The 57671-nt window shown below is 58.2% G+C and carries 40 protein-coding genes and 1 pseudogene (1 of these 41 running past the window's edge); 14 read left to right on the top strand and 27 right to left on the bottom strand.

Annotated elements, in window-relative coordinates:
- The 4 genes from NPS56_RS25065 to NPS56_RS25050 form a co-directional block, all read left to right on the top strand.
- Positions 1–150, top strand: the 3' portion of a protein-coding gene (locus NPS56_RS25065; protein WP_274077136.1) for a glycerate kinase. Its footprint begins 993 nt before the window's first position; the window shows 150 of its 1143 coding nt (coding positions 994–1143); its start codon lies off the left edge, out of view; the stop codon is at positions 148–150.
- A gap of 264 nt (positions 151–414) precedes the next feature.
- Positions 415–2421 (top strand): hypothetical protein, encoded by a 2007-nt coding sequence (locus NPS56_RS25060; protein WP_274077135.1) that lies wholly within the window; start codon positions 415–417, stop codon positions 2419–2421.
- A gap of 230 nt (positions 2422–2651) precedes the next feature.
- Positions 2652–4865, top strand: a complete 2214-nt coding sequence (locus NPS56_RS25055; protein ID WP_274077134.1) for an autotransporter outer membrane beta-barrel domain-containing protein — start codon at positions 2652–2654, stop codon at positions 4863–4865.
- 125 nt (positions 4866–4990) lie between these two features.
- Complete coding sequence (locus NPS56_RS25050) at positions 4991–6463, top strand: hypothetical protein (protein WP_274077133.1); 1473 nt, start codon at positions 4991–4993, stop codon at positions 6461–6463.
- A 51-nt stretch (positions 6464–6514) separates the two neighbouring features.
- Here the strand turns inward: NPS56_RS25050 and NPS56_RS25045 are convergent, their stop codons facing one another.
- From NPS56_RS25045 to NPS56_RS25020, 6 genes are all read right to left on the bottom strand, one after another.
- Positions 6515–7696: a fimbrial protein gene (locus tag NPS56_RS25045; protein ID WP_274077132.1), complete on the bottom strand. Its 1182-nt coding sequence runs from the start codon at positions 7694–7696 to the stop codon at positions 6515–6517.
- On the bottom strand, positions 7687–10200 hold the full coding sequence (locus NPS56_RS25040; protein ID WP_274077131.1) for a fimbria/pilus outer membrane usher protein: 2514 nt from the start codon (positions 10198–10200) through the stop codon (positions 7687–7689). Before NPS56_RS25040 ends, NPS56_RS25045 begins: the two co-directional genes overlap by 10 nt.
- Positions 10201–10219: 19 nt before the next feature.
- Positions 10220–10975, bottom strand: coding sequence for a fimbrial biogenesis chaperone (locus tag NPS56_RS25035; protein ID WP_274077130.1), 756 nt, complete (start codon positions 10973–10975; stop codon positions 10220–10222).
- 79 nt (positions 10976–11054) lie between these two features.
- Positions 11055–11606: a fimbrial protein gene (locus NPS56_RS25030; RefSeq protein WP_274077129.1), complete on the bottom strand. Its 552-nt coding sequence runs from the start codon at positions 11604–11606 to the stop codon at positions 11055–11057.
- Positions 11607–11842: 236 nt separating this feature from the next.
- Positions 11843–16951: an RHS repeat-associated core domain-containing protein gene (locus NPS56_RS25025; protein WP_274077128.1), complete on the bottom strand. Its 5109-nt coding sequence runs from the start codon at positions 16949–16951 to the stop codon at positions 11843–11845.
- Positions 16902–17459 (bottom strand): hypothetical protein, encoded by a 558-nt coding sequence (locus tag NPS56_RS25020; protein WP_274077127.1) that lies wholly within the window; start codon positions 17457–17459, stop codon positions 16902–16904. The genes NPS56_RS25025 and NPS56_RS25020 overlap by 50 nt, the downstream gene beginning before the upstream one ends.
- Before the next feature lie 198 nt (positions 17460–17657).
- Here NPS56_RS25020 and NPS56_RS25015 point away from each other — a divergent pair, with 198 nt between their 5' ends.
- From NPS56_RS25015 to NPS56_RS25000, 4 genes are all read left to right on the top strand, one after another.
- Entirely contained in the window at positions 17658–19439 is a 1782-nt protein-coding gene (locus tag NPS56_RS25015) for a hypothetical protein (RefSeq protein ID WP_274077126.1), read from the top strand.
- 43 nt (positions 19440–19482) lie between these two features.
- Positions 19483–21861 (top strand): hypothetical protein, encoded by a 2379-nt coding sequence (locus tag NPS56_RS25010; protein ID WP_274077125.1) that lies wholly within the window; start codon positions 19483–19485, stop codon positions 21859–21861.
- Positions 21862–21932: 71 nt separating this feature from the next.
- Positions 21933–25343, top strand: a complete 3411-nt coding sequence (locus NPS56_RS25005) for a hypothetical protein (RefSeq protein ID WP_274077124.1) — start codon at positions 21933–21935, stop codon at positions 25341–25343.
- A 70-nt stretch (positions 25344–25413) separates the two neighbouring features.
- Positions 25414–30084: an RHS repeat-associated core domain-containing protein gene (locus NPS56_RS25000; protein WP_274077123.1), complete on the top strand. Its 4671-nt coding sequence runs from the start codon at positions 25414–25416 to the stop codon at positions 30082–30084.
- 108 nt (positions 30085–30192) lie between these two features.
- Here NPS56_RS25000 and NPS56_RS24995 read toward each other — a convergent pair whose 3' ends face one another.
- Positions 30193–30840, bottom strand: a complete 648-nt coding sequence (locus tag NPS56_RS24995; protein ID WP_274077122.1) for a response regulator transcription factor — start codon at positions 30838–30840, stop codon at positions 30193–30195.
- Between the two features lie 70 nt (positions 30841–30910).
- Entirely contained in the window at positions 30911–31195 is a 285-nt protein-coding gene (locus NPS56_RS24990) for a helix-turn-helix transcriptional regulator (protein WP_274077121.1), read from the bottom strand.
- A 363-nt stretch (positions 31196–31558) separates the two neighbouring features.
- Between NPS56_RS24990 and NPS56_RS24985 the strand changes: the two genes are divergently transcribed.
- On the top strand, positions 31559–32746 hold the full coding sequence (locus NPS56_RS24985) for a pyridoxal phosphate-dependent aminotransferase (protein ID WP_274077120.1): 1188 nt from the start codon (positions 31559–31561) through the stop codon (positions 32744–32746).
- Between the two features lie 235 nt (positions 32747–32981).
- Here NPS56_RS24985 and NPS56_RS24980 read toward each other — a convergent pair whose 3' ends face one another.
- The 7 genes from NPS56_RS24980 to NPS56_RS24950 all read right to left on the bottom strand — a co-directional run bounded on the left by NPS56_RS24980 (position 32982) and on the right by NPS56_RS24950 (position 39887).
- A complete protein-coding gene (locus NPS56_RS24980) occupies positions 32982–33959 on the bottom strand; it encodes a 2-hydroxyacid dehydrogenase (protein WP_274077119.1) in 978 nt (325 codons plus the stop codon).
- A 13-nt stretch (positions 33960–33972) separates the two neighbouring features.
- Positions 33973–35268, bottom strand: coding sequence for an MFS transporter (locus NPS56_RS24975; RefSeq protein WP_274077118.1), 1296 nt, complete (start codon positions 35266–35268; stop codon positions 33973–33975).
- Between the two features lie 40 nt (positions 35269–35308).
- Positions 35309–36331 (bottom strand): sugar kinase, encoded by a 1023-nt coding sequence (locus NPS56_RS24970; protein ID WP_274077117.1) that lies wholly within the window; start codon positions 36329–36331, stop codon positions 35309–35311.
- Entirely contained in the window at positions 36324–37106 is a 783-nt protein-coding gene (locus NPS56_RS24965; RefSeq protein WP_274077116.1) for a sugar phosphate isomerase/epimerase family protein, read from the bottom strand. The genes NPS56_RS24970 and NPS56_RS24965 overlap by 8 nt, the downstream gene beginning before the upstream one ends.
- Before the next feature lie 122 nt (positions 37107–37228).
- The gene (locus tag NPS56_RS24960; protein WP_274077115.1) at positions 37229–38254 is read right to left on the bottom strand and encodes a LacI family DNA-binding transcriptional regulator; all 1026 of its coding nucleotides are present in this window, start codon (positions 38252–38254) and stop codon (positions 37229–37231) included.
- 132 nt (positions 38255–38386) lie between these two features.
- Entirely contained in the window at positions 38387–38995 is a 609-nt protein-coding gene (locus tag NPS56_RS24955; protein ID WP_274077114.1) for a LysE family translocator, read from the bottom strand.
- A 52-nt stretch (positions 38996–39047) separates the two neighbouring features.
- The gene (locus tag NPS56_RS24950; protein ID WP_274077113.1) at positions 39048–39887 is read right to left on the bottom strand and encodes an AraC family transcriptional regulator; all 840 of its coding nucleotides are present in this window, start codon (positions 39885–39887) and stop codon (positions 39048–39050) included.
- A gap of 200 nt (positions 39888–40087) precedes the next feature.
- On the opposite strand from NPS56_RS24950, the gene NPS56_RS24945 reads away from it, so the two are divergent.
- Positions 40088–41971, top strand: a complete 1884-nt coding sequence (locus NPS56_RS24945; RefSeq protein ID WP_274077112.1) for a fibronectin type III domain-containing protein — start codon at positions 40088–40090, stop codon at positions 41969–41971.
- A 7-nt stretch (positions 41972–41978) separates the two neighbouring features.
- On the opposite strand, the gene NPS56_RS24940 is transcribed toward NPS56_RS24945, so the two are convergent.
- The 3 genes from NPS56_RS24940 to NPS56_RS24930 form a co-directional block, all read right to left on the bottom strand.
- Positions 41979–42620, bottom strand: a complete 642-nt coding sequence (locus tag NPS56_RS24940) for a DUF1345 domain-containing protein (protein WP_274077111.1) — start codon at positions 42618–42620, stop codon at positions 41979–41981.
- A 155-nt stretch (positions 42621–42775) separates the two neighbouring features.
- The gene (locus NPS56_RS24935) at positions 42776–45865 is read right to left on the bottom strand and encodes an efflux RND transporter permease subunit (protein ID WP_274077110.1); all 3090 of its coding nucleotides are present in this window, start codon (positions 45863–45865) and stop codon (positions 42776–42778) included.
- Between the two features lie 15 nt (positions 45866–45880).
- Positions 45881–47038 carry an efflux RND transporter periplasmic adaptor subunit gene (locus NPS56_RS24930; RefSeq protein ID WP_274077109.1) on the bottom strand — a complete coding sequence of 386 codons (1158 nt, stop codon included), beginning with the start codon at positions 47036–47038 and terminating at the stop codon, positions 45881–45883.
- A gap of 269 nt (positions 47039–47307) precedes the next feature.
- Between NPS56_RS24930 and NPS56_RS24925 the strand changes: the two genes are divergently transcribed.
- Together NPS56_RS24925 and NPS56_RS24920 are read left to right on the top strand one after the other, a co-directional pair.
- Complete coding sequence (locus NPS56_RS24925; RefSeq protein ID WP_274077108.1) at positions 47308–48009, top strand: response regulator transcription factor; 702 nt, start codon at positions 47308–47310, stop codon at positions 48007–48009.
- Between the two features lie 5 nt (positions 48010–48014).
- On the top strand, positions 48015–49313 hold the full coding sequence (locus NPS56_RS24920) for an ATP-binding protein (RefSeq protein ID WP_274077107.1): 1299 nt from the start codon (positions 48015–48017) through the stop codon (positions 49311–49313).
- A gap of 7 nt (positions 49314–49320) precedes the next feature.
- Here NPS56_RS24920 and NPS56_RS24915 read toward each other — a convergent pair whose 3' ends face one another.
- Positions 49321–50358 (bottom strand): RHS repeat-associated core domain-containing protein, encoded by a 1038-nt coding sequence (locus NPS56_RS24915; protein WP_274077106.1) that lies wholly within the window; start codon positions 50356–50358, stop codon positions 49321–49323.
- A 207-nt stretch (positions 50359–50565) separates the two neighbouring features.
- Between NPS56_RS24915 and NPS56_RS24910 the strand changes: the two are divergent.
- Positions 50566–50679 (top strand): annotated as a pseudogene (locus NPS56_RS24910) (ATP-binding protein); the annotation flags it as partial.
- A gap of 7 nt (positions 50680–50686) precedes the next feature.
- Here NPS56_RS24910 and NPS56_RS24905 read toward each other — a convergent pair.
- Positions 50687–51742, bottom strand: coding sequence for an RHS repeat-associated core domain-containing protein (locus NPS56_RS24905; protein WP_274077105.1), 1056 nt, complete (start codon positions 51740–51742; stop codon positions 50687–50689).
- A 215-nt stretch (positions 51743–51957) separates the two neighbouring features.
- Between NPS56_RS24905 and NPS56_RS24900 the strand changes: the two genes are divergently transcribed.
- The gene (locus NPS56_RS24900; RefSeq protein WP_274077104.1) at positions 51958–52236 is read left to right on the top strand and encodes a hypothetical protein; all 279 of its coding nucleotides are present in this window, start codon (positions 51958–51960) and stop codon (positions 52234–52236) included.
- An 84-nt stretch (positions 52237–52320) separates the two neighbouring features.
- On the opposite strand, the gene NPS56_RS24895 is transcribed toward NPS56_RS24900, so the two are convergent.
- The 7 genes from NPS56_RS24895 to NPS56_RS24865 all read right to left on the bottom strand — a co-directional run bounded on the left by NPS56_RS24895 (position 52321) and on the right by NPS56_RS24865 (position 57266).
- The gene (locus NPS56_RS24895) at positions 52321–53082 is read right to left on the bottom strand and encodes an anti-sigma factor family protein (RefSeq protein WP_274077103.1); all 762 of its coding nucleotides are present in this window, start codon (positions 53080–53082) and stop codon (positions 52321–52323) included.
- Entirely contained in the window at positions 53079–53564 is a 486-nt protein-coding gene (locus NPS56_RS24890) for an RNA polymerase sigma factor (protein WP_408601126.1), read from the bottom strand. The genes NPS56_RS24895 and NPS56_RS24890 overlap by 4 nt, the downstream gene beginning before the upstream one ends.
- Before the next feature lie 65 nt (positions 53565–53629).
- Positions 53630–54163, bottom strand: a complete 534-nt coding sequence (locus tag NPS56_RS24885) for a tetratricopeptide repeat protein (RefSeq protein ID WP_274077102.1) — start codon at positions 54161–54163, stop codon at positions 53630–53632.
- A gap of 149 nt (positions 54164–54312) precedes the next feature.
- A complete protein-coding gene (locus NPS56_RS24880) occupies positions 54313–55266 on the bottom strand; it encodes a D-2-hydroxyacid dehydrogenase family protein (RefSeq protein ID WP_274077101.1) in 954 nt (317 codons plus the stop codon).
- 13 nt (positions 55267–55279) lie between these two features.
- On the bottom strand, positions 55280–56302 hold the full coding sequence (locus NPS56_RS24875; protein ID WP_274077100.1) for an alpha/beta fold hydrolase: 1023 nt from the start codon (positions 56300–56302) through the stop codon (positions 55280–55282).
- Positions 56303–56385: 83 nt separating this feature from the next.
- Entirely contained in the window at positions 56386–56820 is a 435-nt protein-coding gene (locus NPS56_RS24870) for a YqaA family protein (RefSeq protein ID WP_274077156.1), read from the bottom strand.
- On the bottom strand, positions 56820–57266 hold the full coding sequence (locus NPS56_RS24865; protein ID WP_274077099.1) for a DUF411 domain-containing protein: 447 nt from the start codon (positions 57264–57266) through the stop codon (positions 56820–56822). Before NPS56_RS24865 ends, NPS56_RS24870 begins: the two co-directional genes overlap by 1 nt.
- Positions 57267–57671 lie beyond the last annotated feature (405 nt).

Genomic DNA, 57671 nt, shown 5'->3' with positions numbered 1-57671 from the left:
GCGTTGTACGAACATGGCATCGACGCCGCGTTCGCTTTGACGAGCGGGCCAATGACACTGGAGCAGGCGTGTACCGAGGCTCCGCGTTTGTTGCGTGAACGGGCGACAGACATTGCTCGGGTCTGGCGGACGGCTACCGGCCAGCGCTGACTCAACCTGTGGCGACCGGTCGTTATCTAACTTGAACGTGCTTGGGTATCGCCGGTTGTCATGGGTTTGCGGATCCCTGTATCAATACCCACCTGTCAACTTTGACAGTTTCGCTTTTTCTCTCATCAGCGCTTAATTCGCCCAGAGGTCAGTTCGGCCAGCTGTATGGCGAGAGTCATCCGCTTATCCTCAGCCCCCATGTTGTCGACCGACGCAGCGCCATAGCACCGTCTATGGCATCAATGGCATGGTCGGAGAGCGTAAATGACGACGCAAACAAACAAACTGCAACGACATCAGGCCAACGCGGCCTATTTAAAAAAGCGCACTGAGCATCAGGCGAACCTTGCCGATCTGGTGATTGAGATCAAGGATGAGGATTATGCCGACAAGGCGAGCGGCCTTCTCAACGGTCCCAGGCTAAAGGATGGGCTAAAAGTTTACATTCCGCTGTGGGAAAATCTGCCCCCGCCGCGTATCAGTGACAAAGTCGAACTTTTTCTGGATACCGGATCGGGGCGGTGGGATAAGGTCGCTGAACACGAGTTCACTCGCCCGGCTGACGGAGGGCCTTTTCCGGAAACCTTCCCGTATCTCATGACAATCGATACCAATTTTCTGCCGGATGATGCGACGTGCCGCCTGCAGTACGTCATTACCGATTACACCAATTACGAAACTCCTTCAGTAGTGACCACGGTGATTTGCGATCGCTTGCCGCCGTACAAGCACGCGCCGCCCGACGCATTGAAACTGATTGCCGATTATCTGGATGATTCCAACTTGCCGGTAGGGGGCAACCTGACACTTACGCTCCCCGGTTATGTGGATTGGAAAGCCACCGATAAGCTTGCCATTTACCTGGTGGATGCCGCAGAGATTCCTGACGATCCGACAAACGCCCCGTTGGTGTTCTTCGGCACTGTTCCTTCGCCCGGTGTGACCGATACACCGGTGCAGATCCCTGCCAAGACGATCCGGGACTTCGGTGATGCGGAATGCGTATTTCTTTATGTGTTGCTTGATGCGGCACAAAACCCCAGTGCAGTGTCGGTGCATAAAACCGTCGGCCTGACCTTCGGTCCGCTTCCCGATAATTTGAGAGCACCGAAAGTTCCACAAGCTGTCCCCGGGCCGTTGGTGAACGAGCATGTTCGGGTGGGCGTGAGTGCCTGGATCGATATGTACGATAACTGGAAAGCCGGTGACAAGGTTCGTTTGCATTGGGGCAGCACTCGCGTACAGCCGGATCTCGACTTTCTCAACATGCTCACCATGGAAGTTAAGGTGTTACCTGCCGTCCTGATGTTGCAAGAATACGGACAAGCCACCACCGGTATCAAACCGACCGCGGTCAGTTATCAGATTATTCGCAAGGGGCGCCCGTTCGGTCCGCAATCCGCCAACTTTCCAGTCAACTTCGAAGTGCCCATTCCATGGGTGCCTTGGCCTCCCATCGACTGGCCTGATCCTGTTCATCCGGCCCTGCCCGCAGGAGAAGTCAAGAACTTCGACGAGAGCAGAACCAATGAGCTGACGAGGGACGACAAGGGGCATGACGCTAAATTCACGTTCCCCTGGTTCGCCACTGCACAGAACGATGATGTCGTCGACGTTTTCTGGAATGGGCTGCGGGTCGTCGAGGCGCAGGTCATTTTTGACGATACAACCCACGTTCCTGGTGAAGATCACATCGCTGACATCCCCTGGAAATACATCAAGGCGGGAAACAACGGTGATGCCATTCCTGTGCACTATCAGGTCCACAGACCCGGTGTGGAAAATGATCTGCATTCAGAGGCTATCGAGGTTGACGTCGACGCGGTAGCGGTTGAACTGCCCCCCGCGAGCTTCCCGAAAATTCCCAATCCCACTGGGTATCCGGGTTGCCAGTCGCTGGAACCTGATGGATCGCTGAAGGTTCGGATACCCGACTTGACGGGGCTGCTGAAGGACGGAGATACCATCAGCTTCGAGTTCATCCCCATGATAGGCGACGATCTTACAAGCCCCGAGGTGCCGATTCCAGATGTGAAATTCGAGAAGGATTTTACATTGGGAGATCCGGGGTTGCCCCTCACCGGTTTCGAATTTGTTGTCACGCCTTACAGCACTTATATCCAACCACTTTATGACCAGAATCCAAATCGCAGGGGGCGCGCCAAGATCCATTATTTCTTCAATGACGGAACGGAAGATGTCTTCTCCGAGCCGTTAGTCACCCGTACGGCGTTCCATGGTCCGAGCGATCAGTGCCCGATTACCCCCTAGTTACACCTCCAGAGTCGACACAGACGTTTTCCGTCCGTGTCGAGTTCTGTTTCAAACAGCGCTTATGCACTGGGCACCTAGTTACCAGGGAGAATTCCCGCGCTCATTCGGATAAGTCCTACATCTCGGATGTAGGAAATTTCATAGGATCGCGGGCCCTTCAGACACAGATCTGAAAGATTCCGCTAGATGGTGATTTTGCCTATAGCCAACAGACTCAGGAGAGACCCATGTACGTCAGCCATTCTTTTTCAGTGTCACCGCTTGCACGGATGCTAAAGCTTTCGATACTGGCGCCGGCGCTGTTGATGGGGCCGTGTGCGCTGGCGCAATCGGTGGTTGAAAATGGTAGTTCAAAGACGATCAATGCCGAGACAGTTGGAGACAGTTGGCTGGTGCGTGACGGTTCAAGCCTGACGGCCAATGGCGCTACCACCCATCAGATTCGCGCGCAGGCGGGATCAAGGCTTGTGCTCAACGGCGCGACGACATCTGCCTTGGGTACAAGCAATGGCGTTGAGTTGTCCAACAGTGATGCAACCATTACCAATAGTCGTGTCGTCAGCGATCGCACGGGCTTGCGCCTGATAGCGACGGCAGTCGGTGGGTCCACCGCGAGGGTCGGCAACAGCCAGATCACCGGCGGCCAGTTTGGTGCAAGCCTGAGCGCACAATCGCGCTTGACGCTGGACTCCGGCACCACCGTTACCGCCACCAATGCCGATGGCATCGGCGTACAGACTTTCGGCGGCCAGGTCCTGGCAACGGGCAGCAAGATCGTCGGCGGGCTCCATGGTGTCAGCGTGTTCACCGCCAACAACCTGCCCGCGGACAATGCGCTGGTTCTCGATAGTACCCATGTCGAAGGCCTGAGCGGGTCGGCCATCATTGTCGATGGCCTGACCCAGACCAACACCGAGCGGGCCAATATTGAAGTGAACAACGGCTCCACGCTCAAGGGCGGCAACGGCACGCTACTGGAGGTCATCAACGGTTCTTCGGCGAACTTCAACGTTAATAACAGTCACCTGGTGGGCGATGTCATTGTGGCGGATGACAGCAATGCCAACGTCGCACTCGACCAGTCTGCAACCCTGACCGGGCGCCTGGAAAACGTCCAGAACCTGTCGATCAGCAACGATGCACGCTGGGTCATGGTCGGTGACGGTCAAGTGCAGAACCTGACGTTGAATGGCGGGGGTGTGCAGTTCGGCAATCCGGGCCAGTTCTTCAATCTGTCGGTGGAAACGCTCGCGGGCGAGGGCGGGACCTTCTACATGCACAACAATTTCACCACGGGTGAAGTGGATACCCTCACCGTGACCGGCAATGCCAGTGGCAACCATCTGGTCGCGCTCGACAGCCAGGGTACTGAACCGGTGGGGGCGGGTTCGAAGTCCGTGGTCCATATCGGTTCGGGTGACGCCACCTTCGCCCTGGCCGGAGGCTCCGTGGATCTGGGCGCATTTTCCTATGACTTGATCCAACAGGGTAACAACGACTGGGTCCTGGACACCGCCAGCCGTGTGATCAGCCCGGGTACCCAATCGGTGATGGCGCTGTTCAATGCCGCGCCCACCGTCTGGTACGGCGAACTCAGCACCCTGCGTTCGCGCATGGGCGAAGTGCGAATGGATCACGGCAAGGCCGGTGGCTGGATCCGTGCCTATGGCAACAAATACAACGTCAGTGAAAGTTCCGGGGTTGCCTACAAGCAAACCCAGCAGGGCATTTCGTTGGGTGCCGATGCGCCGCTGCCCATGGGCGATGGGCGATGGCTGGTCGGCCTGTTGGGCGGTTACAGCAAGTCCGACCTGGACCTGAGCCATGGCACGACTGGCGAAGTCGACAGTTACTACCTGGGTGCCTACACCACGTGGCTGGATATGCAGAGCGGCTATTACTTCGACGGCGTGCTCAAGTACAACCGGTTCCAGAATGAATCAACGGTTCGTCTCAGTGACGGCCAAAAAACCAAAGGCAATTACGACACCAACGGCATCGGGGCATCGCTGGAGTTCGGGCGAAACATCAAATTGGCGGATGACTACTACGTCGAGCCTTATGCTCAACTGTCGGGCGTGATGATCGATGGCGCGAGTTACGACCTGGATAACGGCCTGGCCGCCGACGGGGATCGTGCGCATTCCTTGTTGGGTAAAGCCGGTGCGACTGTCGGTCGCAATTTCACCTGGGCCGAAGGCAAGACGGTACAGCCGTATTTGCGCGCCGCCTATGTCCACGAGTTCGCCAAAAACAGTGACATTGAGGTCAACGACAACCGTTTCCGCAGCGACCTGTCGGGATCTCGCGGCGAGTTGGGCGCGGGCGTGGCCATGACGGTGACTGACAAGGTTGCCATGCACCTGGACGTTGATTACAGCAATGGCGACAAGATCGAGCAGCCTTGGGGCATCAATGTGGGTGCCCGCTACAGCTGGTAACTGGCTGGCTTGATTTCTTCGAACCCTTGGCGTTGCACCAGCAGATCAATGTTCTTTTCATGACGCCAGCAAGGGAAGCCGGATTCCGGTTTCCCTTGCTGGCTTTAATTCGAGGAGTTCTGTTCATGGTCCAGTTCAAAGGTACCGGTTTTTCCAGCACTACGTTGCCACCGCCTGAGATTGTCGGCTTGCTCCCGAATGTGCCAGGTGGTCAAACCAATCTGTTGCCGGAGGCATTGACCCATGCCGATCTGAAGGTCTGGTTTACAGTGCCGCTAAATTCCAGCCCCGAACTGGCGGAGGAAACCGTTGAGCTGTTCGTCGATGGTAGCGTCACTGCGTTGGTCACCCGTAAGTGGAACAAGCCCATTGAGGACTCGGACCGGTATCTTGCAGTGCCCCAAGCCTGGTTGCGCAGTAACGATGGGGAACGCCGGTTCAAATACAAGGTGACGATTTACAATGACGAAACAGAAGAATCATCCGATCTGGTGATGACGCTGGATACCCAGGCACCGATGCTGCCCACCAATAGCAAGTTGATCTTTCCTCCCGAAGTTCTCCCCCCCAACCAGATCACCGCTGCCTATCTCGCCGACCCCGCTCACCAGGACCAGGTAGTGGTAACACTCCCCGATTACAGCCCAAAAGTCGGGGATGCCATCACCACGTACTGGGAGCGCTCCCCGGGTGGACGGGAGATAGCCGGTACCAGGACCCTCGAGCCGGGTGACATAGGCAAGCCCGTGCAAGTCTTTTTCAAGGGCGACTTGCTGCGTAACAGCACCAATAATGTGGATTATTACGCGACCTATCGGGTGCGCGACAGGGCCGGCAACGAGACGACCCTTTCCGTTGACGAGAAACTGAGCGTCAATATCCGCCCACCCACCCCGCGCAAGTTCCCGACCGTCAAGCAGGCGACCAATTCGCAAAACGGCACGGGCGTGTTGAATCCTTTCCTGGGTATATCAGGTGTGACTGTGGTGGTGGCTGGCTCGGAAATCGATCCGGGTGAAGAGGTGACGGTGGACTTTATCGGCCTGGGCGGAGAGGGGGGTATAGGTTCTGCAACGGGGGTGAAGCCGACCACGCCGGGCGGCCTGGAGTTCGCCATTGCGGCGTCGGTCGTCGCGGCCAACATTCCCGTGGGGGGAGATGGACGCACGTCAGAGGTGCGCTACCGCGCCGGACGCGACATCCAGCCCTCAGCGAAATATACGCTGGCCATCACCGAGCTCGGCGGACAGACGTTTGGTTCGGTGGGCTGCCCCGAGGCGCAGATCGGTTCACCGGCGACCCTCTCCCGGAACAAGGTTGAACAGTCCGGTGCAACCATAGAGATGGAGAAATGGGCCTACCATGAGGACACCCAACTCATAAACGTGTGGGCACTGGCGTCCAGCGTTCGAACAGATTTCCTCGAGGGTGCACCCACACCTCTCAATGCCAACCGAAAATTCACCACGCCATTGCCCAAGGACTATGTAGCGGCACTGCCCCTCAACAGCACGTTTACCCTGCACGCCAGTGTCAGCTTTGATCAGGGGCAGAGTTATCGTGCCTTCAAACCGATGTCGATCAAGCTGGTCACCTAGTCGACCCTCTCCACTGGCTTCCCGGCAGGCCCCCCTGCCGGGCAAACAGATCTATTTGTAGGTAATGGTAAACGCCAGCGACCCATCCGCGGAACCGGCCACGACATCCTTCGTGGGCGCGGTCTGATAGTAGCGAGCGTTGAACTTCAACTGCATGCCGCCGGTGACCGGAATGACGCCTTGGGCGACATCGGCCTCCAATTCGACAGGGGTTTGGGCATCATCTTTGAGTATCTGAATGCCAATACCTTTTGCGGTGGAACTGCCGCCCAGGCTGAACAAACCCCTTCTAGTGTCAACTGTCGTCGAGCCCGCGGTGGGCTCCAGGCGAATGTGCGCGGTCGTCACTGTGCCGCCCGGCAGCGGGTCGGATATGCACGAGTTCAAATTGATGCTGAACGGCACCGGATCGGTGGTTTCGCCTTCGCCCTTGAACCGTGAGGTTGGCCAGTCTCCCAGCTTGACGGGGTCGGCGCTCACCGGAAGGGCCGACAGGCTGCACTCCGCCTGGGTGACGGAGCCGCTCAGCGCAAGGCCGAAGGCATTGGGAACACCGGTGAAGGAGGCCTTGACCAGTTCGTTTCCTGACTCCAGCGTGTGCGTGCCTCGCCCGATCGTCGCGGTCTTGACCAAAGTGACAGTGCCTTGCAACACAGAGTGTTGCAGGACAAAGGGGGTGCTGAAATCGATGTAGCCCTCGAAGGGGACTGTACTGTCGGGGCCGCTCAGTTTCCAGAATCCGTTGGTGCGGCCATCGTAGGGAGTGCCGAACGTGATCTGGGCGCCGACTCCGGGAATGTTGGTTTGCAGCAACGTGCCTCGCATGTCCATGCCATTCAATCTGGGGATTGGCCCGGATACTGGCGCGGCATTGGCCGAAGCCTTGAACGTCAGTCGCCCGTCTGTGTTTTCGCAGTGGATCGTTAACCCTGAGCCACCTTGCCTGAATGATCTCTCAATCGGGCCTATCGGATCACCGACCTTGGCATCTCTGGGAATGTACAGTGCACCCACATCGGCCACATACCGAATAGGCCCCGAAGCGCCCCCCCAGTAACAGGTATTGGAGGCGGCATACGCGGCACCGAACGGCGTCAGTCCGCTGGCGGCGAGCGTGAACAGAACGCCCGGAAATAATCTGATCGACATGCTGTGTTCTATCCTGGCAAAAACAGCTCGACGCACCGCGGGGTGCATCGAGCATGAGTGAACGAAGCGTTGGGTCAGCGGCAAGTCAGGTCCTGGACCCGATAACCTTGCTCCAGCGGCATGCTCGGGACATCGAGCTGCAACTGGCACTGCTCGGTGGAGGCGTTGCCCCAGCGCACATTCAGGACTTGCCGGGCATCGACAGTCCCCAGCAGTACCTGCCCGGCCTGGCCGACTATCCCGAGTACTTCCTCATCGTTGTTGCTGACCTGGGCTCCAAAGGGCAAAGGTGCGCCCTGGCTGTCACGGGTGGTCAGCACCAGCCTTTGTACCTTGCGTGCGGGGAATGTGGCCTTGACGACTGCACCGCGACGCGGAACCACCTGGGTCACGCCGTTATCGATCTCTATGTTCGGATCGAGCTGGTCGGTATCGAGGACTACCCGGTTGACCCGATAGGGTTGCAGGTAGGGGATCAGCGCATAACCACGGTCATTGGTCCTGGCGCTCGAGGCGTTGATCACCCCAACGCCGGCGATGTCCGGCACATGGGCCAGGCCACTGGTTTCACCCATATAGGGGCCGAACTCAAGGCCGTCGCCGTGGAGCAGCAGCGCACCGCTGGCGTTGAGCGAAACATTGTTGTAAGTGCTGCCTTGAGCGATACCCGCGCCCAGGCTGGCAACGGGTGTCTGGTAGGCCAGCGCCAGTTCAGCGGATTTCTGCTGGCTTTCATTGTTGGACAGGGACGCTCGATAGTTGAGTCGATCTCCCTCGCCCCGGCCAGACAAAGACGCGCGTTGATCGAGCTGGCCATGGTTTTGCCTCAGGTCGAAGGTGGCGGTGGTCGAGCGGCCGAAGTCCAGCGGCACCGAGATACTCAGGCCGATCTGGCGGTCGTTGGATTGTTTTTCGTTAAGTGATTGTGATGCGTAAAGGTTATAGCTGACGGTGTTGTGGCGGGTGCTGAGATTGAACTGGAATTGGCGCTGCTGATAATCGGTGCGCCAGTAGTCTTCCTGGGACAGTGTCAGGTTCAGCGAGCTATGGGTCCCGATGTTCTGGAACACCGAGGCCTCCAGCAGGCTGCGTCGACTTCCGCGATAACGCTGGTCGGCGCTGCGCTCGCGCACCGCTTCGCTGAAATCGCGATAACCCTCGGTGGAGTAGCGATAACCGGCAAAGCGCAAGTTGGTCCGGGTTTCGAATGACTTGCCGTATTTCGCCGCGTAGCTCATGCCCTGGACGCTGCGGCTGCTGTCATGGGGATCGATATCGGCTGCGGAGCGCGTGACGTCGAACGAGAGTGCGCCGATCGCGCCGAGATTCTTGCCGATACCGAAGGTGCCGGCCTGATAGAAGTCGTTGGCCATCAACCCGCCGTACAGGGTTGAGTTCCACCCCACGCCGGTGGCGAGAGTACCTTGCCATAAAGAGGAGTCATCGCTGGCAAACGACGGGGAGTTATAACGCCCCAGGCTGGTGCTGTAGCGCCAGACGCCTTCGCGCAGCAGGTTGCTGAGGGTTGAATAGGGTTGGGTGAAACGTCGCACCTGGCCATCGGCTTCGGTCAGGATGATTTCCAGTTCACCGCTGCCACCGGCGGTCGTCAGGTCGTTGATCTCATAGGGACCGGCACTGACATAGGTGGAATATATGGGGTAACCGTTCTGGCGGATCTCGAGCCTGGCCCGGGTCTGCGCAACGCCTCGAACGATCGGCGCATACTGTTGCAGCGAGTCGGGCAACATGCTCATGTCGGAAGCAATTTGCACGCCCTTGATGGGAATGCTCCTGAATACATCGCCAGGGGTGTAGGTCTCGCCCAGGGTCAACTGCGAGTGTGTACCGGGGAGATCGCGCTGGACATAGGTATAGGCGCGCGTCCATGTGCGTTCGCCCTGTGAGTCGCTACGAAAGGCATTGTTGCTGCGCAAGCGCCAGGCGCCCAGATTCAGGCCGCTGTTCAAGTACAGGTCCTGGCTGCTGTTGTGGCCTGACGAATTTCGACCCTGTTGCGCCGATACCTGATAGTTCACAAAGGCTGAATTGATGCCATAGTCCCACAATTGCGGATCGACATAACCGGCAACATCGCGACGCATGGCAATCTGCGGGATGGAGAGCGCCAGCGTCAGCTGACCGGCATTGAACTCGATTTGCGCACCGGGAATCAGCTGCTGCAGATCGATGCAACTGTTCAGCGAGGCCTCAGTCTCCTCCAGGCTGTCGAGTTTTACGCCGATCTCCTCGATCAATTGCAGCGACAGGCAGGGGGAGAGTCCATCGCCTTGGGCATGGGGGCTGAACTCGATTTCCCGGCGGTCAAAGAAGCTGCGATTGACCTCGATACTCACCAGGTAACGTCCGGGCGCCAGATCCTGGCCACTGGACAGTGTTTTCAAGGCCAGCGCACCGGCATCGCTCGCATGGTTTTGCAGTTGGCGCATGAAGGTTGACTGAAACTCCACCGGGTTGGCGGCCTGCGCCGGCTTGGTTTGCAGCAATACAATGCCGCCGCCGGTGAATACCAGAAGGTGAAACAGACGCTGCGCGCAAGTCGAACTCTGGTGCGGGAAGAAAGGCATGGTGATAGTCCGCGCAATGTTAAAGATCAAGGCCGACGGGCACGGTCATTGGGGTCGTAAAGCCGCCGTAGTCGGTGATCGCGGAAAAACTGACCTGCATTCCCGGCACAGGCTTCAAGCCGTCCAGCTCATAGGTGCTGGAGTCCAGGGGAAGTGCCATCGGAGTGTCTTTGAGGCTGACTTTCTGCCCGTTTGCAAGGAGTTCAATGCGCACGAAAGACACGTGAAAGGGCGTGGGATTGGTCACCACCAGACGGCTTTTGCCGTCGATTTTTTTTATTGACCAGTTCAACTCTTTCAGGCTGTCCAGCGCATTGGTCTTGAGTTCCACAGGTCGGTAGAACAACTTGATGCGCGTGCGCAATGCGATATTCAACTGGTTGACTTCATTGGCTTCCAGTTGCGGTATTTCCTGAACGTTGAAATAAAACAGCGATTCGCGGTCTTTGGGCAACTTGTTGGGCAAGCCGTTGATCTGCACCTGCTGTTCTTTACCGGCGTTTAAGCGAAACAGCGGCGGTGAAGCGATAAAAGGCACGGCAGTGGTCTGGTCGTCGGCTGCGGTATTCGCCCAGGTCTGCACGGCGAAGGGTTTGTTGCTGGGATTGGAAACAGTCAACGAAACATTGCGCTTGTCGCTGTCGAACACGACTCGCGTGCTACTAATGGTTAACGCCCCGTAACTAGTTGGCAACCATGTAATAAGGGCGCCAAACAACACGCAAGACAGTGCGCCGCTCCTGACTTGGGCAGGACGTTTAATCAAGCCAAACATAGTAAAAAAATCCCTGTGTCGAGGAATCGTTCTCGAACAGCAGGCGGTGAACCTGCTGTTTTAAAACGCAGGAGCGTGATCAGTTGATGCTGAGGGTGAACTCGACATCGGAATCGGCGGGGCCCGGGGTTACCGTCGCCGCAGTGGCGATGTACATGGCGGTGAAGTCCATGAGGGTCGGTTTGGTTTCGTCAAGTTTGTAGACGGTGGAGGTCTCGCCATTCTTGATGAAACCACCGGTAACGTCCTTGATCGCCACGGCAATGCCCCTCGCGGGGTTGCCGGTCGGCTTCAGGCCGTAATGATCACCACCACCGCCGTACACTGAGTTGAATGTCACGGTGGCGTTAAGTTTGGTAGGGTCCAGGACGCAAGCGGTGCCCGGTGTAATGCGCATCTGAAAGGCCCGTTCGCCAGCAACGGCGCCGACGTTCGGGAAGGCGCTGGAATCGACCCAGCCCAGGGAAACCAGGTTGCCCACGGCACCGTTTTCCGGGTTGACGATTTCAACGGGGCAGGTAGCGCTGCTGATCTTGCCGGTGAAGTTGATCCGGCCATCGGCCGCGAAGGCCGAAGTGGCCGCCAGGCCCAGTGCCAGGCCTAACGGAAGTGCGAATAGAGATTTCTTCATGTAACAAATCCTTTGATTGATTTAATCCGGCGTTTATTTAACGAGACGGTGCCGGGGTACTCACGATCGATGCGAGTGGGGAGGTAGTTGGGTTGTCTCGGAGGCGGGAGTTTAGAGGGTAAGGGGGGAGGGGGATATGAGAGAACTCTCAGTGTTGGGGCGGGTTATGTTTGCGAATGTTTTATCTGTATTTGCGAAAAAAAAGGCTCCACTGGTTAGAAGTGGAGCCCTTAATCTTATTCGCTGTTGCGTCTTACGTCGTTTACTATTTCGTCTATGTTATCTATCGTATCGGTTGCTGGAGAATTTACCGTATTTAAACCGAATTCATCCGTTCGATTTAGCTGCTTGTCGCGAAGGTTTTGAAAACCCCAGGGCTCCCCTCCACTAGAAGGGCCTGCAACTGGCTCGGACGGTGCCGTTGACGCCGGAGTTGGCCGTGCAGGTGGAGATACGCCAGTTGAGGGAATACTGCCGTTCAGTCCCGGTACCCCCTGAGGTCCTGTTGCCCCCCGAGGTCCTGCTGGCCCTTGAGGTCCTGCAGGCCCCTGAGCTCCGTCAGGACCTCGAGGACCTTGAGGACCTCGAGGACCTCGAGGACCTCGAGAAGGCGGACCCTCTACAGACGCTTGAAGTAACAAACTCCTGTTACGTGTCCCGCTTGGGATACCCGCCGTTGCACCCATCATCTCATTTATGTTGGTAAAGCTGTTCTGGAGTTGTGAACGAAAACTCTCTCGAGCCGCTTTTTTGGCTGCGGCTTTGGCTACGGCTTTGGCTTTGGCTTTTACAGCCAACCCAAGGAACAACGCAGACAAACCAGCGTCTAAGCCACCAGAAATCAAGGAACTTCTCCCGTGTTTCTCCCGGTCTACCAATTTAACTGCGTTATTGGCCATGACGCCTTCATAAATTGCGTAGGCGCCGAAGCCAACACCTACTGTTGTAGTAAAAACGATTTTAATCACAGCTGCCACGCCCACAGGTGGGGCTACAATTATCGTCACACCTGAAATCACAATACCAGCGCCCGCCAGTATCGCACCCCCTATCCCCTCCCAGTTAGGCCCCCGTTTGGCATGCCCGGTCGGATCGGTATAGTTGATCGGATCTCCCGGGTACACGTAAGGATTGACCCCGCCAGCACCGAACGGGCTGAGCGAGTCCGGGCTATGGAAGCGCCTCAGCGTCGTGTTATAGGCCCGATAGCCCCGGCCCAGCAGGTACCAGCCACTGTGTTCGTCCCGCACTTCACCGTTGAACCCGAGCAGACATTCCAATTTGGCGTCCGGATTGCGTTCGCCATAGGCGCCATAGACCGCTTTGCGCAGTTCATTCTTACCACTTTCGGCCAGCACACTGTTTTTACCATCCGTCAACAGCAGTAACGTTTGTTCCGGGTCATCCTGCTCTTGCTGGCCCAGCGGCTGTTCGCCGAGGAACAGGTAATGAATCTTCCTGTTGCCCTGTTCGGTGTGGCTCAGCTGATCGTCCTGATAAAAACGCAAGGTTTCGATCTGCGTGCCACGAGTGACGCCCAGCAGATGGTTATGAGCGTCGTAGCGGTACCGGCTGACGGTGTTGCCGCCGGTATCGGTGACACTCAGCAACCGGCCCTGGGTGTCATAGTGCAGGGCCTGGCCGTTTTCGTCGTGCAACAGATTGCCGTCGTCGTCGTAGTCCAGCGTGCAGCTGGCGTCATAGTCGGGGTGGCTGTGGGTGACTTTCACCAATTGACACGGATCGCTCGGTGAGAAATAACTGAAGGCATCGTCACGCGTTCCGTCGGCAAACAGTGAGTAGACCGCGGTCACGTTGTCCAATGCATCGAACTCGAACAGCTGTTCCTTGATGCCATTTTTATAGCTGTCCTGGGGCAGGGCAGGGCCGTCGCAGGTGTACTCGACCATGCGTCCGCGCTGGTCATAGTTGAAGGTTTCCAGCAGTTCGGTCTGGTTGCCCACCTGCAAGTGACGCGTGTGCAGCTTGCTGTCGTCGCGGTAGGTTTGGCTGATGGTTTGCCTGGGGTGACCTTCAAGCTCCATAAGCCGCATGATTTCCCGGCCTTGATCGTCGAACGTCAGGGTAGTTCGCAGTGTCTGCGCGGTATGTTGGTTGCGGGTGGTAATTGTGCTCACTTTTCCCAGGTTGTCGTACTCGAAGCTGGCAAGGAGTTGGCCCTGAGTGATGGTCTTGAGTCGCGCCTTATCGTCATAGGTGTAGGTGCAGGCCAAGCCATTGGCATCTACACGGGTGAGGGGAAGTCCGTTCAAGGTCTGGGTGTAGGTGGTTTCCCATTGTTTGCCGGTGTGCTTGTCCTTCCATGTCTCCTTGAGCAATTGCCCGTTGGAGCTGAAGGCGAAGCCATTCTCGCCCTGGCTGTTTTGCGACAGGGTCAGTTGCGCACTCTGGTTGTCATAGTTGAAGCTTGACTGCTCGTCCGGGGCGATGCTGCCCACCGGCGACCCCACAAGGCCTGGCTTGTACTCGTAGGTGATTTCCTTTTTGCTGGCGGTGATTGCCTTGCTTATCTTGGACTGGCCACCCTGATACTCAAACGTCTGCAGGCGCGGGCCGACTTTCAAGGTCTTGCGGCGTTCCAGGCCATCGTACGTCTGGTTGCCGACACTGACAGTCACCCCATTGGAGACAACCTGCATGTCAATCGGCAATTCACCGCCACTGTGGGCCGCGTAAGTGCGGTGAATTTCAGTGTAGTCGGGCAGGGTTGTGGCCCGTATCCGGGCAAACAAATCGAACTCAAAACGCGTGGACTCGCCCATCTCGTTGATTTGCTCAACGCAGTTGCCCAGGCCGTCATACAAATACTCCCTGGTGCTGACGACTTTATCCTGTGCGTCCAGTGCTTCAATCTTGTCTTCTTTGCCGAACATGTTGAGTGTCGTGCGGCTTTTGCCACTGATGTTGAGGGGCGTGACGGTGCTTTCAGTCCAGCTGCGCAAGGTTTGTGTGCGTGGATCGACTTCGGTGATCTGTGCCACGCCATCGGCCCCGACAACTTTGAATTGCTGCCCCCAGGCGTCGTATTCGTACTGGCGGGTCAAGGGCTTGTCGGCCGCGCCTTCCCAGTCGATGACAGTATCGCTGATCAATTGGCCGCGATTGTTGTAAGTCGCTTTATAGGTGTCGCGAAACGCCAGCGGATCACCTCCCAGGGCATCGGCGTCCCGACGCTCTACCCTGACGACCCGATTGTGCCCATCGAGCCAGGTGACGGTTTCGACGCCCTTGACGTCCTTGGCGGTTTGCCTGGCCTGTTGAGCGCCCCCACCGTTGGTCAACGTGTAGGTGTAGGTACGGCTGGCTCTGTAGTCATTAGAGTCGGGCGCCACCATCTCCTCGATCACGCGACCTATCGGGTCATTGACGTAGGCGACCATGGCGTCGTTGTCGTCATGGTTGAGCAGCTTGTAGCCGTTGAGCAATGAGTGTTCCTGGGTTTGGACCCTGCGGACCGGTTTGCCGGGTGTGTCATCGAACCCGATCAATTCACTTTCCGTACGCATGACCATCGCGTTGGCACGGGCATTACGCGTGAAGCTGTAGCGGAACTGGGTGGAGGTCAGTGTCTGGGCTTGGCCGTGCAAGGTTTGAGTCGACCTGAGGATGCGCGCGTGGGTCAGCTTCTCTTCAGGGGTGTTGATGTAATCATGAGTCAGTTGTCGCAACTCCGTTGCTGCACCGCCACCGCCGATGTGCACCAGCGTTTCATTGCGCAGTGCCAACCAGGGACCACTGCCGGCCAGGCCCAGTTGTTCGGTGTAGGTATAGCGGGTTTGCAGGGTCGGGGCCTTGCCATATTGGGAGGCAGCCGGGGTCACGGTCTTGCTTTTGAGGTTGCGCACAAACCCCTGTGGGTCGGCCGGGCAGCCCACCTCGCCTGCCGCCTTGTACCACTCGTTTGTTTCGGTTACGCCGTCGGCGGTGACCTGGGTCAGCAGGTTGCCGAAGTCGTCGTAGGTGGCGGTCACGGTCTCCACGTGGCGGGGCAATGTGGCGCTGACGTGGCGCCAGGTCTGGGTCACGGTTTTCGGCAGCTGGCAATAGGGCTTCTGATTCTTGAAGTCCAGGTTCGGGTCGAAGTAGTACTCGGTGTCGGTCCTCTGGTAGGTGTGGTCTTTCCCCGGATCGGTGCTGTATTGGGTGGTTTCTTCCAGGGTCAGCAGATGCAAGCGGTTGTATACCCGCCGGGTCTCCTGCGCCTTCCTGTTGCCCGATGCGTCCCAGAGAATTTCGGTGGTTTCGTAGTCGAACGGGGAGCGCACTTTATAGAGGTTGTCGAGGCCATCATCGCTCCAGGACAGACCGCTGCCAAAGCCGAGAAAGTTGTGGTCCTTGGCGTCGTATGCATAGCGGGTTTCGACGGCGGGCTGGCCGAAACCAGGGTCGCGCACGTGCTTTTCCACCCGCGGCAGGGTACGCCCGGGCTGGCCTGGAAAATAGTGCGGGCGCCCCGAATAGGTGACGGTCTCATGGCCACCGGTGGGGGTGTAGACGTGCTCAAGGCAGGTGAAGCCGTCCCGGGTGACATACTCGAAGCGCCAGGAGGCTTTGTCGTGGGTTGGCAGGACAAAGCTTTTGCTCAAGCCACCGAGAATGTTCACCTGGAACTCGGCCTCGAAGGCACTGCCCGGATGCAGCGTGAGCTTGAGCAGGTTGGTGGTGCGCACCAGGCTGAGCAACTGCGTGCCATCGGCATTGCGAACACTGCTCAACAGTGGCTCGGTGCCGAAGGCCACGTAGTCGAGCGTGACGCTGTGGCCCTGGGGCGAAAGCATTTCCACCGGCAGCGCGATATCACCCTGGCGCACCTGCAGAATCTCCACCAGCCCGGATTTATGATCGACGCGGTAGCGTTTGTTCCCCAGGTCATGGAAATGAAAGGAGTCGATTTTCTTTTCTGGAATTTCTACACCATTGGCACCTGGATCGACCCTGAAGGTTTCACCGGTGTACGAGGAGAATATCCGTTTGTTGGGGTCGAACTGCGACAGTTGCAAGTTCCAGCCATTGCCGAAACCGCTGTCTGCGGTATTGAGCGGGTTGAAAGTCAGCTGCAGGGGAACTACCGGGCCACAGAGATTATTGGCCTTGAGTTCGGGTAATGAAATGGCGCAGGTGGCTTGCCCGGTGCGCGGGTCGACCTGGCTTTGGATGAAACTCATGAAGTTGAAGGCGTTGGACTGTATGGAGGTGGACGTGCTCATGGACGGCGCCTCGTAGTTTGGCGTGAAGACGAAAAGATGAAGCTGGCTGGAAAATGCGTGGGCATCATCAGTAAACCGGCTGAGAGCGTTCGATATAAACGCAGCTGATCCGTTCATCCCAGTCCTCGTTGACATCCGGCACCGGCCAGCGGTCCTCAATGCGAATAAACTTTTTCGGAACAAGATATTCGGGATCCAGTTTTCTAAAGTCATTGAAATGCATTGTTGCAGGTGGGTTGGGGCTGGGGCTACTCCAGTCTGTGGGTTGTTTGACTGTTTTAAGTTTTACGAAGAAGTTTCCTTTCACTTTAGAATCTGAGCAACTTTGATTTTCATAAAACTGAATGAGCGTAGCCGAGGGAATGTTTTCCAGGCTGAAACTGGCAGCGTGGTTTTCAGTGCAACTCTGGGAGCCATCAGCAAGGTTAAAGGTTTGTTTGGTTTCCGGCACGGACAACATGCAATGCTTTTCGCCTTTGCCGTTGTAGAAAATAATCTGACCATAGGTGGCCTTTGGTTCGGCTTGTTTGTTGGCAGCTGTTGGTGTTGATGCAACAGCGCTTGCCCCAAAAAACGTTAAGCATGCGCAAGCAGTAGCCGCAAGTAGTGCTCTGGAATATTTCATTATCGAACGCCTCAAAAAGATTCGGGTGGCAACAACGTGATTTGTTCCTGCCCGACTTTAGCACTCATGGCGTGTTTGACAACCTAGCAGTTCTGCTAGTACCCACGGTAGTAAATCAGGCGTAAAACACAGGGCAAGATTCGAATTTCCCGGTGGATTCAAGCTCCACCCATTTGCATTAGCGTGAGGACTACCACTATGCCAGCGGGCGATCTAAAGGCGCCGATCATTCCACTGTTGATCAATAATACAATTGATCCGGATGCTCTGAGCGGAGGGCCACTTGATACCTATGCCAAATACACTAACCCAGTGCTTGGCGATACTCTTTATCAGAGCTGGCTGGGGCTGGCAGAGGACGGAACACCAGTAGACGTCAAGGACATTCCGATCCCTGTCGACCCGTTAAATGAGGGGCCGTTGGGATTCCAGATGCAGGTCGCCAATCACTTTGTGCAGCGATTGAACAAGGGGCAGGTGTTCTATTCTTTTTTTCTGGACCGCGTCACCGGAGAGGACAGGGAAGAATCCAAGCGGATCCATTTTGGTATCGGCAAATTTGGCCTGTTATCCGGCCCCCAGATAAAAGAGTCCCATGACCTCCAACTGGATCCCGACGCAATTGACGGCAATATGACAATCGCGGTGGTGCCTTTTACCGAGGCGTCCAATGGTGATGTGGTCAGGTTGATCTGGAAGGGCGTGCGTGCTGACTGCAGCGACGGCCCTCCCGTGAACATACCACCCAAAACCTTGAGCGATAGCGATACCGACCCGACCAATAATCCAGGGCAGGTGCTGAGCTGGTTGGTTGCGAGGACCGCCGCCATGGGCGTACGTGGGGGCAAGATCATCCTGCGGTTCGAGATCACCTATGCATCGTCCGGCGCACGGGCTGACACCGTCTCGGCCGAGCGCACGATCCTGGTGACGCCACCTGCCGCTCCTGAGCTTCCCGAGCCGAGTGTCAAGGACCTGGTCGGTGACGAGATTAATCCCGGACTGTTCCCTGACGGTATTATTACGGTAGTTCCGGTCTACGAGGGGATTCGAGTGGGCGACGACGTGCTGGTATACGGCACGCGCACCGGATCGGGCAGTGGGCCGAACAAAAACACCATCCAGCACCTGAAGATCGACATCTCCAACATTGAGCGCGGCAGGATTGAAGTAACGCTCCCGAAGCAGTGGCTGATGGACAACCGTGGTGCTGACGTCAACCTGGGTTACCAGTACGCGCGCGCCGATGCTTCCGGTTCCAGCGCTCTGTTGCAGTTGAAGATACGGGAACCGTTGGTACTGCCTACCCCCACCGTGGATCGCAGTGTCGAGGTGGGCGGGCGCAATGAGTTGAATCCGATTCTGGCCATAAGCGGTGCCTACGTCGCGATTCCTGAAGCCGCCACGATTAATGACGGGGACAAGGTCACGGTCTACTTTAAGGGGGATGGGGAAAGCGGCTCTTTTGAAACACAGGTACCAAGCCAGACCAAACCGTTGAAGTTCAGAGTACCGCCCGAGGTACTACCGCCCAATTTCGGTAAACAGGTTGAAGTGACTTACAGCGTCGGGGGCGAGGACGCCGAGGCACCTTTAAAGCTGTTTATCCGTCACCTCACCAGTCATCCCGGCATCGTCTGCGACAGAGCCCAGATCGGTTCACCGGCCACTTTGAAACTCTCGGATATTCCACCAGAAGGCGCGTTGTTGAGTGTTGACCTCTGGTCGTTCATTTCCACGAAGCAGAAAGTGCGCTTGTGGTTATCGGCCAGCGGTATGACGGACGACCGAGACATTATTGCAGTACGTGATGTCAAGCCTGAAGAAGTAACCGCAGGGGTCCAGGCCCTATTGTGGAAGTCTGACCTGGCCGATATTGCAATCAACAATACATTCACCTTGCGGGTCAGCGTGAGTTTCGATGGTGGGCAATCGACCATTACATTCAATAGACCTCTGGTGCTGAAACTACTGGCTTGATAGCGAGCGAAGTGTGTTATCTATTCTTTGGAGTTGCTGAATCATGAGTCAACTAACATTTGAGCAATTGGCAGCCGAGATGCAAGGTAAATCCCTCACCTATGGTTGGGATGCCTGCGTATCGTACGACCAGCGCGCAGCCAACAAGTTGTTGATGGAGTTGTATACCGAGCGATTCAATACTGCGGAGGGCAATATCGAACCTGCATCAATGGTTGCGTCATGGGGAGACGGTTCCTATCGGGAGCATATACATGATCTTAGACTCCTTGCGCCAAAGTTGTCGTTCGAAAGTTCGGACCCCAGTCTTCCCGCCCGGGCGCCGCTGACCATGGACATGATCGGTGGAATGATCGTCAGTACTAAAAAGTATTCCGGCGGTGCTGCTTTTGTGTCGAAAATGATGAAAGTCCTGCCAATTGGCGGGCCACAGTTATGGATGGATCAGCCAGTGACCAAGGGCGTGGTCACGGGGCCAGGCAAAGTGGAGATTGACCTGAAGAATGCCGATACGTTCAGGGCAAACTTTGTTTTCGGTGACCTTGCCCAGGAAGACGTCGGAAAACGTTTCAAGGAGTACTTTGAGAAAGAAGTACCAGCTGACAAGAAGATATTCCCGCTGGGGTCGCTGGCCGGCGATTTGAATGGAGTGCTAACGCCCAAGAATTTCGAAATAAGGACAATGAAAGCAGACCCCAACGCCGTGCTTGGAGATGAAAGCTACAGCCGCGGCGCGGTGACATTGTTCATCACCTTGAAAGATGGCGAGGACAGCTCCTTTTTCCCTAATGCCAATTCGACGTTTCCGATTCCAGCAGATGGTGACGGTACCGAGTTTACAGGGTCAGTTTTGATTGCCAGTAAGGTTGTGTTTGAGAAACTGATAAAGTCTGCCGTAGAGCAAAGTGTTGGGGAAGGGTTGAGTCTTAAACTGGTACAGCCGGGCAATGATGTTGCTGCGTCGCTAGAGGCAACGGCGGGTGGGGGTAACAAAAAATTCCGTACGCCGGATTATGGATATCTGGGAAATACTGGGACTCCACATGTGACATATACACGTATTGATGAATTTCCCTATCGATTTAAAGTGGATGGGGGTGCGGGAAATGTTTTCAAAGTGGGGTCTGTCAAGGGGGCTTTGAATGTAACTTGGAACAGTGTGATCGGTGGCAAGCATATTACGCCAGGCTTTTTGGATAATTACCAGTACGATTATTCATGTCGTTATGATCTTGGCCTGGAATATACTGCTTTGATTGATTCCGAGGGTGAGATTGAATTAGGTAACAAGAAGACTGTCCTGGATACTAAAAATTGTCAGTTTGCGCATCCAGGGGTCCTTTGGAACCAGAACGGCGAAAGCGCCACCAGAGGAACAATTGCATTTCAAGCCGACTCCATCGTTCGCGACGTACTCAACAGAATTCACATTCCTGGGATTAAAACATGGCTGCTGAGAAATATACTTTTCCCCGGACACAACGCCTTGCAACTTAGCGATGCCGTACTCCCAGGGGATCTGCTGGCATGCGGCAAGATTGATCCGCTTCGCACGACCACGGCGCTGTCTCCGTCGAACTCGACAATAGAGGCGGGCAGTAAACTGCAATTCACCCTGATGCCCAAGCCGGATAACGTTCAGTGGAGCGTAAAGGATGTCGACGGCAATCTTGCCGAACCGGGGGTGATCAGTCCAACCGGCGAATACACGGCGCCAACTGCGGATAAATTGCCTGATGGCTTTGTCACCGTCATTGTGACCGCGCAGGGCACTTTGGATGGAAAACCGGTGAAAAGCTCCGCGTTGGTCTCCGTGCTCCACAGTGCCATCGTGGTGAATCCGATATACGACAGCTGCGACCAGGGTGATACCAAAGTGTTGTCTGCCGAGGCAATGGGAGACGAAGTGTTGGAGTGGAAGATCGTAACCCCGCAATGGGGGTCAACCCTGACGCCGGTGGAAGGTGATCCAACTAAGCGTACGTATAAAGCGGGTGGAAGTGAAGATCTCGCTGTTCCGTTCTCAGTGGACAAAATCGAGATTAAAAAGACCGTTAACGGTGTCGTCACTTCTGCCTTTATCCAAGTTTTGATTCATAACCTGCCGATTGGCACTCCACTCCTGATGACTGAGGAAAGTGACCCGTCGACAGGGGCCATTCAGTTTGAAGTGAGGGGCAAGAATGGTCCGATAGATCCAGGTCTTTTGGTCTGGAAGTTGTTGAGTGGAGAGGGCACATTCAATGATAAAACCGGTGAATATACCGAGCCAAAATCTCCGGCGCCGGGAAGTTTTATTGTCGTGTCGGCAACGCTGGAAGGCCCAATTAGTGGCATTCATGCGGTCGCGGCGGTTCCGCTGCCACTGAGTAAGTACGCCGATCTGATTGAGACCGTCAACCTCACACTTAGCAAAGGTTGATTTTATATAGCGCCAGCCATGTCAACGGATGGTCGGCTCTTTTTTCTGATTTTACGCACGGGAGACAGCTCATGAATTATTCCCTGGATGAACTCACTGACAGGATGCAAGGTAAATCGGTTACTCTTGGCTGGGACGCCCTGGTGTTTATGAATCGCGCCAAGGTCAACAGCCTGTTGGAGCAGCAGTATATTACCCGGTTTAATAGAACAAGTTTTTTGAAACGTATCTTTGGTAAGCCCCTGATGACACCGGACGGTGAGGAATACCTCGATTTGAGCGGGCTGATATTGACCGCGCCGCGGATAGGGTTCCAAAAAGCCTCGTTGCGTAACTCTAGAGTGACGGCGACCATGGATATCGTGTCGGGCACGGTGTCTTATGTGCGCAAGGGCACCAATCAACTCCCCGGAGCTATCTTATACAGCTATGTGGTAAGTGCTCATCAAAAGTATACCGTCACCATGGACATTGACCTGGCGGCCAGTAAAGGCACGGTCAATGAACAAGGCAAGGTGACTCTCGATTTCGGCGACGCGTATAACTGCCGCTGCAACCTGGTAAGCGAAGACAAATCCCAGGAATTGCTGGGGGACTTCTTCAAGGCTCTGTTCCTTGAACAGAAGCCAGAAGACCGCGTTTATATCCTGGGCAAGCTGGACTTGCGCGATGTCGATTTGTTGGCACCGCGCTCATTCATCATCCGCACCATGGCCACCGAAGAAGGAAAGAATCTTGCCTCAGACGATTACGGTGAAGGCGCGGCAGTGCTGTGTGTCCAGACTAAAGGAAATCCGAAGCAGGGGACTGACCCGGCGGAAGGGGCGTTTGATTACTTGATTCCCAATAATCGGGACTCGCAGGGGAAAGCCATTTATTCCGGGTCGTTGGTGTTAGCCAGTCGGGTGGTATTTGATTGGTATTTCCGAGAGGCTTTTCAAACGACTGTGGGAGGGGGTCTGAGATTTGGAAGTTCAGAATCCAATCACTTGGCTTATACACTCTCTGCGGTCGGAGGTGCTTTTGATCTTCCTGCGTTTGAATTTAATTGGCACACTGATGCGTTTCATTCCCACCATTTGCGAAATGACGGACCGCTACAATTCAAAGTGTTTGACTCTGATCCTAAAAAATCATTGCGGGTGATTCCAAATGACGCGTCTTGTCTTGAATTATCCTTAACCGGTCCTAGACTGCTGCCGTTCCATCTTCATGAATGGTATCTGTTTAAGCCAGATGTAAATCTTTATTGGGGGGGGATAGCCAAGGCCGATGTTAAAATAGTTCTGAAGCCAGTGCTTTCGGCGGGATTTAATCGGGTGACATTCGAGCGGATTGGGGAGCCTGTTATTGATTTTGACGGTAATTGGGATCCGGAAGGCCGTATAGATCCTGTGGAATCATGTTATGATGAGGTTCTGAGAAAAAGACTAGATAACATGCTGACTCCTTCATTTCTAAAAGTATTGGAGGTGTTCAAAAAGGTAGATGTCCCCGAAATCAACGCCCTTGCGATCAGCAACCTATTATTCCCCGAACGCAACGCCTTGCAACTGATAGAGGCCCGACTGCCGGGCGACCTGTTCTTGGTCGGACAGATCGACCCGAAAGAAACCACCTTCACCCTCGATCCGCTGACGCCGGTCATCAAGGCCGGGGAGCAACAAACCTTCACTATCCGCCAATTGGGTATCAAGGCGGACAATGTCACCTGGAGCGTGCGCAGCATCGACGGTACCCGTGCCTCGGGCACCATCGACAAAGGCGTATACACGGCACCGGCTGTGCAACTACTTGAAGGCACGGCGGTGCGCAATGTAGTGACTGCAACCTACATCGACCAGGGCACCGGCGATGAGGTGACCGCCTCTGCACTGACCACCGTAGTGCTGGCCGGTGTGGTAGTGACGCCGTCGATGACGCTGATCGACATGAGCGATCGTAAAGCCGTGACGCTCAAGGCCACATCGCTGGGCGCTGGCGTCTTGAAATGGACGCCGAGGGGGAATCTTGGCACCCTGGTTCCCAATGGTAATGAGGCCATCTACACCCCGCCGCAAACGAACCTGCCCGATGGTACCCTGCAAGCGGTACTGGTCGATGTCGAAAACACAACCACTGGCGAAAAAGCCGTCGCCACGGTGCTGTTGCGCCAAGGCAACTTCGCATTGAACATGACGCCTGCGATCCATCCGGGGCTACGTGCGAAAGGCTCTGCACTATTGAAAGCCGCTATCGATCTCAAACCCGAGCAGCTGAAGTGGGAAGTGGTTGCCGGTCAAGGGACCGTTGATCCACTAACAGGGGTCTTCACTGCGCCCGCAACGATCTCGGTACCCTACAGTGTTGTCAAGGTGACTTTAGAGGGCGATTTCTTCGATACGCTTGGCTACAGCATCATTCACCTCTCTGACCATGCCAGGCAGTCGAACTGGTTTGCCCTGGATACATTCGATTTCATCGTGGACCCCTCGCCAACCCGGGTGTGGGCCAACGGTCGGCAACAGGCCAAGGTAACGGTACGGATCAAGCCCGCAAATTATGAAGGCGCACCTGATCCATTGGAGCTATCAGAGGCTGAACTCGCCAGTATTCGCCTGGTCTCGGCCGATGAAAAAAATCCGTTGCCGGAGGTCGGGAAGGATGGTGTGCCTGAAGGTGGCAAATGGTATTTCACGGAAACAGAAAATTTAACTTATGACAAATACCCGATACAGGCACCTGCCGGCCAACTGACAGCGCCCATGCAACCCCGGGAGGCGAAACTATACACCAAGGAATTTTTTGTTCAGTGCCATAAGGTCGAGAACCTGCTGGTCGCAGCAACAATTCGCAGCGATAACTACGAGCATTTCTACTCAAACCCTGGCAAGGACGACGGCGAACATAATCGCAAGGCCCTCAACCTTGTTGCAATTAAACCACCCTCGGGAGGGACGGGGGGGCATACGTTATTCGTGCTCACGGGGCCAATGCGTGTAAAACCGGAGGGCGGTGGCGCAGATGAAGATGTTCTTGTTAGCGATGATTATTACTATTTGAAATTGCAGATTGAAAACAAGGACATTGATATAAAGAAAATTCAGTTCGTCGGCAATAACAGTATGGTCAAGTGGGAAAGCAACACCCAGCTTGAAGATGTTCACAGTATTACGGGGCACGCATTCAGATATGAAGCTGATCCGGACGACCCGAATGACAAGGGGGACCCGAATGCCAAAACATTGCATATTGACACGATTTTGCAGCGTCGATTGCCAGCCCCTATAAGCCCCTTTGTCGATCCGAATAGTCCGCTGCCCAAAGGTCAGGTACTGTTTAGCCTGCACCGCCGTCAATATTGGCAATATGACAAGTATGCGAAGTCTGATTTCGAATCAGCGCTGAATTTGATTGTTTATGATGTTTTTGGCAACAAGCACGAAGTGTATATCGGTTTCGACGGTAATGATCGAAATAAGCTCAAGATCATAGGCGCGTAACTCAAGCGGTTCTGGGTGCAGTCTTCACGGATTGCACCCTTTTATTACTACCAATTTCAGGACGTGAGCCATGTCGACATCCACTTCCATACATTCCAACGCCTTCAACTTCATGAGTTTCATTCAAAACCAGGTCGACCCGCGCACCGGGCAAGCCACCTGCGCCATTTCATTACCCGAACTCAAGGCCAATAATCTCTGTGGCCCGGTAGTTCCCCTGCAGCTGACTTTCAACCCGCTCAATACCGCCGACAGCGGTTTCGGCAATGGGTGGAACTTGCAACTGTCGCAGTTCGACCCCAACAAACGGATATTCTCCTCTTACACCGGTGAAACCTTCAGGGTCGATCCAGGTGCCAATGGCGTAGAAATTCCAGAAAAGAAAATCGACTCCTTTCATTTCCATGACCTGGGGAACAAACGCTATCGCGTCGAACATAAATCCGGGCTGGTGGAGATTCTTCAGGTGCGCCAGGGTGATATCGCGCTGCCGGTGGAAATGCTTTCGCCCCAAGGCCATAGCGTCACGCTCGACTACGTGGCCTTCGGCACCGAGCCACTGTTGAGCAGTATCCGCAATGCCGATGGCACGCAGTTGCTCAGCCTGGTGCGCACCACCAACCTGCTCAAGCTCACGCTGCATCCGGGCAGTGCCTTCGAGGCCGAGTTCCAGGTGAACATTGTCGGTGGCTTGAGCAAAAGCCTTATCCTGCCAACCGTCGACAAAGCCTCCTGGCGCTTCGAGTATGTCACCCGGGACGGCTTCACCTGCCTTGAGCACGTCTACACCCCCACCGGCGGCCATGAGACCGTCACCTATTCGGGGCGCCCGCACTATTTTCCAGGCCAGCCCGGGCGTACCCTGCCGCGGGTGGAAAAGCACGTGCGCGACCCTGGTTTCGGCCAGCCCGCCGTCGAAACCCGCTATGCATACGACGCCAAGGACCACAACTTTCTCGGCTTTGGCAGCGGTGTGTCCTGGACCGATGATGGCCTGGACAACCTCTATAAAGTGCGCTCCCCGTACGACTACGAAACCACCGAAATTCTCTGGGACGCATCGAGCAACAAAAAGGTGCGTGAAACCCGGCGAGTGTTCAACCGCTTTCATCTGTTGACCCTGGAAGAAACCACCCAATACACCACCGATCCGGGGAAAGACCACACCTACCAGAGGACCGACACCGAGTACTACATCGATCCGAACCTGGGCTTCAAGGACCAGAAGCCCTATTGCCAGCTGCCGAAAACCGTGACCCAGACCTGGCGCCACGTCAGCGCCACATTGCCCCGCCATGTGCAGACTGTCACCACCACCTACGACGACTTCGGCAACCTGCTGACCCAGGTCAACGCCGACGGCGTGACCGAAACCAGCGAGTGGTACCAGGCGCAAGGCGAGGTGGGCTGCCCGCCCGACCCGCAGGGGTTTGTGCGCAATATCAAAAGCAAGACCGTGAAGCCGGCTGCCTCCCAATATGGCAAGGCCCCGACCCTGCAGACCCTTTACACCTACACCGCGGAACTGGGACTGACCGGTTCCGGGCCCTGGCTGGCCATGAAGGACGAGACGCTGGGGCAGGTCATCAATGGCCAGAGCCAGGCGCTGCAGGTCACGGCCTACAAATACATCAACACGCCAAACAACCCGTTCGAGCACGGGCGCAAGTTGCAGGACGCCGTGACGCTCAACGGCAAGACCACCACCACCGCCTATACCTACAGAATGGCCCGAAATGCCCGTAGTGGTGAGGCGGTGCTGCACACGGTCAACACCCTGACCGGTTTTGACGGGCAGAAAAAAATCATCAACCTGGAGCATTCCCTGTTCAATGGCGAGCCACTGCTCAACCATGACGACAACAAGGTGGAAATCGCCTACGAGTATGACCTGTTAGGGCGTGTGACCAAGGAAACCGTGGCGCCGGGCACGCCTTACGAGGCCAGCCGTAACTACACCTACTCGCTGGTCAACGCCAATGGTCAGCAGGCGACTCAAACCGCCAGGGACGTCAAGGGTGTTGAAACCATCACTCACCTGGACGGGCACAATCGGGTCATCAAGGAAACACGCCGCGATGCCGATGCCCTGGGCGGCAACCCGCAAGCGTTTCGCGATACCTACAAAGCCACCTACAACCACCTGGAGCAGTTGATCAGCGAGACCGTGATCGACTGGGAAAGGGCCACGGACGTGCCCTTGACCAGCCTGTTCAACTACGACGATTGGGGTGAGCAGCGCAGTGTGATTCGACCCGATGGCGTCGAGGAGCACGAGGTCACAGACCCGATTGGCCGCACCACCACACAATGGCTCGACGGCATGGGCAAAACCGTGACGGTCAACAACCTGTTCGACAAGCCCGACAGTGTTAAACGTATCGACCTGGGCGGGCAGACGATCAGCGAGCATCTCTACCATTACGATGGCATCGGGCGGACCGCCGAGGAATATGATGCCGCCAGCAACTGGACGCGCTATGAGTACGACGCTTTCGACCGGATGACCAGGACGGTTTTGCCCGACAGCAACGAAGTCGAGCGCCAGTACGCCGCGCACAGCAGTGAAGACCTGCCGGTGAAGATCAGCGTCAACGGCAGCGTACTGGGTGAACAGGGCTTCGACGGGCTCGATCGGATGGTCGTGTCGATTACCGGCGGACGTAAAAGTGTCTATAACTTTGATCCGGGGCAAAGCCAGCCGAAAAGCGTCATGCGGCCCAGCGGTGTGGAAACCGGTTACGTCTACCGGCCGGAACTCGGTGAAGACCCGGAGCAGCGGATCGCCGTTGAAAGTACCGCCGTCTATACCTATGACGCTGAAAACGCGCGCCTGCGCAGCACTGAAGAAGTCGACGCAGCGGGCATTAAACATAGCCTTGAACGCCAGTATTTCAGTACCGGTGAGGTGAAATCGGAAAAACGTGAACAGACCGGTGGATCGCCGTACACCATGTTCTACGAATACAGCCGACAGGCCAGGTTGATGAGTTATACCGATGTGCTCGGGCAAATCCAGACCTACGAGTACGACGGGTTTGCCCGGTTGGTGGCCACTGAGCTGGGCAGCACTCGCTCAACGTTCACCTACGACACTGTGGGGCAACTCAAGACGATCGACACCCTCGATGGTACGCAAAGGCTGAAGATCGACCTGGAGTACGATGATTTCGGCCGTGAGACGCTGCGCACATTCGACATGGGCAATCAGGTCGTTCAGACCCTGAGCCAGGCGTACGACGAAGTCGACCGGCTGACAATGCGCTCGTTGATGCAAGGCAATCAGACCCTGCGAGACGAAACCTACGCGTATGACGCACGTGGACGCCTGGTCGACTACAGCTGCACGGGCAGCCAGCGGCCTGAAGACCCCTATGGCAAGGTGATCAAGGGACAAATATTCAGCTTCGATGCGCAAGACAATCTCGACTTCGTGGAAACCACGTTCGAGGGTGGGCGCCACGCGATCTATTTCGAGTACAGCAATCCGCAAGATCCTTGTCAACTGACCGGGCTGAGCAATGTATTGACTCCACCCAGGCCTGGCGACCCGCTCTATCCGCCGAGAATCGACTTCAATTATGACGCCGAAGGTAATCTGCTGCAGGACGAAGTCGGGCGTATTTTGGCCTATGACAGCCTGGGGCGTCTGATCAGCGTCAGCGCCTTGGCCGGTGGAACGGAAAGTGACTATCACTATGACTCGCTGGACACGCTGAGCGGCAGCATTGTTGGCGGCAGTCACGAACAGCGTTTTTACCAGAACGGTGAACTGGCCAACCAGATCGAGGGTGCCAACAGCAGTACTTTCGTACGGGCCGAAGGAAATGTGCTCGCCGAGCACCAGGCAGGTGCTGGCCCAAAGTCCCTACTGCTGGCCAGTGATGACAAGAACAGTGTGCTGTGTGAGGTCGGGCGGGGTTTGACGAATGGCATTGCTTATTCCGCGTATGGGCACAGCAGTTCAGAGCAGCCGGTGAGCGCACGGTTGGGTTACAACGGCGAGCTTCGGGAAACGTCAACCGGTTGGTATTTGCTGGGTAATGGGTATCGTGTGTTCAATAGGCTGTTGATGCGGTTTCATAGTCCGGATAGTTGGAGTCCGTTTGGGGAGGGTTGGATTAATTCTTACACTTATTGCGAGGGAGATCCGATATCTAATTCGGACCGTGACGGGCATTCGGTAGTGGGGCGGATTCTGCGTTTGTTCAGATCTACTACTAAGACCGTGGACGCGGAAAATATGCCCGCGGCGCTTTTGATAAACTCTAAGGCGCGCCCGGCAACCGTTCGGCCTATCCAGACCAAACACGTAAGGCAGTTGAATAAAGCCACCAAATTACAAAAATTGAAATATAACGAATTAATGGCAGAAACTGAGAAAATGGCTCGGGATTCAGACTTTGTAAAGGCTTATGAAAAACAACATAAGGTGAGCTTTGTAAAGGAGGTAACTTCGTGGCGTAACGCTGCAGGCAAAGCTGTTAATAATGCCCGAGACGTGCAGAAATGGGCGAATAATAATATTGGCATGCCTGGTATAACCCGAGAGGCTGAAAGCGTGCTAAAAGCTGATGCATTGCAGTACGATAAAATTGCAGCAATGAACAGTAATTTAAGAAGCTCTAACTTTGATAATTGGCAGCAAAATCAAATGTATCAAGATAATCAGCAAAGGGCTAGGAACATAGGTAAACCTAAAGGTGTGAGGAATCGCTTGGGTATTGATAATCAGAGATAGATACTGTGCCAGACGAACTGGATGGTGACGCAGGGTGCAAAGCACCATTCAGTTTTTTATCGCACACTACGTACACTTAGCGGATTTACAGCTCGCGAGAATCGAGTCTCATCCCAACCCACTCACCCGCGCAAACTCCACCAACCCACCGTCATGGCCAAGTCCCAACTTGTCCATGGCGGTTCTTTTTTGCCTGCTGATGGTTTTTTCACTGCGATTCAACTGCGCGGCAATCTGCCGGCCGGACAACCCCTGGACGAACAACCGCACCACCTCCATTTCTCGTTCCGAAAGATTCGCCGTCGCGTCGGAACGACAGTGGGGCAGGGACCGGGCCTCGAGAATCCGGGCAAAAGAAGGGCTGAGATAGCGACGCCCCTTGGTCACACTGTTTACGGCCTGTTTCAGTTCACTCAACGGGCTGCGCTTGTCGAACAGGCCACACGCACCGTGATTGAGCAAGGCCTGCAGCAGGGAAGGGTTGCGCAACATGGTCATCACGATGAGCGGTATGTGGCCGAAGTGACGGTTCAGGTAACCCATCAATGCCAGGCCATCGGGAAAGCGCCCGTAGGGCATCGAATAATCGCTGATCAGGATGTCGCAGGGTGTGACGTCCAGGTGATAGATCAGCTCATCGGCGTTGAGCGCTTCAGCGACCACGGAAAACGGCGATCCGGGCGATGCGGTCAAGGCCGTCCTGGCACCTATCAACACTACCGGATGGTCATCGGCAAGAATGATGCGCTGGCTCATGAAGCCGCGCCCCGGTCGGCAACACCAGCGCGATGCAGGTGCATCGCAGCAGGCATTGGCCGGCCACGGGTCAGGGCAGATGAATCAGGCCTTGCTCCAGCGCCTTGACCACAGCGCTCCAGCGCGAGCTCACACCGAATTTTCGGCGGATGTTGCAGAAGTGGTAGTTCACCCCGGCTTCGGTGCATTCGACGATCTGGCCGATTTCCCAGGAGGATTTGCCGGCAGCGCTCCACTGCAAGACTTCTCTTTCCCTGTTGGTGAGTGTGATCGGCTTGGGTTGTGCGGGTTCTGGTGGCTGGAAACTGACCTGGGCTGACGATGACCGTGTTGGAGCTGGGTTGGAACGGTACATGACGGACTCTCCCAATTATCATCAATGATGGCGTGGGCACGGCAGAATCTTCCTACTTCATAAAGGCATGGTTCATGCGGCCTGCCTTCAGACACCTGATTCAGGGCTGTCGGCATGGTCCAGTTATATCGAAAGCAGACGACTTTGGAACCTGACAGAAATTACAGGTAGGCGACTTTAATGACGAAATGCCGATATGGCTGTCAGCTATCGCACCGTCTGGTGTAGGTATTTTCTACGCGATGCGCCGGTGCAACCTTTTGAACAATAAAATCCCGATTGAAGGGGATTCGAACGCCAGGGTGGCGCGCTTCGCGATTTGAGATAGGGTTGTGTCAGGAACTCGCGCGACTGGAGAAATACATGCGCTATTCAGGCTTGACCCAACGCATCGCCGGTGAAGGCGCCGCGGCCTGGCAGATTCATGACCGCGCACTGGAAATGCGCGCACAGGGCGTCGACATATTGCTGCTGTCGGTCGGCGACCCGGATTTCGATACACCCAAGCCCATCGTTCAGGCGGCCATCGACAGCTTGCTGGCCGGCGACACCCACTATTCGTCAGCGCGTGGCAGTCGGGCCTTGCGCGACAGCATTGCCCGGCGACATCGACGTCGAAGCGGTCAGGTGGTGGACGCCGACCATGTGATCGTGATGCCCGGGGCGCAAAACGCGGTGTATTCGGTCGCGCAGTGCGTGCTCGATCCGGGCGACGAAGTGATAGTCGCCGAACCGATGTACGTGACCTATGAAGGGGTGTTCGGTGCGTGTGGGGCGAAGGTGGTGCCGGTGCCGGTGCGTCCGGAGAACGGTTTTCGGGTCGATCCGGCGGACGTGGCGGCCCGGATTACCCCCAAAACCCGCGCGCTGTTGCTCAACAGCCCGAACAATCCTTCCGGCGCCAGTCTGTCGCTGATGATCTGGCAGGAGCTGGCGTTGCTGTGTATTCGGCATGACCTGTGGCTGATCAGCGACGAGGTCTACAGCGATCTGCTGTACGAGGGCGAACACATCAGCCCGGCCAGCCTGCCGGGCATGGCCGAGCGTACGGCGACCATCAACAGCCTGTCCAAATCCCATGCCATGACCGGCTGGCGAGTGGGCTGGGTGATCGGGCCAAAAACCTTGAATGACCATCTGGAGCATCTGTCGTTGTGCATGCTGTTCGGCATTCCGGAGTTCGTGCAAAAGGCCGCGCAACTGGCGCTGGATGAAGACCTGCCGGAGGTGGCGTCGATGCGCGAAGAGTATCGCCAGCGCCGCGACCTGGTGTGTGCGAGCCTCAGGCATTGTCCGGGTATCCGTCCGATCAGGCCGGATGGCGGGATGTTCGTGATGGTCGACGTGCGCCAGACCGGGCTGACCGCCCAGCATTTCGCCGAGCGGCTGCTGGAGGGGTATGGGGTGTCGGTGCTGGCGGGGGAGGCGTTTGGGCCGAGTGCGGCGGGGCATATCCGCATTGGGCTGGTGGTGGATCAGCGCAAATTGGCGGATGCGTGTCGGCGGATTGCGCTGTGTGCGATGGATCTTCTGGAAGCGCGGCGGGCCTGAGAAACTTGCAGTGTTTGTGCCGGCCTCATCGCCAGCAGGCTAGCTCCCACAGGAGATTTGTGAACGGCACAGATCCAATGTGGGAGCCAGCCTGCCGGCGATAGCTATGGGATTCGCAGTGTTTGTGCCGGCCTCATCGCCAGCAGGCTAGCTCCCACAGGAGATTTGTGAACGGCACAGATCCAATGTGGGAGCCAGCCTGCTGGCGATAGCTATCTGACAAACACCCAATCCCTCAAGCCTTCCACGCCCGCACATTCACCAGATTGGCCGGCCGTTCACCCGCCAACGCCGCCAGCAGATTATCCACCGCACACCGGGCCATGGCCTCCCGTGTCTCATGGGTCGCCGAACCCATGTGCGGCGTCGCCACCACGTTGTTCATCTGCAACAACGGCGAGTCAAGGTTCAGCGGTTCACGCTCGAACACATCCAGCCCGGCCCCACGAATCTGTCCCGTGCGCAACGCCTCGATCAGTGCCGCTTCGTCGACCACCTTGCCCCGGGAAATGTTGATGAAGATGGTTTCGGGACGCATCAGGGCAAATTGCTCTGCGCCGATCAGGCCTTCGGTTTCAGCGGTCAGCGGCAAGGTCAAACAAACAAAATCGGCCTGCTGCAACAGCTCCGACAGGCTGCGGTACTGTGCATTGAAACGCTGCTCCACCGCCGGTTTCGGCGAGTGGCTGTGGTAGATCACCGGCATGCCGAAACCGAAGTGCCCACGCTGGGCCAGCGCTTCACCGATGCGCCCCATGCCGATGATGCCCAGGGTCTTGCCATGCACATCGCTGCCGAAATGCGCGGGGCCGATGTTGCGGGTCCATTGCCCGGCGCGCACCAGGTTCGCCAGTTCCACCACGCGCCGGGCACTGGCCAGGATCAGGGCGAAACCGGTGTCGGCGGTGGTTTCGGTGAGCACGTCGGGGGTGTTGCTGAGCAGGATCCGGCGGTCGGTCAGGTAGTCGATGTCGTAGTTGTCGACCCCCACCGAGACGCTGGCGATGGCCTCCAGGTTTGGCGCCAGGTCCAGCAGTCCGGCGTCCAGTTTCAGGCTGGCCCCCAGCAAGCCGTGCGCGTGGGGCAGGGCCTCGCGCAGACGGGCCAGGCCTTCGTCGTCGAGGCTTTCGATCAGCGTCACCTCGGCCTGCTCGTGCAAGCGGGCCATCAGCAGCGGCGAGAGTTTCTTGTACAGAACAACCTGCTTTTTCATAGTCGTCATCCAGTCAGGAATGGGCGGCGGTACGGGTCACAGCGACCGGGGGACGCTCCCGGTCACTGGCGCCGGGTTTGAGGAACATCGTCAGCACCACCGAGAACATCAGCGCGCCGCTCATCAACAGGTAGGATGCGCCGGGCGAACCAGTGGAGCTGTTCAGGTAGCCGACCAGGTAGGAGCCGCCGAACGAACCGAGCGCGCCCATGCTGTTGATCAACGCCATCGCGCCGCCGGCCACGTTGGCCGGGAGGATCTCCGGAATGATCGCGAAGAACGGCCCGTAAGGGGCGTACATGCAGGCACCGGCAATCACCAGCAAGGTGTAGGACCACCAGAAATGTTCGGCGCCCAGGGCGTAGGATGCATAGAACGCGATCGAGGCGATCAACAGTGGTGGCCAGACGAAGCGTTTGCGTTTTTGCAGTTTGTCCGAGCCCCAGGACACCAGCAGCATGCCAATCACCGCCGCCAGATAAGGCAGCGCCGACAGCCAGCCGGCCTCGACCATGTCCATCTGTGCGCCGGCCTTGAGGATCGACGGCAGCCACAGCACGAAGCCATAGACGCCGATGCTCCAGCAGAAGAACTGCAGGGCGAGGATGATCACTTTCGGCGAACGGAAGGCTTCGGCGTAGTTTTTTACCGCCTTGATGCCGACCTGTTCGGCAGCCAGGGCGCTTTCCAGGTCCTGTTTTTCCTGGTCGTTGAGCCACTTGGCCTGGGCCGGACGATCATCGGCCAGGCGCCACCAGATAAACGCCCAGAGCACCGCCGGCAAGCCTTCGACGATGAACATCCAGCGCCAGCTGTAATGCTGCACCAGATAGCCCGAGACCACCGACATCCACAGCATGGTCACCGGGTTGCCGAGGATCAGGAAGGTGTTGGCCCGCGAGCGTTCGGCGCGGGTGAACCAGTGGCACAGGTAGATCAGCATCGCCGGCATGACGGCAGCTTCGACCACGCCGAGCATGAAGCGGATGACGATCAGCCAGTAGGCGTTGGAGACGATCCCGGTCAGGGTCGCGAGGCTGCCCCAGAGGATCAGGCTGACGAAGATCAGTTTCTTCACGCTGTGTTTCTGCGCGTAGATTGCCCCCGGTACCTGGAAGAAAAAGTAACCGAGGAAGAACAGCGCGCCGAGCATCGATGACAGGCCCGGGGTGATCATCAGGTCCGCGGCCATGCCGGACGCGGCGGCGAAGCCGTAGTTGGCGCGGTCCAGGTACGCCAGGCTGTAGGTGATGAACACGATGGGCATGATGTACCACCAGCGGCGGGTGGCGAGGGTTGCGGTTTTCATGGTGATGCTCCTGAGCTTGTTGTTTTTGTCGCAGCAGGTGTTAGATCTTCAATGACTGTGCCGGCCTCATCGCCAGCAGGCTGGCTCCCACAGGTTTTGTGGGAGCCAGCCTGCTGGCGATGACGGCCTCGAATTCAACGGACATCTCGGCTCGGGTCGGCAACCCCTCCATATCCCCACGACTCTGCACCGCCCGGCTGCCAATCCAGTTGGCGCGCTGCACGGCGTCGGCAAAGCTGTGGTTTTCCAGGAGGGCGCTGATCATGCCGACGGCAAAACCATCGCCGGCACCGACGGTGTCGACCACCGTTTGCACCGGCACGCCGGCGACGAATCCTTGATCCAGGTGTGTGCGGTAATAAGCACCGTGCGGGCCGAGTTTGATCGCCACGGCTTCGGCGCCCTGGCCTAAGTAGAACGCGGCAATGTCGGCCGGGTCTTCGAAACCGGTGAGCAAGCGACCTTCGCTTAGTCCCGGCAGCACCCAATGGGCGAGGGCAGCGAGGCGGTTGATCTCAGTGATCATCTTTTGCTCGCTGGCCCACAGGCTTGGGCGCAGGTTCGGGTCGAACGACACGCTGCGCCCGGCCTGGCGCATGCGGGTCATCAGTTCGAAGGACATCTGCCGCGCGGTTTCAGAGAGCGCCGGGGGAATGCCGGTGGCGTGCAGGTGCCGGGCTTTGAGCAGGTCGGGCACGATCGAGTGCACCGACAGGTGACTGGCCGCCGAACCACGGCGGAAATATTCGACCGCAGGATCGCTGCCATCGTCGGTGCGCGACTTGAGCTGGAAACCGGTGGGGTGCGCGGGGTCGATGTCGACGTGGCGGCAATCCAGGCCTTCCTGTTCCAGCGTGTCGATCACGAAGCGACCCAAGGAGTCGGCACCCACCCGGCTCAACCAGGCCACCTTGAACCCCAGGCGCGACAAGCCGATGGCGACGTTGCTGTCGGCACCGGCGATGCGTTTGTGAAACGCGCCGACGCTGGCCAGGTCGCCTGCCTGCTCGGCGACGAACATCGCCATGGTTTCGCCGAACGACAGGATATCGATCTCAGACATGGGCGTTCTCCAGCTGCGCGTGGCCCAGGTGGGCGAGGGCGGCGACGTGTTCAGTGGTCAGTTGCACCAGGTCGTTACCTTGCAGCGGATACTCCGCGGCTCGCATAACCCCTTGGGCCATGTGCCGCAGCAGCTGTTCCCACTGATGCAGGTCGCTGGCGGCGGGTGGGATGGCGACCAGTTTGCCGTCGGCGCGGCGGGTCACCGCCTTGCAGTGCACATATCCGACGTGGCGGCCGAGCAGGCGCGCGGCGCTGGCAGGCGACTGGTCCTGCCAGTGCCAGTTGCCGATGTCGAAGGTCATCTGGATGGGCAGGCTGTGTTGCTCGACTTCAGCAAAAAAACGCTGGAACGGCTCGATGCGACCGCCCTGCAGGGTCTGGTCGTTCTCGACCAGCAGATGCACCGGGCTCTGCGCGAGTGTGCGGTTCAGGGCCGCAAGGTCACAGTTGTCGGTAAAGTAACCAAGGGACACCTTCAGCCATTTGGCCCCGAATGCCTGGGCGCGTTGCAGCGCGGTGACCAGCTCGGGATTGGGTTTCGACTGGCCGGCCAGCCACAGTTCCATGGGTGAGGAATAGACGCTTTCAAGGCCCGCGGCTTGAGTGGCGTTGGCCAGTTGAGCGGGGTCTTCAGCGGTCAGCAATTCTTCGCGCCATTCGATGCGCGAGGCGCCGGCGGCGGCCAGTACGTCGATGAAACTGCCTTGACCGCGCTGGCGTACCAGATCGGCGCCGTAGCTGGAGAGGCTGATGGAAACGGCAGGTTTGTTCATTGTTTTTTTACCTCTGAAACCGGTTTCATTTTTGTTCAAAAAAAATGGCGATCTTTAAGGCCTCTTCGCTGGCAAGCCAACTCTCTGTAGGAGCTGGCTTGCCAGCGAAGGGGCCCGTCCAATCACCGGAAAACTCCAAGGGTCGACCCCCTCTCAATCAACCGCGCCGAAAAATCCAGCGTCCGCAGCGGCCCGTCATCCCCACGCAGCCGCTTGAGCAAACACTCAAACGCACTCGCGCCAATCTCGCTGGTCGGCTGGGCGAGGGCAGTGATGCCGCTGCCCACCAACGGATACCAATCCAGGTCATCAAGGGCGATCAGCCCCACGTCCTCAAACAGATTGCAATTGAGTTCACGCAAGGAATAGGTACTGGCCAGCGCGGCGATCCCGTTCGCGCAAAACAGCGCTTTCGGGCCAGGGCCGGGCGTATCGAGGAAGGTTTTCAGATTTGCCGTCAGCTCGCTGCCGGTTTCGATGTTTGTCCCGCGAAGCGCGGGCCGCTGCTCGATCTGCGCCTTGAAGCTGGCGACCCGCTCGATTCGCGAACTGGTGCCGTCAAACGGCTCGCTCACCAGCAGCACGTCACGGTAGCCGCGTTCTTCAAGGTGGGCGAGGGCCATTGCGACGGCCGCCGGGTTGTCCAACCCGACCCTATCGCTCTCAAGGTGCTCGACCTTGCGGTCCACCAACACCAGGGGCATCTCCCGGTGCAGTTCGTGCAACGCGTCGCGGTGATGGCCGAGGGTATTTACGATCAGGCCTTCGATGTTGTACGAGCGCAGCAGGGCCAGATGCTGGCGTTCCTGCTCGTCGTCGCGGTCGGTGTTGCACACCACCAGGCTGTAGCCGTGCTGACGGCAGGCGGTTTCCACGCCGTGCATCACGGCAATCGAATAGGGGTTGCGGATATCGGCCACCAGCATGCCGATCAGGCGGGTACGCCCGCGCTTCAAGCCGCGGGCCATCTGGTTCGGGCGATAGCCCAGCTCGGCGATGGCCTGTTCGATGCGCTGGGCGATGGCATCGGAGAGCAGTGCGCGATCGTCGCCGATGAACCGTGAAACGCTGGCCTTGGAGACCTTGGCGTGTTCGGCCACGTCGAGCATGGTCACGCGGCTGCGCTGGGCGGCGGAGAAATCGTTCACGGTCTGCAACCTTTTTATTGGATTTATATGGTAAAGCGTCTGGCGCTGAAACCGGTTTCAGAAGACACCAAAAACCACTGCGTCGTCAAGTATTCGATGCGTTGGGGAATGATAAAGATCGACAAATGGAGGTCAGGCCAACACGCTCAGCCAGGTTGAACCCAGCAGCAACAGGGCCATGCAGCGGTTGAAGCGCTGCATGGCCCGGGGTGAACGCAGCCATCGTGTGGAGCCCGCGCCGAGCAGCGCCCAGACGCCGAGGCAAGGCAGGGAAATCAGAAAGAACACCAGCGACAGATACAGCACATGAACCAGGCGCTGTTCGCCAGCCCCGGCAAACACGCTGACCACCGCCAGCGCCATTATCCAGGTTTTCGGATTGATCAATTGCAGGCTGGCGGCACCGAACATGCCCAGGCGGCGCTCGGTTTTCTGCGCGCTGATGGCGACGGTCGGGGCTCGGAATATCTGCCAGGCCAGGTAACTCAGCCACGTCACACCGGCCCACTGCATGACCGTTTGCAGGGCGGGCCAGGCGGCCAGCGACGAACCTGCACTGGTGCCCACCAGCAGCACCATGGTCGCGGCCCCGGCGCAGGCGCCGAATATGATCGGCACGGCGGCCGCCAAGCCATATCGGGCACTGTTGCTCAACACCAGGATGTTGGTGGGGCCAGGGGTAATCGAGGCGACAAGGGCAAACAACAGGAAGGGCAGTAACGTCGGGAAAGAGGGCAGCATCGCAGGCAAACTCCGGTGAAGATCATTGAATTCGATCTTCACAAAGCGGCGTCTATCTGTCTGGAAGATTTGAGCAACGCTTGCGGTACAGCGCTGGTGTAATGCCGTAGGCACGCACGAACCAGCGGCCCAGATGGCTCTGGTCGGCAAAACCCAAGGTCATCGCCACCACCGCAGGTTGCTCACCACGGGCCAGCATTCGCCGCGCCGTGGCCAAACGTAATTGCACCAGATACGCATGGGGCGCGATGCCATAAGCCGCCTTGAAGGCGCGGGTCAGGCGGAAGCGGTCGACCCCGGTAACGGCGGCCAACTGGTCGAGGCCGATGTCATATTGCGCGTTGGCGTGCAGGTATTCTCGAGCCTTCTGCGCCACTTGGGGCAGGCGCGGGTCTTCGCCATGGCGAGTGCGCCAGTGCAAATGGCTGGTCAAGCGTTCGAGCAGGGCGTCGAGGGTGGTCTGGCGAACGATCTTCAATTCGCCGCGGTGCAGGGTTTCAAACGCGAGGCTGGTCGCATGGGCCAGGCGCGGGTCGGTTGCGAGGGTATTGGCGAAGCTCAACTCGGCATTTTGCGGGGCATTGTCGAACACCGCCGCGAGTTCGCGCCGCAACCAGTGCGGGTCGAGGTACAACATGCGATAGGTGAAACCGTCGGCGGTCGGCGCATCGCCGTCATGAATGTCGCCCGGCTCGAGTAAAAACACCTTGCCCGGTGTGCTCTGGTGCTTCGTGCGGCGGCAATTGAATTGCTGAACCCCTTGCTCGGTCACGCCCACCAGGTAGCTGTCATGCCAATGCGGATCGTAGGCGTGGCCCTGGAAATGCGCGCGCAGGGTCTCGATGCCGGTGTCGGCATCCTGGGCCAGGTCGATCCAGTTGTGGGCGGTCATGTTGCACCTGTGGGACGGATTGCCAGCGTATTTAACGCCTGCGTCGAGGGTGATGGCTAGAACGTTTGTGCAGAAACATTTCCACCCTTGGGCCATAGCACAAACAGGCTGCAACGCCACTAACCGTTCTGATAGCTGTTTTTCAAAGAGGTCGGGCTTTAGTCTCAGGCCATGGAGCTATTTGAGCAGAAGGGCAGGTCATGAATCTTTTGCTACCGCAGAAACCCGGTAATCTCCAGTTCTCTTCGATAACCTCGGATTCGATGAATGTCGCGTGGTCCTACACCACGCCATTCAACCGATTTGAAGTTGCCTATGGGCGTGATGATCAATGGCCGAACCCTATCGATAAAAAACATACGACGACTCGAAGCTTGCGCATTACAGGGTTGCAGCCGGAAACCAAATACTTCATCCAGGTACGCGCGGAAGACGGGACCGGCCTCTCGCCAGAATCGGAAGGTATCGCAACCACAAAGGCCGGCATCGCAAAGCCTGTTGCCCCGACCGGATTCAGTGCCAGGCCGACGAAAGACTCAGTGGCATTGACCTGGCAAAAGTCCACGCTTGCCTCAGGTTATCGAGTGAGTTACGGCTTGCTCCCCAATGGTCCGGTGATCAATACAATCCCCGCCACTGTCGAGGCCTGCACGGTCAGCGGGTTACGCTCAGGGACCGCCTATTATTTTGATCTGGTGGCGTTCAACGCGGCGGGTGATTCGCCGTCGGTACGAACAACGGCAACCACGCTGGCGGTGCCTGCAGCCCCGACCAATCTGCATGCAACGCCCGCCATTGCGTCGATGGTCCTGGCATGGTCGCCTTCGGCGGGGGCTATTGAATATGTCATCCGCTATGGAATCGAGCCAAACGGTCCTGCCCAGACGAAAAGTTCGGTGCAACCGAGCTTTGAGCTGACCGGGCTGACTAAAAATACGCTGTACTTTGTCGAGGTCAGTGCAGTCAACGCCAACGGCGAGTCCTCGCCTGCGCGGATCACCGAAAAAACACTGGATGGACCTGCCATTCCTTCAAAGCCAGGGACTTTGCATACGCTGGTCACCTTCGATCAGGTTCGCGTCACTTGGGGCCCGCCCCAGTCCCCGCATTATGAACTCGCTTATGGTCTTGTGGATAAATACCCCGAGGTGATTGGCAGGCAAACAACCGCGAATCTCACTGACACCCTCAAGTATCTGGCGCCTGCTACGCGATATTTCATCGAGGTTCGAGGCTTTAACGCCAGTGGCTTCTCGGAGCCCTCCAGTGCCGAAGTCACCATCGGGCCGGACCAGACGCAACCGCGCGGCCTGCACAATCCGGGCAGAACATTTTCCGAGGCATGGTTGAAGTGGGAAAGACCGGAAGATCTCTCCTATTTTATCGATTACGAAATCACCTGCCCAGGGCGTGAACCTGTACGAACCACTGCGCTGGAACACATCTTCACGGACTTGATCCCCGAAAAGGCCTATACGTTCAAGCTCCAGCCACGCAGGATCGAAGGTCCCGCTCCGGCGTTGCCTGTGTCGATTCAGGTAGTGACCCATGACCGAGTGCCCCCCACCAAACCGCGGGAATTGAAACTCATTGCATCAACACCAGGTAACGCAACACTGAACTGGAGTGCCCCTGAAGACAATGTGGGCGTGACAGGTTATCAAGTTCGCCGCAACGACGGGGCTTGGGCCGCTGTGAGCGGAACCAGCCATCCTGTCACTGGTTTGATAGAGGGTGCCGTCGAAAGATTTGAAGTGCGCGCCAGAGACGCGGCTGGAAATTGGTCTGTTTCGGCTGACGTGTCTACCAGGAAAAAAGTCGCGCCTGGTGCTCCCCGAAACTTCCGTTATTCAACATCGGTGTTGTTATCCATACTGAGATGGGATGCCCCGATAGATGGGATGGATGTAATCGATTATCGAATCATATTGACCGGACCACAGGGACGCGATCTTCATTACACCGCAGACGGCACGATGTTGACGCCGCTCCTGCTTGCAAACACCCGCTATGACGTGCGGATTACAGCGCGAAATGCTGTTGGGGAATCGCTGCCGTTAATCGCTGAGATGACGACTAAATGAGGCAACATCAGCCAAACAAGCCCGCGGCGATATTGATAGAAAAACCCAATATTGCGGTGTTGAACAAAAAGCCGATCAACGACTGCGCCAGAACAATCTTGCGCATATCTCGAGTCGCCACACCGACATCCGCAGTCTGCACTGCCACGCCGATGGTGAACGAGAAATACAGGAAGTCCCAGTAGTTGGGCGTCGTCAGGCCTTCGGCAAATCGCAGCGCCGGGTCCTTGCCTTCCCAGGTATAGAACAGGCGTGCGTAGTGCAGGCTGAAGATCACCCCGATCAGCAGCCAGGAACCGGTGACGGTCAACGCGGTAAACCCGTAGTGCAGCAACTTGCGCGTGGTTTCCAGGTCTTTGCTGCCGGCCAGTTCGAAGGCGATGGTGGCAAGGCTCGCAATCGCGGCGATGCTGACCACCAGCAGCACCAGCCCGGCGTTTTCGTCTTCGATCTCGGCAATGCGCCGCACGTCTTCCGCTTTACTGCGCGCGGCGAGCCAGATCATCAGGAGCAGATAAGTCCAGACCCCGGCATTCCAGCCAAAGAGTATCTTGCTGATGATCGAATCGGCCGGCGCCAGAATGCCCACCGCGATGCCGAAGGTAGTGGCGGCCGACAGGCGAGGGTGGGTGTGGGTGAGGTAGGGCATGAAGGCATACTTTGACGGAACCTCGTTGCACCATAGCGCAGGCCACCCCGCTTTTGTAGGAGCTGCCGAAGGCTGCGATCTTTTGATTTTGATCTTTCAAGATCAAGGTCAAAAGATCGCAGCCTGCGGCAGCTCCTACAGGGGATTGGTGTTGGTTAGTGCTTTCTGCGTACCAGCTTCATCACCACTACAAAAAACACTGGTACAAACACCACGGCCAGGGTCGCGGTGATCATCCCGCCAATCACCCCGGTGCCGATGGCTTGCTGGCTCGCCGAGCTGGCGCCGGTGGCGATCGCCAAGGGCACTACGCCGAGGATGAACGCCAGCGAGGTCATGACAATCGGCCGCAGGCGCAGGCGTGCGGCCTGCAATGTGGCGTCGATCAGGTCGTGGCCTTCGTCGTACAGGCTCTTGGCGAATTCGATGATCAGGATCGCGTTCTTTGCCGACAGGCCGATGATGGTTATCAGCCCGACCTTGAAGAACACGTCGTTGGGCATGCCGCGCAGCGTTACCGCCAGTACCGCACCGAGCACGCCCAATGGCACCACCAGCAACACCGAGGTCGGAATCGACCAGCTCTCGTACAACGCCGCCAGGCACAGGAACACGATCAACAGCGACAAGCCCAACAGGATCGGCGCCTGGCTGCCGGACAAGCGTTCCTGCAACGACAGCCCGGTCCACTCCTGGCCCAACCCGGCCGGACCCTGCGCCACCAGCCGTTCGATCTCGGCCATGGCTTCGCCGGTGCTGTGGCCGGGCGTCGGTTCGCCGGAAATGCTCACCGCCGGATAGCCGTTGTAGCGGGTCAACTGCGCCGGCCCCTGGGTCCATCTGGCCTGGACGAAGGCCGACAAGGGCACCATTTTTCCGTCGCTGTTGCGCACATGAATCTTCAGCAGATCGGCCACCTGACTGCGTTGATCACCCTCGGCCTGCACGACAACACGCTGCATCCGCCCCTGGTTGGGGAAGTCGTTGATGTAGCTCGAGCCGACGGCGGTGGACAACACGCTGCCGATGTCGGCAAAGGAGACCCCCAAGGCGTTTGCCTGCTTGCGGTCGACGATCAGCTCGACCTGCGGCGCTTCGGCCAGGGCGCTTTCACGCACATTCATCAGGATCGGGCTTTTCTCGGCGGCGGCGAGTAATTCAGTGCGCGCCTGCATTAACGTGGCATGGCCGAGGCCGCCTCGATCCTGCAAACGGAACTCGAAACCGCTGGAGGTACCGAGACCGTCCACGGGTGGCGGCAGTACCGCGAAGGCCACGGCATCCCTGATCTGGCTGACGGCGATGTTGGCGCGATCGGCAATGGAGCTGGCCGAGTCGTCGCTGCCGCGCTCCGACCAGTCCTTGAGCGTGGTAAAGGCCAGCGCCGCATTCTGGCCGCTGCCGGAGAAACTGAAACCGAGGATCACCGTGCTGTCGCCCACGCCGGGTTCCGTGGCGTTATGCGCCTCGATCTGCTCGACTACCTGCACCGTGCGGTTCTTGCTCGCGCCGGGCGGCAACTGGATGTCGGTGATGGTGTAGCCCTGGTCTTCCACCGGCAGGAACGAGGAGGGCAGGCGGCTGAAGCAAATACCCAGCCCCACCAGCAGCACACCGTAGATCAGCAGGTAACGACCGGTGCGTTTCAACGCATAGGCGACCCAACCCTGATAACGCTCGGTGAGCTGCTCGAAACGGCGGTTGAACCAGCCGAAGAACCCGCTCTTTTCGTGGTGCTCGCCCTTGGCAATCGGCTTGAGCAAGGTTGCGCACAGCGCCGGGGTCAAGGTCAGGGCCAGGAATGCCGAGAACAGGATCGAGGTGGCCATCGACAGCGAAAACTGCTGGTAGATCACCCCGACCGAACCCTGCATGAACGCCATGGGAATGAACACCGCCACCAGCACCAGGGTGATACCGACGATGGCGCCGGTGATCTGCTGCATCGCCTTGCGTGTCGCTTCCTTGGGCGACAAACCCTCGGTGGCCATGATCCGCTCGACGTTTTCCACCACCACGATCGCGTCATCCACCAGGATGCCGATGGCCAGCACCATGCCGAACATGGTCAGCACGTTGATCGAGAAACCCAGCGCCAGCATGGTCGCAAACGTCCCCATCAGCGCCACCGGCACCACCAGGGTCGGGATCAGCGTGTAGCGCACGTTTTGCAGGAACAGGAACATCACCGCGAACACCAGTAACATCGCCTCGCCAAGGGTGTAGACCACCTTGGTGATCGAGACCTTGACGAACGGTGAGGTGTCGTACGGGATCTTGTATTCCACGCCAGCGGGGAAGTAACGCGCCAGTTCATCCATCTTCGCCCGCACCAGCGTCGCGGTGTTCAGGGCGTTGGCCCCCGGCGACAGTTGCACGCCGACGGCAGTCGAGGGCTTACCGTTGAGGCGTGTGGAAAACTGATACTCCTGGCTGCCGATCTCGACCCTCGCGACATCGCCCACGCGCACCGTGGAGCCGTCGGGGTTGGCCTTGAGCACGATGTCGGCGAATTCTTCAGGGGTCGACAGTTGGCCCTTGACCAGGATGGTCGCGGTGATTTCCTGGGTGGTGCGGCTCGGCAAGTCGCCGATGCTGCCGGCCGAGATCTGGGCGTTCTGCGCGACGATGGCGGCGTTGACATCGGCAGGCGTGAGGTTGAAGCCGATCAGTTTCTGCGGGTCGATCCAGATCCGCATCGCCCGTTCGGCGCCGTACAGTTGCGCCTTGCCGACGCCGTCCAGGCGCTTGATCTCGTTCATCACGTTGCGCGCCAGGTAATCGCTGAGCGCCACGGCGTCGAGCTTACCGTCGCTGGAGGTGAGGGTGATCAGCAGAAGGAAACCGGCGGAGACTTTCTCCACCTGCAAGCCCTGCTGGTTCACTGCTTGCGGCAGGCGCGATTCGACCACCTTGAGGCGGTTCTGCACGTCGACCTGGGCCATTTCCGGGTCGGTGCCCGGCTGGAAAGTCGCCTTGATGGTGGCGCTGCCGAGGCTGCTTTGCGACTCGAAATACAGCAGGTGATCCGCGCCATTGAGTTCTTCCTCGATCAGGCTGACCACGCTTTCGTCCACGGTCTGCGCCGACGCGCCCGGGTACACGGCATAGATTTCGATCTGTGGCGGCGCCACATCGGGGTACTGCGCCACCGGCAACTGCGGGATGGCCAGGGCACCGGCCAGCAGGATGAACAGGGCCACCACCCAAGCGAACACCGGGCGGTCGATAAAGAACTGCGGCATAAACAAGCGTCCTGCTTACTGGCCAGAAACCTGGGCAAGTGGAAGAGGGGTGTCATCGATCTGCACGGTCTCGCCGGGGCGGGCGTGCTGCAGGCCTTCGATGACGATGCGATCGCCGGGCTTGAGGCCGCCGGTGACGATCCAGCGGTCGTCCTGCACGCCACCCAGTTCCACCGGTTGCAGGCCCACGCGCTGTTCGGCGTCAAGCAACAACACTTGGGCGATGCCGGCGCTGTCACGCTGGATGGCCCGTTGCGGCACGCTGATGCCTTGCTGGTTGACCCCTTGCTCCAGGCGTACGCGCACGAAGCTGCCGGGCAGCAGGTCGAGATCGGGATTGGGGAATTCGCTGCGCAGGATGACCTGGCCGGTACCCGGATCCACCGTGATGTCGGTGAACAGCAGCTTACCGGGCAGCGGGTAAAGGCTGCCGTCGTCCTGGATCAGCGTGGCCTTGACCTGATCCTGGCCGACCTGCTGCAACTGGCCGGAACGGAAGGCGCGGCGCAGGTCGTTGAGTTCACGGGTCGACTGGCTGAGGTCGGCGTGGATCGGGTTCAACTGCTGGATCAGCGCCAGTGGCGTGGTTTCGTTCTGCCCCACCAGCGCGCCTTCAGTGACCAACGCGCGGCCGATGCGCCCGGAAATCGGCGCCGTCACCGTGGCATAACCCAGGTTCAGTTTCGCTCGCTCCACGGCGGCTTTGCTGGCGGCGACGTCGGCAGCGGTTTGCCGCGTGGCGGCCCGGGCGTTGTCGTAGTCCTGGCCGCTGATGGCGTTGCCTTCGATCAACTGGGCGTAGCGCTGTTCCTGCAGCCTGGCCTGGAACGCATTGGCCTCGGCCTTGCGCAGCGCGGCGTCGGCGCTGTCCAGGTCGGCCTTGAACGGCGCCGGGTCGATGCGAAACAGTACATCGCCCTTTTTCACGTCGCTGCCTTCGCGAAAGGCCCGCTGCAACACCACGCCGGCCACGCGGGCACGGACTTCGGCAATGCGCGGCGCGGCAATCCGCCCGCTCAATTCGCTGCTGATCGACAGCGGGCGGGCTTCGATGGTTTCGATGCGCACGGTGGCCGGCGGCGCCGTTTCTTCGGCGTCCGAGGCGCTGTCGCACGCGCTCAGCGTCAACGCCAGTGCGATCAGGCTGAGCCCGGCAAGCAGATTCTTAGACATGAATGACCCCAATAATGACCCCCAGCATCCTACTGGGCGACGGCGAGGGTAGCGGTGAAGCTTTGTTGGTGCTGTGTGAAATTGTGTAAGGGTTTTACTCGGGTGTGCGTGAGGGCGTATATCCTGAACAACTTGAATTTTATTGCGACTGTCCCGGCCTCTTCGCGGGCAAGCCCGCTCCTACAGTTGTCCGCGAAATCTTCGTGGGAGCGGGCTTGCCCGCGAAGAGGCCGGAACAGTCACCCTCGCATTTTGCTGGAAAACACCCCATGCCCAACATCCTCCTGGTCGAAGACGACACCGCACTCGCCGAGCTGATTGCCAGCTACCTGGAACGCAACGGCTACTGCGTCAGCGTGATAGGCCGCGGCGACCAGGTGCGCGAGCGTGCGCGGCTCGATCCGCCGGACCTGGTGATTCTCGACCTGATGCTGCCCGGTCTCGATGGCCTGCAGGTCTGCCGCTTGCTGCGTGCCGATTCGGCGACCTTGCCGATCCTGATGCTCACCGCCCGCGACGACAGCCACGACCAGGTGCTGGGCCTGGAAATGGGCGCCGACGACTACGTCACCAAACCCTGCGAGCCCCGGGTGCTGCTGGCCCGGGTGCGCACCTTGCTGCGGCGCAGCAGCCTCAGCGATCCACCGGCGGCCAACGACCGCATCCTCATGGGCAACCTGTGCATCGACCTGTCCGAACGCACGGTGACCTGGCGCGCACAACCGGTGGAGTTGTCCAGCGGCGAATACAACCTGCTGGTGGTGCTGGCCCGACACGCCGGCGAAGTGCTCAGTCGCGACCAGATCCTGCAACGTCTGCGCGGCATCGAATTCAACGGCACCGACCGCTCGGTGGACGTGGCGATCTCCAAGCTGCGGCGCAAGTTCGACGACAACGCCGGCGAAGCGCGCAAGATCAAGACCGTGTGGGGCAAGGGTTATCTGTTCAGCCGTTCCGAGTGGGAATGCTAAAGACGATGTTCAGAATCCTCTTTCGCCTGTACCTGGTGACCATCGTTTCGTTCAGCGCCGCGATCTACCTGGTACCGGACCTCGTGATCAAGGTCTTCCACGAGCGCTTCCTCACCTACAATCTCGACTATTCCCGTGGCCTGCAAACCCTCATGGTCAAGCAGTTCAAGGCCGTCCCGTCCGAGCAATGGCCGGCCCTGGCGGCGCAAATGGACAAGGAGTTCCAGCCGCTGCACATCGTGCTCAGCGGCAACGACGATGCCGGGTTTACCCTCGAGGAACAGCAGCGTTTGCAGCGCGGCGAAAACGTCGTGCGCATTGGCGACTGGGGCTGGCGCACCCTGGCGGTGACCCCGCTGGACGAGCACACCGTGGTGCAGATGGTCGTGCCGCCGGACCCGATGGACGTCAGCCTGTTGTACTGGAGCATCAACGTGCTGATCGGCGCGACCATGCTCGCCTGCCTGCTGTTGTGGCTGCGTCCGCACTGGCGCGACCTGGAGCGCCTGAAAAGCGCGGCGGAACGCTTCGGCAAGGGCCATTTGAGCGAGCGCACACAGATCGCCCCCAGCTCCAACATCGGCGGCCTGGCCAATGTCTTCGACACCATGGCGGGCGACATCGAGAATCTGCTGAACCAGCAACGGGACTTGCTCAATGCGGTGTCCCACGAACTGCGCACCCCCCTGACGCGCCTGGATTTCGGCCTGGCCCTGGCGCTGTCCGACGACTTGCCGGCGACCAGCCGCGAGCGCCTGCAAGGGCTGGTCGATTACATTCGTGAACTCGATGAGCTGGTGCTGGAACTGCTGTCCTACAGCCGCCTGCAAAACCCGGCACGGGTGCCGGAACAGGTCGAGGTGTCGCTGGATGAATTCATCGACAGCATCCTGGGCAGCGTCGATGACGAACAAGCCCCGGACATCGTCATCGACGTGCTGCTCCACGGCCAGCTCGAACGCTTCAGCCTCGACCCACGCCTGACCGCCCGCGCCCTGCAGAACCTGCTGCGCAACGCCATGCGCTACTGCGAAAAGCGCATTCAGATTGGCGTTCAAGTTTGCCCCAGGGGCTGCGAAATCTGGGTGGACGACGACGGCATCGGCATTCCGGATGACGAGCGTGAGCGGATTTTCGAGCCGTTTTATCGACTCGATCGCAGCCGGGACCGGTCCACTGGTGGGTTTGGCCTGGGGCTGGCGATCAGCCGCCGGGCGCTGGAGGCGCAAGGCGGCACGTTGACGGTGGAGTCGTCGCCGTTGGGCGGGGCGCGGTTTCGGTTGTGGTTGCCGACGCCCGTCTAATTGGCGGCTAGGGACGGCTGCGAATATCTGAAACCACTTCAGGGGTTGATCGCAGCGGCGATGTACTTACGTTAACTCGTGGGATTCGCCTTGGCTGACCAATGCCAAACGTTGAATGGATATAAGCTAAGCTTGCTCCGTCATCCGGTAAACTAGTAAGGGCGAAAGCATCACGGGCAAGACTCCTCTGTCGATCAGGAAATGAATCTACGAGTACATGAAATCGATCAGTTCTACTCCGGGCTATTTGCGAATTACCGCGTTGAATAGCGGAAGCTGGACTGTTGAAACCGTCCATGCCCAGAGGATCGACAGCTTGCGGATACCGAGTGGCTCTCGGACCGTTCCTCCTGTCCAAAAAAGCCGAACCGCCGAACACTCCCGCAGTGAAAAGCGTAACCGCAGAAAGAGTCAGCATAGCTACTCTCAAGTCACCTTCAGTAAATCCAGCAGCAATCCCGGATGCAGTACTTACACCCAACGAAATTAAGGTCACAGTCAGCCTAAAAGGCACATGCCCAGTCGGATCACTGAAATTAACTGGATCCCCTGCGACGAACCCATACGCATTCAACCCACCTTCCCCAAACGGACTCAAACTGTCCGGGCTATCAAACCGCTTCAACCAGGTGTTATACCGCCGATAGCCATTACCTAAATCATAGTTTCCGGTCAGCGGGTCGAGCCGTTCGCCTTTGAATCCGAGCAGGCTGGGCAAGCCGTTCTTCGGGGAGCGCTCGCCATAAGGGGTGTAGGCGAAGGCTTGGGATTGCGTGGCGCTCTGCGTATTCAGCACCGATCGTTGCTGATCGGTTGCCAGCAAGGTGGTATCGACCTTGGCGTTCTGGCTCGACTGTTGCGCCAATAGCTGGTCGTCATGCTGGAAGATGCTGCGGTGCTGTGCACCTTGTATTTCGCTGGCCAAGCGACTTTTACAGTAAAAGTGCTGGAGGTCGGTCTGCTGGTGGAGAGTGGAGGCAACCCGACGGTCCAGAGGATCGTAGCGGTAGCGGCACAGTTCAGTTGATTGAGGGGAGGCAGGCATCTGTGGTACTCCATGTAAGGTTGAGTCCCCTAAGCATTGATCTTTTTACAGGAAATGCCCACTAGCAGAACTGCTAGTGTTTGAAAGCTACTAAAGACCCCCAGGTTACGCATAAACCATCGGTAGAAACTGTAAAACCTGACAGTAGCCACGCTGGCCGTTTGAGCATTTCAGTGCTCCTTGGCAGTCAGGGGTGCGCATTGGCGACTGGGGCTGGCGATCAGCCGCCGGGCGCTGGAGACGCAAGGCGGCACGTTGACGGTGGAGTCGTCGCCGTTGGGCGGGGCGCGGTTTCGGTTGTGGTTGCCGACGCCCGTCTGATTGGGGGCTAGACACTCGTGCGAATTCTAATACCCGATGCACTGGTCGATTGCACCTGCGAAATTCTTGCGTTATTTGATTGGTATTGCAGTTTCTGATAGGCGCGATCCTGTAAATAACGTGGAACAAAATCTGGGTGGTCAAACGGAACTGTGCCTTGTTCATATTGAACACGGAGTAGCGGGCGTTTAGATGGAGGAAAATCTTTCAGGAACTGCTCAAACTGAGGGTCATCATAAGAATATGGGGCCGTCCTCCGGGGTGTTTGCAAAGTATTGAGTTCCATCGCCCCATTGGGAGCGTTTGATGATTGCTGGGACACAGCACTCCTAGCTGTGTTATTCCGATTAAGCCCGAGTTGCTTGGGACGAGCCCTCAAGATCAGCGGTAAAGCTACCGTTGCAGCAGTTAAACCAATGGTAATACCCAACAAAACCGGTTTCAAATCTTTATCATCAATTAATAAAGTCGCAATCCCGGCTGAAACAGCACCTACAGGAAAGGCGCCGATAAGCAGCTTGCTAACAGGAAAATGCCCAGTCGGATCACTGAGGTTAACTGGATCCCCTGCGACGAACCCATACGCATTCAACCCACCTTCCCCAAACGGACTCAAACTGTCCGGGCTATCAAACCGCTTCAACCAGGTGTTATACCGCCGATAGCCATTACCTAAATCATAGTTTCCGGTCAGCGGGTCAGGCCGTTCGCCTTTGAATCCGAGCAGGCTGGGCAAGCCGTTTTTCGGGGAGCGCTCGCCATGAGGGGTGTAGGCGAAGGCTTGGGATTGCGTGGCGCTCTGCGTATTCAGCACCGAACGTTGCTGATCGGTTGCCAGCAAGGTGGTATCGACCTTGGCGTTCTGGCTCGACTGTTGCGCCAATAGCTGGTCGTCATGCTGGAAGATGCTGCGGTGGCGTGCACCTTGTATTTCGCTGGCCAAGCGACTTTTACAGTAAAAGTGCTGGAGGTCGGTCTGCTGGTGGAGCGTGGAGGCAACCCGACGGTCCAGAGGATCGTAGCGGTAGCGGCACAGTTCAGTTGATTGAGGGGAGGCAGGCATCTGTTGGACTCCATGTAAGGTCGAGTCCCCTTAGCATTGATCTTTTTACAGGAAATGCCCACTAGCAGAACTGCTAGTGTTTGAAAGCAACTAAACACCCCTTTACGCATAGAAAATCGGTAGAACTGTAAAACCTGACAGTAGCCACACTGGCCGTTTGAGCGTTTCATTGCTCCTTGGCAGTCAGAATTTGACGGCAGGGCAGGAGGGTAGCAATGGCCGAGCCAATCATAAGAACAATGGGGCAGGGCACCATCAACGCGATCAGGGATGTCAGGGTTGATACGATATCGGCCACTTTTGCCCTGGTCCTTCCCGATGACGGGTTCGGTTCCAGGTTGGCGATCCGTATTGGGCCCAATATCACGGCAGATGGAGAGGAGTGTTTCCTGGTGGGCGACAAGGTGAAGTACACCTTGCTGAAGGGGCCGGGGGAAGCGTTTCCCAAGGCACAGGACCTGGTGAAACTGCGAACGCTGCCCCGCTCTGTGTAGGAGCTGCCGAAGGCTGCGATCTTTTGATCTTGATCTTCTAAAAAGCAAGATCAAAAGATCGCAGCCTGCGGCAGCTCCTACAGGTCAGGTGCTCAATCGGGTGCGCAATTGCTTGGCCATGGCCTCAAGGTCTGCCATCGAGTTACGCCCGATCAGCATCCAGGCATGTTGCATGTCCGCCCAATAGACAATGTTCATCCCGTGCCGGCGCTCCTGGGCGAAGTGCCGGCTGCCGCTGTTCGAATGGGTGACGCACAGCGCCATGGGGCCGTGTACCGGGTCGAGGTAGGTAATTTGGGCGATGACGACGCCGTCGTATTCCAGTACTTGCGCGCGCTTGAACTCGGCCCGGGGCAAGGCCAGTTTTGCCGGTACAAGGCTGAGGCCCAGGCGCGCATCGATCGTCTGCAGCTGCGCCCGTTGCGTCGCTTCGTCATTGGGCAGATGGTCGAGGGTTTCCGGCACGTATAGCACCATGTAATCCGCCACCAGCCCGCGCCAGCTATGGGTTTGCTGACTGCTCTGCCAGCCGAGGAACAAGCGATCGGCGACCACGCCGCCCGCCACCAGCCCGGCCGCCGCTGCCAGGAACCAGCGACGGCTGAGCGCTGGGCGGGCAGGCACGGGCAAGGTGTCGAGCATGGCCTGCAGGCGGTCCACCGGTGCCTGGCGAGCCACCTCGTCATAGGCGGCCTTGAAAGGCAGGCTGCTGCGGGCCAGCCATTGCAGGCGCAGGCCGAGCATCGGGTCCTGGGCAATGGCCGCGTCGATGTGGGCGCGCTGATCGGCGTCGAGCTGGTTGTCCAGGTAGGCCACCAATTGCTCATCCGAGGGTATCGCGTTCATCGACGTTCTCCGGTGGAAGGGTTGGGCACCGTGTGCAGTGGCGGATATTCGGCGAGTTTCGCCCGCGCGGTGGCCAGCCGGCTCATCACGGTGCCAATGGGTACTTGCAGGACTTCGGCAACTTCGCGGTAGGACAAGCCCTCGACGTATGTGAGAAATACCGTTTCGCGCTGGGCTTCGGGCAGCGCGTCGACGCGGCGGATGACCTGCGCCGCCAGTACGTGGGTCTGCGCCGCGTATTCACCGTCAAACGACAAGGCGCTATCGGGCTCGACCTGCCCCTGTCCCTGATGCACGCGACGGGTGCGGATTTCGTTCAGCCAGATCGAATGCAGAATGCTCATCAGCCAGCGGTCCATTCGGGTGCCCGGGGTAAATTGCGCCGCGCGTTCGAGCGCGCGCACGCAAGTTGCCTGCACCAGGTCTTCGGCGACGTGCCGTTGTCGCGACAACAGCAGGCCATAGCGCCATAAACGCGCCAGATGCTGGCCCAGTTCTGCCCTTATTTCCTGAATGCTGGCGATAGTGACCTCCGTGCGCCCGGTTGTCAGGTTTTCGATGAGTCGTTGATGGCTTCGGCCAGGTCCTGGTATTCCTCGCAGGTCGTGTTGCCGCAGATCGACCGGATCTGTTGCAGCTGTTCATGGGCGAGGTCCAGCCGGCCTTTTACCACATAGGCTTCGCCCAGGTATTCACGGACTTTGGCGTACTGCGGGTCGAGCTTGACCGACTGCAGGTAATAACCGATGCCTTCGTCGGTGCGCCCCAGTTTACGCGTGGCGTAGCCGCGATAGTTCAGGGCCTTGGCGGTGTTGGGTTCCTTGAGCGTATCGAGCAGCGCCAGGGCTTCTTCGTAGCGCCCATGCTTGGCCAGTTGATAGGCGTAATCGGTACGGTCGGCGTCCGGCACGAGCATGCTGGTTTGCTTGACGCACTTTTGCGCCTTGCTGTCGAACACCTGCCCTCGAGGGCACTGCGGTTTGGCGGGGGTATCTTCCTCGCCGTTGGCCCACGCCAGGGAAGCGGACAGCGCGACGGCAAGCACCAGCGGGGCAGTAACGATCGAGAAGCGGCGATTCATGGGCAATGCTCCGGGGCGGGACATCGAATGGACCGAAAACGTTGCGAAGGGCGGATCCCCCTCAAGCGAAACATAAACACCGCAGCGTGGACATTTATTCATTTTTTTCCGGCGATTCTTGCAAGAAAAGTCCAAGTCGCCGGGCGCTATCAGCTCAGTAACCGAATCGGTTGTCCCGCCGACCAGGCTTGAATGTCTTCGATCATTTGCGCAAAGAATAGATGGTAGTTCTGCTGGCTGACGTACCCGACATGGGGCGTTGCCAGCACGTTGTCCAGGGTTCTGAACGGATGATATTCAGGCAAGGGCTCCTGCTCGAACACATCCAGAGCGGCGCCACCCAGGCGTTGTTTCTGCAGGGCCTTGATCAGTGCTGCCTCATCGACAATCGGCCCGCGGGCGGTATTGACCAGCAACGCGGTGGGCTTCATCCAGGCCAGCGCCTGGGCATCGACCAATCCCCGGCTGCGCTCACTGAGTACCAGGTGCACCGAGAGCACGTCGGCCTGTTCGAACAGGGCCTGTTTGCTGACGAGGGTCACACCGGCTTCGGCGGCGCGTTCGGCGGTCAGGTTTTCGCTCCAGGCGATCACCCGCATGCCGAATACCTGGCCAAACCGGGCAACCCGTTGGCCAATGCTGCCCAGCCCCAGTATCGCCAGGGTCTTGCCGTGCAGGTCGCCCCCCAGGCCTTGCTGCCATTTTCCGGCGCGTAAGGCGTTGGCTTCAAGCACCAGGTTGCGGGTGGCCGCCATGATCAGCGCCCAGGTCAGTTCCGGCGCGGCATGCTTGTAGCTGTCGGTGCCACAGACCTGGATGCCCAGCGCGGCGGCGGCCTTGAGGTCAAGGGCGGCGTTGCGCATGCCGCCGGTGACCAGCAATTTGAGGTTCGGCAGGCGGCGAAGCAGGTCTTCGTCGAACCGGGTGCGCTCGCGCATCACACAGATCACTTCAAACCCGCCCAGGCGCGCCGCCAGGCTGGCGTTGTCGGCAGGGTAGTCGTGGATGAACTCGACCTGGCCGATGGTCTCCAGTGGCGACCAGTCCACCACGCCGCGGGCCACATCCTGCCAATCGTCGATCACTGCAATCTGCACCGCCATCAGCCTTACCTCATCAAGGAACGGGATTGTGTTTGTCCAGCCAGCCCAGCAAGGCCTGGTGAAACTGCGCCGGTTCTTCCATCTGCGGCGCGTGGCCCATGCCGGGGAATTCAACCAGGGTCGATTGGGGGATGAGTTTCGCCACCTGTTTGCCAAGTACGTTGTAGTGGCCGATTTTCGCCTTGACCTCCGGCGACGCAATATCGCTGCCGATGGCGGTGGTGTCGGACGTGCCGATCAACAGCAGGGTTGGCATCTTCAGGTTGGGGAATTCGTAGTACACCGGCTGGGTGAAGATCATGTCGTAGATCAGCGCCGAGTTCCATGCCACCTGCGTATGTCCCGGGCCTTTGTTCAGCCCGGCGAGCATGTCCACCCAGCGATCGAACTCGGGTTTCCAGCGGCCACCGTAGTAGGTGGCACGCTCGTAGTTGCGGATACCTTCGGCGCTGAGTTTCAGTTCGCGCTCGTACCATTGGTCCACTGTCCGATAGGGGACCCCGAGGGCTTTCCAGTCTTCCAGGCCGATCGGGTTGACCAGCGCAAGCTGTTCGACCTGTTCGGGATACTGCAGCGCGTAGCGGGTGGCGAGCATGCCGCCGGTGGAGTGCCCCAGCAGGGTGGCTTTCTGGATGCCGAGGGCCTTGAGCAGTTGCTGGGTGTTACTCGCCAGTTGCTGAAAAGTGTATTGATAATGGTCCGGTTTGCTGGACGTACAGAAACCGATCTGGTCCGGGGCAATGACCCGGTAGCCGGCATCGCTCAGGGCCTTGATCGAGGTTTCCCAGGTGGCGCCGCAGAAATTCTTGCCGTGCATCAGCACCACGCTGCGGCCGTTGGCCTTGCCATGGGCGGCGACGTCCATGTAGCCCATTTGCAAAGATTTGCCCTGGGACTCGAAGGCAAAATGCTTGACCGTGTAGGGGTATTCGAAGCCTTGCAGTTCGGGGCCGTAGGCCGGCCCTTCGGCTGCGATGGTGGGCAGGGCGGCGGTCAGCAGCAGGGCGGACAGCCAGCTTGAGCGGGTTAGGGGCATGGATGAACTCCGTTGAAAATCCGCCGATGCTGGACCGGCACGATTAGGGCGACATTAAACAGGCAACCGTCGCGGCACTTGGTTCAACCCATCCACCCCAGGGTGGCCAACGCCAGTACGCCATACCGGGCGCCCTTGGCCAGGGTCACGATCAGCAGGAAGCGCCCCAGGGGTTCGCGCATGACGCCGGCCACCAGGGTCAGTGGGTCGCCGATCACCGGCAGCCAGCTGAGCAGCAGCGACCAGTGGCCGTAACGTTGATAGTGACGGCGGGCGTGTTCCAGGTGTTTGGCGCTGACCGGAAACCAGCGCCGATCCTGGAAGCGCTCGATGGCGCGCCCCAGCCACCAGTTCACCAGCGAACCGAGGACGTTGCCCAGGGTGGCGACCGCCAGCAGCGACCACAACCAGTACCGATCGCTGAGGATCAGCCCGACCAGCAGGGCTTCGGACTGCAGGGGCAGCAAGGTCGCGGCTCCAAACGCCGCCAGGAACAAGCCGAAGTAGACGCCGACAATCAATGGGCGGGGTAGTCCGCCACCACCACATCGGTACCGTCCTTTTTCAGGCCGATCACTTGATAGGCATCGCTCATGCCGTCCATTTCCATGCCCGGCGACCCCATTGGCATACCCGGGGCGGCAACGCCCAGCAGGTCATCGCGCTTGCTCAGGGCCAGCACCTGATCAGCCGGCACGTGGCCTTCGACGAATTTGCCGTTGATCAAGCCGGTATGGCAGGACGCCAGGCGCGGTGGCACACCGTGTTGTTGCTTGAACGCGCTCATGTTGCTTTCGACGCGGTCCTCGACCTTGAAACCATTGGCCTCAAGATGGCTGATCCATTTCTTGCAGCAACCGCAATTGGCATCCCGGTGGACCTCGATCGGGATCAGGTCGGCGGCCTGGGCCAGGGAGGAAATGAACAGGGCGCCCAAGGCAGCCAGACGGAAATGGGTTCGCATGACAGAAGGGTCTCGGATTGCGGGCAAAGGAATACATTCTGACGGGTTTTTGCCGGCGGATATTCAAGGTTTGTTTCGAAGTGCTACAGAGCTGTACGGCCTCATAAGCTGTACGCATTCCCTTGGAGCTGGCTTGCCAGCGAAGAGGCCCGATAGCGCGATGCAATATCCAAGGACGCCTTCGCCGGCAAGCCGGGCTCCTACAGGTCCGCGGCGACCAGCGCAAAACATTGTAGGAGCTGGCTTGCCAGCGAAGAGGCCCGATAGCGCGATGCAATATTCAAGGACGCCTTCGCCGGCAAGCCGGGCTCCTACAGGTCCGCGGTGCCCAGCGCAAATCATTGCAGGAGCTGGCTTGCCAGCGAAGAGGCCCGAAAGGTCGATGCAATATTCGAGGCCGCCTTC

The organism is Pseudomonas putida (assembly GCF_028682635.1).
GTDB classification, from domain to species: Bacteria; Pseudomonadota; Gammaproteobacteria; order Pseudomonadales; family Pseudomonadaceae; genus Aquipseudomonas; species Aquipseudomonas putida_AE.
This window is presented reverse-complemented; position numbering and strand designations above follow the sequence as displayed.

Excerpts from the sequence above, each read along its gene's own strand:
- NPS56_RS25040 (WP_274077131.1), bottom strand. The coding sequence starts at position 10,200 with ATGCCTTTCTTCCCGCACCAGAGTTCGACTTGCGCGCAGCGTCTGTTT.
- NPS56_RS24965 (WP_274077116.1), bottom strand. The coding sequence starts at position 37,106 with ATGAACAAACCTGCCGTTTCCATCAGCCTCTCCAGCTACGGCGCCGAT.
- NPS56_RS24940 (WP_274077111.1), bottom strand. The coding sequence starts at position 42,620 with ATGCCCTACCTCACCCACACCCACCCTCGCCTGTCGGCCGCCACTACC.
- NPS56_RS24930 (WP_274077109.1), bottom strand. The coding sequence starts at position 47,038 with ATGTCTAAGAATCTGCTTGCCGGGCTCAGCCTGATCGCACTGGCGTTG.
- NPS56_RS24970 (WP_274077117.1), bottom strand. The coding sequence starts at position 36,331 with ATGTCTGAGATCGATATCCTGTCGTTCGGCGAAACCATGGCGATGTTC.
- NPS56_RS25000 (WP_274077123.1), top strand. The coding sequence starts at position 25,414 with ATGTCGACATCCACTTCCATACATTCCAACGCCTTCAACTTCATGAGT.
- NPS56_RS24980 (WP_274077119.1), bottom strand. The coding sequence starts at position 33,959 with ATGAAAAAGCAGGTTGTTCTGTACAAGAAACTCTCGCCGCTGCTGATG.
- NPS56_RS24920 (WP_274077107.1), top strand. The coding sequence starts at position 48,015 with ATGTTCAGAATCCTCTTTCGCCTGTACCTGGTGACCATCGTTTCGTTC.
- NPS56_RS24885 (WP_274077102.1), bottom strand. The coding sequence starts at position 54,163 with ATGAATCGCCGCTTCTCGATCGTTACTGCCCCGCTGGTGCTTGCCGTC.
- NPS56_RS24950 (WP_274077113.1), bottom strand. The coding sequence starts at position 39,887 with ATGACCGCCCACAACTGGATCGACCTGGCCCAGGATGCCGACACCGGC.
- NPS56_RS24925 (WP_274077108.1), top strand. The coding sequence starts at position 47,308 with ATGCCCAACATCCTCCTGGTCGAAGACGACACCGCACTCGCCGAGCTG.
- NPS56_RS24905 (WP_274077105.1), bottom strand. The coding sequence starts at position 51,742 with ATGCCTGCCTCCCCTCAATCAACTGAACTGTGCCGCTACCGCTACGAT.
- NPS56_RS24945 (WP_274077112.1), top strand. The coding sequence starts at position 40,088 with ATGAATCTTTTGCTACCGCAGAAACCCGGTAATCTCCAGTTCTCTTCG.
- NPS56_RS24995 (WP_274077122.1), bottom strand. The coding sequence starts at position 30,840 with ATGAGCCAGCGCATCATTCTTGCCGATGACCATCCGGTAGTGTTGATA.
- NPS56_RS25025 (WP_274077128.1), bottom strand. The coding sequence starts at position 16,951 with ATGAACGGATCAGCTGCGTTTATATCGAACGCTCTCAGCCGGTTTACT.
- NPS56_RS25020 (WP_274077127.1), bottom strand. The coding sequence starts at position 17,459 with ATGAAATATTCCAGAGCACTACTTGCGGCTACTGCTTGCGCATGCTTA.
- NPS56_RS24900 (WP_274077104.1), top strand. The coding sequence starts at position 51,958 with ATGGCCGAGCCAATCATAAGAACAATGGGGCAGGGCACCATCAACGCG.
- NPS56_RS24880 (WP_274077101.1), bottom strand. The coding sequence starts at position 55,266 with ATGGCGGTGCAGATTGCAGTGATCGACGATTGGCAGGATGTGGCCCGC.
- NPS56_RS24915 (WP_274077106.1), bottom strand. The coding sequence starts at position 50,358 with ATGCCTGCCTCCCCTCAATCAACTGAACTGTGCCGCTACCGCTACGAT.
- NPS56_RS25055 (WP_274077134.1), top strand. The coding sequence starts at position 2,652 with ATGTACGTCAGCCATTCTTTTTCAGTGTCACCGCTTGCACGGATGCTA.
- NPS56_RS24985 (WP_274077120.1), top strand. The coding sequence starts at position 31,559 with ATGCGCTATTCAGGCTTGACCCAACGCATCGCCGGTGAAGGCGCCGCG.
- NPS56_RS24865 (WP_274077099.1), bottom strand. The coding sequence starts at position 57,266 with ATGCGAACCCATTTCCGTCTGGCTGCCTTGGGCGCCCTGTTCATTTCC.
- NPS56_RS24975 (WP_274077118.1), bottom strand. The coding sequence starts at position 35,268 with ATGAAAACCGCAACCCTCGCCACCCGCCGCTGGTGGTACATCATGCCC.
- NPS56_RS25010 (WP_274077125.1), top strand. The coding sequence starts at position 19,483 with ATGAGTCAACTAACATTTGAGCAATTGGCAGCCGAGATGCAAGGTAAA.
- NPS56_RS25005 (WP_274077124.1), top strand. The coding sequence starts at position 21,933 with ATGAATTATTCCCTGGATGAACTCACTGACAGGATGCAAGGTAAATCG.
- NPS56_RS25060 (WP_274077135.1), top strand. The coding sequence starts at position 415 with ATGACGACGCAAACAAACAAACTGCAACGACATCAGGCCAACGCGGCC.
- NPS56_RS25050 (WP_274077133.1), top strand. The coding sequence starts at position 4,991 with ATGGTCCAGTTCAAAGGTACCGGTTTTTCCAGCACTACGTTGCCACCG.
- NPS56_RS24990 (WP_274077121.1), bottom strand. The coding sequence starts at position 31,195 with ATGTACCGTTCCAACCCAGCTCCAACACGGTCATCGTCAGCCCAGGTC.
- NPS56_RS24895 (WP_274077103.1), bottom strand. The coding sequence starts at position 53,082 with ATGAACGCGATACCCTCGGATGAGCAATTGGTGGCCTACCTGGACAAC.
- NPS56_RS25035 (WP_274077130.1), bottom strand. The coding sequence starts at position 10,975 with ATGTTTGGCTTGATTAAACGTCCTGCCCAAGTCAGGAGCGGCGCACTG.
- NPS56_RS24875 (WP_274077100.1), bottom strand. The coding sequence starts at position 56,302 with ATGCCCCTAACCCGCTCAAGCTGGCTGTCCGCCCTGCTGCTGACCGCC.
- NPS56_RS25030 (WP_274077129.1), bottom strand. The coding sequence starts at position 11,606 with ATGAAGAAATCTCTATTCGCACTTCCGTTAGGCCTGGCACTGGGCCTG.
- NPS56_RS25015 (WP_274077126.1), top strand. The coding sequence starts at position 17,658 with ATGCCAGCGGGCGATCTAAAGGCGCCGATCATTCCACTGTTGATCAAT.
- NPS56_RS24935 (WP_274077110.1), bottom strand. The coding sequence starts at position 45,865 with ATGCCGCAGTTCTTTATCGACCGCCCGGTGTTCGCTTGGGTGGTGGCC.
- NPS56_RS24955 (WP_274077114.1), bottom strand. The coding sequence starts at position 38,995 with ATGCTGCCCTCTTTCCCGACGTTACTGCCCTTCCTGTTGTTTGCCCTT.